Below are 57671 nucleotides of genomic sequence, written 5' to 3' on the forward strand. Positions count from 1 at the left end.
ATCGAAAACCAGGAAGGCCTGGACAACTTCGACGAAATCCTGGAAGTTTCTGACGGTATCATGGTTGCCCGTGGTGACCTGGGTGTAGAAATCCCTGTTGAAGAAGTTATCTTCGCTCAGAAGATGATGATCCAGAAATGTAACAAAGCGCGTAAACCAGTTATCACTGCAACTCAGATGCTGGATTCCATGATCAAAAACCCACGTCCAACCCGCGCTGAAGCTGGTGACGTTGCGAACGCGATCCTGGACGGTACCGATGCAGTTATGCTGTCAGGCGAGTCAGCTAAAGGTAAATTCCCGCTGAACGCTGTTTCTATCATGGCAACCATCTGTGAACGTACTGACCGCGTAATGCCTTCCGATCTGACTATCGAAAATGCTAACGATCGTAAGAGCATCACCGAAGCGGTATGTAAAGGTGCGGTAGAAACTACCGAGAAACTGGAAGCGCCACTGATCGTGGTTGCTACCGAAGGTGGTAAATCTGCACGCGCAGTTCGTAAATACTTCCCTAAAGCGAACATCCTGGCGCTGACTTCTAACGCTAAAACTGCACAGCAACTGGTTCTGAGCAAAGGCGTGACTCCGGTTCTGGTTGATAAACTGGACTCTACCGATGCGTTCTACGTACAGGGTAAAGAACTGGCTCTGCAGTCTGGTCTGGCAGCTAAAGGCGACATCGTAGTGATGGTTTCTGGCGCGCTGGTACCAAGCGGCACTACCAACACTGCATCTGTTCACGTTCTGTAATTTTTCAGACCGTAGCAGAAAAAGACAAACGCCGGTTCCTTTGGAGCCGGCGTTTTTTTATGCCGGATTTTAGGCTTTTTTGTGCGTGAGTTCGCGTTTTGCTATATCCTCTCGCTGGTTTGGTGCAAGCTGATACGGCTTGCCAACATTGACACAACCAATAACTAACGGTGAACACAGCATATGCAGAAACAGCGAATTCTCCACGGTCTGTTATCCGGATGCCTTCTTCTGCTCAGCACAGCCCTCTTTGCTGCCGAACAGTCTGAGCTGCCAACCCGTGCCAGTCTGGACAGTAAACTGACCAGCCTGAATAAGCGCGATACCCTGACTGTTGCAGAAAAAGCACAGAAGGAAGACATCGAACAGACAATTTCATTGCTGGATTCGATCGAAAAAGAAAAGATCAAAGTCAAGGATCAAGAACGATCACTTACCCGGACGCCAGCCAAATTAAAAGAATACGTCCGCTTATTAGAACAAATACAAAAAAATGACGCACAGGATACAGAACGATTAAAAACAGAACTCCGCGGACTGTCACAGACACAGCTGGACAGCCGTCTGACCGACTTGTTGAGTCAGTTACAAAATGCCCAGAATGAACTGGGAAACGCCAACAGTCAGTTAACTTTCCTGCAAACCCTGCCGGAGCGGGCTCAGACAACAATGAGTCAGGATTACCAGCGCATGCAGGATATCCGCAACCGGCTGAGTGGCCTGAGCACTAAACAGAGTAGCGAAATCACCCCGTCTCTGCGAATCAGACTCAACACCGAGCTGGCCTTGCTACAACTGCAACAGGAACAGCGCCAGAAAGATCTGGACAACAACACCAATCAGCAGGATCTGTATAACAAACAACGTGACTACCTGACTGCACAGATTGCGCAGTTGAATAACTGGATCCAACTGCTCCAGCAGCAAGTCAGTGATAAGCGTCTGACTCTGACGGAAAAAACCGTTGAAGAAAGCAGCGCTACCGGAACCGATAGTACACAAACGCTACCTCCGGTACTGCAGAAAGAACAGAAAATCAATCTGCAGTTAAGTCAGCAGCTGATTGATGCCACTCAGGGCGTTAACACGCTGGTCCAGGAAAACATCAAAGTCAAAAACTGGCTGGATCGCACCACCCAGACCGAGCAGAATCTGAATGAGCAGATCTCGGTACTGAAAGGCAGTCTGTTGCTGTCTAAAATTCTGTATCAGCAGCGGCAGATGTTACCGGATTCCGATCTGATTCGCGGTTCAGCAGAACAGATCGCCGATCTGCGTCTGGCACAGTTCGATGTTAACCAGCAGCGTGATCAGCTGTATCAGCGTAATGACTATATTGCGAAACTGCTGGAGAAAAACAAAGACAACGCTTTGACCGCCGAACAGATGACGATGCTGAATGAAACACTGGATGGTCGTCGTGAACTGTTGGAGCAGTTGAACAAGCAGCTGGGTCAGCAACTGAATCTGGCGATTAACCTGCAACTCAATCAGCAACAGCTGGAACGGGTCAGTAAATCACTGCAATCAACGTTGCAACAGCAGATTTTCTGGGTCAGCAGTAATAAACAGATGGATATAGCCTGGCTAACTGCGTTGCCGGGTGCATTGATGGCCCAGTGGCAAGCCGTCAGCCTGAGCGTCAATTTGAAATCATGGCTGCTGGATTCACTCAAAGTCTTGCCTGCCATCTTCATCATGCTGATCATCGCAGGCGTTATGATCTGGCGTCGTCAGTCCATTCAGCTCAAATTCGAAAAACTGGCGAAAGAAGTCGGTCAGTTACGCAGCGATACGCACAGCCATACTCCGAAAGCGATTCTACTGGTATTCCTGCGCACCATTCCGGGTGCCCTGTTTATCATGAGTGCCGGCCTGGCACTGGTATTCAGCGGACTGTCATCTCCGCTGATCATCTGGGAACTGTCTTTCCGTATGGCGCTGGCTTATATGGCTTTCGGCTCTATGCGTCGCATGCTGAAACCGGAAGGACTGGCACAGAAACATTTTGGCCATGACATTTATACCGTTGCGCACCTGCGTAAAGCCTTGCGTAATATCTGGTATACCCTGCTGCCGCTGATTTTTATCGCAACCCTGGGGGAACTGGATCCATCCCGTCTGGCCAATGATGTGGTAGGACAAATCATTTGTCTGGTCAGCCTGCTGCTGCTTTCTTTCGAGCTGTTTACGACGGTTCGCAAGCGTCCGAATAATCAGCAGACCGGCCTGTGGCGCACCATTACCGCACTGGCGTTTGGTGTGGTTCCCCTAGTCCTGATTGGTTTGCTGGTCTTCGGTTACTACTACACTGCGCTGAAGCTGAGCGCCCGTCTGATCGACAGTTTCTATCTGGTTTCAGTCTGGGTTCTGCTTTACGAAACCGCATTGCGTGGCCTCTCGGTAGCGGCCCGTCGTCTGGCCTACCGCCGGGCGCTGGCAAAACGCCAGCACCAGCAACGGAATGACAATGCGGAAGGCACTGAAATCGATGATAAACCGATCACGCTGGAACAGATTAACGAACAGACCTTGCGTCTGGTCAATGTTGCCCTGACCCTGGTATTCGCCGGCGCCTTCTACTGGCTGTGGTCAGATCTGGTCGCGGTCATCGCCTATCTGGATAGTATTACGCTGTGGCATCACACCGTGGGTACGGATGGTGGCGCCATACTGGAAGCGGTCAGTCTGCGTGATTTCCTGGCGGGTATCCTGATTGCGATGGTGACCTATATTCTGACCCGCAACTTGCCTGGCTTGCTGGAAGTGCTGGTATTGTCCCGTCTGCAACTGGCGCAAGGCACTTCGTATGCGGTCACCACCATCCTCTCTTATCTGCTGACAGCAACAGGTACCATCGCCACACTTTCTACCATTGGTATGGAGTGGAATAAGTTGCAATGGCTGGTCGCGGCCTTGTCTGTGGGTCTGGGGTTCGGCTTACAGGAAATCTTCGCTAACTTTGTCTCGGGTCTGATCATCCTGTTCGAACGCCCGGTTCGGATCGGCGATACTATTACGGTTTCCGGTTTCTCCGGTACGGTTAATAAAATCCGGATCCGTGCGACCACCATCACCGACTTTGACCGCAAGGAAGTCATTATTCCTAACCGCGCGTTTGTAACAGAACGACTGATCAACTGGTCACTGACCGATACCGTTACCCGTGTCGTCCTGCGGGTGGGGGTTTCTTATGGTTCAGATCTGGAACTGACCCGCAAGCTGTTGCTGCAGGCAGCCCATGAAAACCCTCGCGTCATGAAAGAACCGGAACCAACTGTTTTCTTCCTTGCCTTCGGCGCCAGCACACTGGATCACGAAATGCGTTTCTTCGTTCGCGAGCTGGGGGATCGTAACCCGGCCCTGGATGAGCTGAACCGCCGTATCGACCAGCTGTTTGCTGCAAACGGCATCAATATCGCGTTCAATCAGGTCGAAGTCACGCTGAAAAATGCGCGGGGGGATGTGGTCAACATCGATCCGGTAACCGCAGGTACTGTTGCCGGTGCTGCGGCTGCTGCGACACTGGAAAACATTGCAGCCGCACAAGCTGCCGCATTGGCGGCACAGCAAGCGAAGGATCAGGAACAGAAATAAAATTGCAGGAACAAGGGATTTAAAATCCCTTACCTCCGGAAACAAAAAGCCCGCTGCAATTCAGCGGGCTTTTCTTTTACAAGAGACGATCAGGCTCTCATTACGGCGCCAGACGATCAATATGCCAGTGGTCACCCTCACGCTGATACAGAAAACGATCGTGTAAACGATGCGCCCCGCCCTGCCAGAACTCGATGCTGTCAAAACGAATACGGTAACCACCCCAGAAACTCGGCAGCGGAATTTCGCCATTGGCAAACTTGGCCTTCATTTCCATGAACTTGCTTTCCAGCATACTGCGTGCAGAAATACGGCTGGATTGCTGACTCACCCAGGCTGCGATCTGGCTGTCTTTCGGACGGGAATGAAAATACTTCACCACTTCCAGCGTAGAAAGCGACTCCGCTACGCCCGTCACATGCACCTGACGCTCCAGCGTATGCCAAGGGAACAGCAAGCTGACATGATTGTTCTGTTTGATCTGCTGCGCTTTGCGGCTACCCAGATTGGTATAGAACACAAACCCGTCCGCATCATAATGTTTCAGTAACACCATACGCTGAAAGGGTTGTCCGTTGGCATCCACCGTGGCCACACTCATCGCTGTCGGATCAGATAACCTTGCTTCACAAGCCTGACGTAACCATTTTTCAAACAAAACGATCGGATCATTCGGTAAATCTTCACGGTGCAAACCACCTTTCAAATACTCGCGCCGTAAATCAGCAATATCCATTTTTGTCTTCTTCCGTTCACCACCAATGTCAACATTGTGCGCTGCATGACTGCCGAGCACAAGTCTGTGATATTGGCTGCAAAGCAGTAATGCTGCTTGTTTCCGTGGCAGTGACCTTCTATGATCTTCAGATTCACACTATTCAGGTTTTATCCATGCGTACCTATGCTCTTACCCCGCTGGAGTGCACTTCAGTACAGGCGATTCTGTCTGCGGTATTAAACGAACAATCTCCGGTCGACCGTGCCATTGCACTGGAATTCAAAACTGAACGCATGCCGGAAACCGCACAGCTCCATATCATTGATGCTGTCGGCGATATGCTGCGCCGTCTTAATCTGCTGGCGTTCCTCGCCGATGTGCCACTGGCGCAGGCCGGGATCGCGGTACAGTCACTGATTTGCCAGTGGCATCTGCTGCACAATCGTCAGTTACCGAATCTTCGCGTCGCGGATCAGTGTGACCAAAAGGTATTTGAAACCCGTCGTGAACTGGCCCGCCAGCAACCCGCGTTATGGGATGGTTGTCCGGAGTGGCTGGAAGATCTGGGGCAGCAACAGCTTGGTCTGCAGTGGCCAGCTGAGCGTGCGGCACTGACACAGGCGGCAAAACGTTATATCCGCGTCAACACGCTGAAATGTAATGAAACCCAGCTGCAACACCGTTTGCAGCAGGAACATATTGATACCCGCGCGGTCGAAGGCGTTCCCGGCGCACTGGAAGTTACCTCCAATGGTTCGCTGTTCCGCACTCAGGCCTTCAAGGATGGCTGGTTTGAACAACAGGATGCCGGTTCCCAGCTGATTGCGCCGTTCCTTGGCGTGGAACCGGGTATGCGGGTCATTGACGCCTGTGCCGGTGCTGGCGGCAAGACACTGCATCTGGCAGCGCTGATGGCAGGAAAAGGCCGTCTGCTGGCTATGGATGTGGAACAGTGGAAACTGGATAACCTGCGTCTGCGAGCCCGCCGTGCAGGCGCACACAATATCGAGCCTCGCCTGATTGAAAGCAGTAAAACTATCAAGCGTCTGAAGGAAAGCGCCGATCGCTTGCTGCTGGATGTCCCCTGCTCCGGTCTGGGCGTGGTAAAACGCAACCCGGATACCAAATGGCGTGATACGGCGGAACGTTTACCTGTGTTACTGGAACTGCAGGCCGATATTCTGCGTCGTTACAGTAAAATGGTGAAAATTGGCGGACAGCTGGTCTATGCCACCTGCAGTCTGCTGCCGGCAGAAAACCAGGATCAGGTTGCCAGATTCATCAATGAATGTGATGGTCAGTTCACGCTGCTACGGGAACAGAGCATCAGCCCGGCACAAACCGGTTTTGATGGTTTCTATATGGCGCTGTTGCAGCGTAACTGATTGGCTTAAGTTTCAAGACAGGCGCAGTTTATGCGCCTTTTTTATTTGTACGGTAAGTTACAGATGAAAAAAAACCGCATCAGCAAGCTGTGCGGTTTTTTATGGTCAGTCTCTGTCAGCGCAGATTAACGATCACGACGGAATTTGCCGCCATCACGTTCGCTGCGGTGATGAGAACGTTCACCACGGTCATTACCACGGTTATCACGATCACCCTGACTACGGCTGCGGAACGGACGGTCACCACGGCCTTCGCCACGGAAATCACGGCCTTCACCGCGTGGCGGACGACGATCACCGAATGACGGACGTGCACGACGTGACTGCTCCGGCAGTTCGCCAGTGAACAGTTCGATATCCAGCGGACGCTGACAAACACGTGCTTTTTTCAGCGTGCTCATCACTTCTGACGGCATACCTTCCGGCAAATCAACGATGGTGAAATCGTTATAGATTTCGATATGACCGATGAATTTGCTGTCGATACCGGCTTCGTTGGCAATCGCGCCCACGATCTGACCTGGTTTCACACCGTGTTCGTGACCAACATGCACTTTATAACGTGCGGTCGGGCCTTCCGGTGCCCGGGAACGGCGTTCACTACGTTCCGGACGATCACCGCGTTCAAAACGATCGTTGCGCTCGAAACGGTCATTGCGTTCACGGCGGTTATTACGATCATCCATACGCTGCATCGGTTCTGGCTCATTTTCATTCATGAACAGAGGCTCGTCGCCCTGAACCATTTTGGCCAGTGCCGCACACAGATCCAGCGGATCCGTGTTTTCATCTTCCAGGAACTCGTTGATGATCTGCTGGAACGGCACCAGATCGTCTTCAGCTTCCAGAGCTTCACGGATCTGTTGCTTGAAGCGCTCCAGACGATGTTTGTTAATGTCTTTTGCGGTCGGCATCTGCATTGGCTCGATTGGCTGACGGGTCGCCTGCTCGATGATCCGCAGCATGCGGCGTTCACGCGGAGCCACAAACAGGATCGCGTCACCGGTACGGCCAGCACGACCGGTACGGCCAATACGGTGTACATAAGACTCTGTATCGTAAGGAATATCGTAGTTCACAACGTGAGTGATACGTTCTACGTCCAGACCACGTGCAACCACGTCGGTCGCGATCAGAATGTCCAGCTGACCGGCTTTCAGTTTTTCTACAGTACGCTCACGCAGTTTCTGCGGGATATCGCCATGCAGCGCTTCACAGGCATGACCACGCGCAGACAGTTTGCTCGCCAGTTCTTCAGCAGCAGTTTTGGTGCGCACGAATACCAGCAGCGCATCGTAAGGTTCCACTTCCAGCATACGGGTCATCGCATCCAGCTTGTGCAGGCCGGAAACCAGCCAGTAACGCTGACGGATGTTGGCCGCAGTACTGGTTTTTGACGCGATCTTGATTTCTACCGGTGATTGCAGATGACGATGCGCAATACGGCGGATCTGTTCCGGCATGGTGGCAGAGAACAACGCGATCTGACGATCCAGCGGACACTGTTCAATCACCCACTCAACGTCGTCAATGAAGCCCATGCGCAGCATTTCGTCCGCTTCGTCCAGCACCAGTGTTTTCAGTGCAGACAGATCCAGCTTGCCACGACGCATCATGTCCATAACACGGCCTGGCGTACCCACTACTACCTGGGCACCGCGGCGCAGCGCACGGATTTGTGAATCATAAGAAGAACCGCCGTAGATTGGCAGTACATGGAAATCAGGAATAAATTGCGCGTAACTCTGGCACGCTTCAGCAACCTGAATCGCCAGTTCACGCGTTGGAGCCAGGATCAGCACCTGGGTATCCATCTGAGTCAAATTCAGACGTGACAGAATTGGCAATGCGAATGCGCCGGTCTTACCGGTACCAGTCTGCGCCTGACCCAGCAGGTCACGACCTTCCAGCAATGGCGGAATCGCAGCAGCCTGAATTGGTGATGGATTTTCGTAGCCAACAGCACTGATGGCTTTCAGAATAGGCGCAGCTAACCCCAGCTCGCTAAAGCTTGGCAAATTTTCAATATCAGTCATATTTATTTCACTACTCTACAAGGAATGGGCACTTAGCGAGGGAGACGCTGCTGGCCCGACAATCAAAAGGGTGGCGATTATACACATTTTGCAGACTAAGTCGCCAAAAATGTGATACTTATCGCAGCATTTTAAGAAGTTTTCGCACAGGTGGGCTTACACTGTCTCTGACTCAACGCTGATTATTATACAACCAATTTATAATTTATGCCCGAAACTATTGGTTTACGGTTCGTTTTTTCTGCGAAAGCACCGCTAACGTCAGACGGCTGGTACACAATAACCGCTCCCGCTCATCCTGCAGATTGATCTGCCAGACCTGCGTGGTCGCCCCGAGATGAACCGGGCGGGCAATACCGGTCACGATGCCATCGCGTTTTGCCCGCAAATGATTGGCATTAATATCCAGACCGACACAGCAATGGGTACGGGGCACACACATATTGCCAGCCACGGAGCCCAGCGTTTCCGCCAGCACCACAGACGCACCGCCATGCAGTAACCCCATCGGCTGATGGGTACGACTATCTACCGGCATGATCGCCTGCAGATAGTCGTCGCCGATAACGGTGTATTCGATACCAAGATGAGCGACCAGTGTATTTGCAGAACCTGCATTTAAACTCGCCAGCGTAAAATCCCGTTGCCAAATCACCGTTATTACCTCGTTGTCTGTTAAATCACAATAATGCCAGTAACGCCTGCACCGGATGTTTCAGCTTATTGCCATCGATCCGTTTTACCTGGCTACGGCAGGAATAACCGGTTGCCAGTGCAGATGCTGTCGGTACTTTGGCCAGTGCCGGCTGCCAGCTGTTTTTATAGATCTGGCGGGAATCCTCCAGATGCTTGCTGTCATGGCCATAGGTACCGGCCATACCGCAACAGCCCACCGCCACCGGCTGCAATTTGGCACCCAGACGGGCAAAGACTTTCGCCCAGTCGCCGTTGCTGGTCGGCTCTGCCGTTTTCTCGGTACAGTGTCCCATCAGGTAGAAGGTTTCATCACCGGCGTCTTTTTGCGGCAGGGAATCCAGTACGGACAACAACCACTCCTGCGGCAGCTGCACCTTGAAATCACCACGGGCATCGCCCAACGCACGCACATATTCATCACGGTAGCAGAGCACCATCGCCGGATCCGGGCCAACCATCGGCACGTTCAGCTTGTGTAGACGATTGAGGAACTGGGCACTGTCTGCCGCGGTACGGGCAAAACTGCGCAGGAATCCTTTGATATGCTGCGGTTTGCCATTAGGTTTGAATGGCAGCAGCAACGGACGATAACCCAGTTTTTCGATCAGCAGGATCAGATCCCGCACCACGTCGGCGTCATAGAACGAGGTAAACGGATCCTGCACCACCAGCACCACTTTACTGCGGGCTTCCGGCGACATGACTTCCAGCTTTTCCAGATTGAACAGTAATGCCTCGCGGCCAGCCAGTTGCTGTTTCAGTGTCGGCTGACTCAGGATCGGCGCATCCACCATCCCGATGGTTTTTTCCGTCAGTTTCTGTACCCACTGTTTTTTCAGAAAAAAGTTCACCGCACCCGGCGCTTTTGCCATTAACGGCGCATAGGATTCGACGGTCGCGATAAAATAGTCCTTGGCCGGACGCAGATAACGCTGGTGATACAACTGAATAAACCGGGAACGGAACGCCGGCACATCCACCTTGATCGGACACTGACTGGAGCAGGCTTTACAAGCCAGACAGCTCTGCATCGCATCCATCACTTCATGCGAGAAGTCATATTCGCCGCGGCGTTTGGCAAAGGTATTCAGCGCTTTGTCGACCAGATCCTTCCAGCGGAAAACACCGTGTTCGACTGCGGCTTCTTCACTCAGCACATCCACACCCTGCGCTTCCAGCTGACGCAGCCATTCGCGCATCAGACCGGCACGGCCTTTAGGCGATTCACGGCGATCGCCGCTTAATTTAAAGGAAGGACACATCGGTGAGCTGGTTTCAAAGGTAAAGCACAGACCGTTCCCGTTACATTCCAGCGCCTCTTTGAACGAGTCACGGATCCGCACCGGGATCTGACGATCATACGCGCCACGCTTGGTCGCATCGACCGAAACCAGCGGGTCATTCGAATTCAGCGGGGTACAGATTTTACCTGGGTTCAGACGGTTATCCGGATCAAACGCCCCCTTGATGCGGCGTAGCTCGGTGAACAGGTCACCAAAGAATTCCGGACCGTATTCGGAACGGAAACCACGACCGTGTTCCCCCCACATCAGGCCACCGTATTTCGCGGTCAGTTTCACAACCTGATCGGAGATCTTGCGCAGTGTCACTTCCTGCTCAGGATCGCACATATCCAATGCCGGACGCACGTGCAACACACCCGCATCCACATGACCGAACATGCCGTAAGTCAGTTGATGGTCGTCCAGCAGTGCGCGGAATTCCATAATAAAATCAGCCAGTTTTTCCGGCGGTACGGCGGTATCTTCGGTAAAGGCGACCGGTTTTTTCCGGCCCGGCGCGTTACCCAGCAGACCAACTGCTTTTTTACGCATGGCGTAAACCGCTTCAATACTGCCCAGATCTTCTGTGATCTGATAGCCAATGATGCCGGCCTGACCCGCCGCCATCAGCGCATCCAGTTTCTTGCACAACGCCTGCATCTTAGGCTGTTGTTCTGACGCTTCCGCACCGGCATATTCGACGATGTTCAGACCCATCATTTCTTTGTTGGGTACATCGGTGATCAGGTTTTTCACGGAATGCCACACGATGTCAGAACGCGCCAGATCCAGTACGCGGGAATCAACGGTTTCCACAGACAGCGCTTCGGCTTCTACCATCAGCGGTGCGTTACGCAAGGCCGATTCAAAGCTGTCATATTTGATATTGACCAGTGCGCGGTAGGTCGGAATTGGCGTCAGATCAAGCAGGATCTCGGTAATAAAGGCCAGTGTGCCTTCAGAACCACACAACAGACGACTCAGATCCAGGGTTTCTGTCGCCGGATCGTAGACGTGGGTCAAATCGTAACCGGTCAGGAAACGGTTCAGTTGCGGGAAGGTCGCCTCGATATCGGCGCGTTTGCCACGGGCGATATCCCACACCAGACGGTAGATTTCCCCTTCGCGATCCTGCTGCGCCAGTTTTGCCTGCAGCGCGTCCCCGCATACCGGTAATGCTTCAATCACCGCGCCATCCATCAGTACGGCACGTACGCCCAGCACATGATCAGATGTCTTGCCGTATTTCAGGGAACCCTGACCGGACGCGTCAGTATTGACCATCCCGCCGATGGTGGCGCGGTTACTGGTAGACAGTTCCGGCGAGAAGAACAGGTTATGCGGCTTCAGCGCCACGTTCAGCTTATCCTTGACCAGACCAGCCTGCACTTTCACCCGGCGGGCCGCCACATCCAGCTCCAGCACCGATGTCATATATAAGGAGAGATCCACCATGATGCCATCGCTTAGCGACTGACCGTTGGTGCCGGTACCCCCGCCGCGTGGCGAAAAGGTGATCTGGCGATAGACAGGCTGTGCCGCCAGTTTCAGCATCAGGGCAATATCTTCTGTCGTTTTCGGGTGTACCACCGCTTGCGGCAACCACTGATACACACTGTTATCAGTCGCTACAGCCAGACGGCTGGAATAGGAAGAATCGATATCGCCACTGAAACCGGCACGCGCTAATGCGTCCAGAAAAGCAATATAAGGTTGTTTCAGGCTGTCTTGGGGTGTCAGTCTCGGGATCATGCTGCGTTCCTGATCATGGTGCTGATATTCAAAAAATTGAGTATCCAAGCGACGAGAGTGGATATATATGCATATTACACCATTCCATGGTGCAAGCGGAAAGCGAAATGGTACGCAAGGCCGCGCACACGATCAATGAATAGCGTAACTAAAAAGCGAAACTATTTAGTTAATACGGGATAAATAAGGGAAAGAGATCAGGATCACGGTTCATTTTGGCACAAAAACAGAGATTGCCAGCTGGCTCACAAATCCATAACAGGAAGAGCTCGCACGTTTGCAGGGCTGTCACTAGTTAGATATGGTTAATCCAAGAAAAGTTCCCAAGAAATTAAAAAAAACTTTTCAGAGACTCACCAAGCCTGGGGTTAATCAGGCATCCCTCATAACAAGGAAAGATGACGATGAAAAAACTGAACGTATTAGTACCTAGCGTACTGGCTCTGTTCGTAGCCTCAGCAGCGCACGCGGGTGCAACTTTCGACACTCCACAAGGTAAACTGAATATCGGTGGCGATGTTGAATACGATCTGACCGCACAGAACTTCGGTGATACCGATTCAGGTAGCGCATCTAACTCTGTATCTGATGTACAGAAAGCCAGCGGCCGTATCATTTTTGACGTGAACGGTGAACGTGTGCTGTCTAACGGCAACTTCGCTGGTTTCAAAATCAACCCAGCCTACAGCACCAACGGCGACTATCTGGATGGTGAAGATTCCTGGTTCTCTTTCGGCGTGAAAAACGACTGGGCATTCAAAATGGGTCACTATGAAGCTTACGACCTGTCTCCTGCCGGCCAGGATACCTATGTAGTAGGTTACGGTGACAACCTGTACCGCGCTAAAGACGCTCGTGGCCGTGCCGGCTCAGGCAGCCAGGCAATGTTCAGCAAAGAAGCTGGCCAGTGGCACATGGAAGTTTCTACCCTGTTCGGTGATGACAACGGCATGTACGACAACATGGGTCTTGAGAAAAACAAAGACCCATTGCTGGCTCGTCCAGTTGTTGCCTGGACTGGTGACACTGTGACTGTAGCAGTTGGTGCAGAACTGAACCTGATCACCGACGCGTATGTTGACGCTGCTGGCGAAGATATCTCTGACTGGACTGGTTACGGTGCAACTGCCACTGTTAAAGCAAACGACGACCTGAGCTTCTCTCTGCGTGGCGCATACCGTGCAGCAGACGAAGGTGATGACTACAGCGTTGGCCCTGGCATGCAATACAAAAACTTCTATGCTGCCTACCTGTATGGCCAAAACGAAGACTCAGCATCTGACACCGATACCGAGTACAACGTAGTTTACGCTTCTTACAAGATCCCTGCGGTTATGGGTATCGACAACTTCGACATGTACCTGGGCGCTTCCTGGGGTGATGAGAAAGTTGGCGATCAAGAAGCAACCGAACAATACGGTGGCCGTGTACGCTTCAAATACTACTTCTAATCTGCCTGTGCAGATGGCGTAAGCCAGAAGTAAATGCCTATTGGACCCTCGCTTCGGCGGGGGTTTTTTGTTTTTGGCGCCAAAGGCAGATCTGATTGCAACCGTCGCTTAAACTTCTGATAATCATTTATTCCCCCTCAACGACCGCAGAAACCATCATCATGCTATTTTCACGTATGTTCCGCCTGATCCTGCCCGTGATGTTGTTCTGTACCGGGCCAAGTCATGCCAGTACCGACAACGCGGCGCAACAGGCCCGACAGACCTGTCAGACCATGGTGGCTTACCGCATGGGTTCGCTGCTGGATATTCAGGTAACCGAGGTGAAACCGCTGACCGTTGCCCACAAATGGCTGGTGACTGGCGAAGTGAAAAAACAGAAACCGGCAGTTACCTTTGCCTGTCTGATATCCGTCAACAACAGCAAGGCTGAACTGGAGAAACTTGAGCTGTTTCAGGTTCAGGAGCAGCAAAAATAGATTCATGCCCGCTGTTTCTGCTCAGGTTATTTTTAATTCATCTGAATGAATGAACTATAATTAGAGCAACGATCCGGATGCGCCGCCCGATGACGGCAGGAATAGTCCATGAGTGCATCTACCTCTTTGCGTCGCAGCCTGTTGCTGCTGTTACTCTTTGCTATCGCTATTGCGGGTACAGTCTGGTATTACCGGCAACCGGCAGATTTATCGTCAGACCTGCTTTACGGCAATGGCCGGCTGGAAGCCACCGAAGTCGATGTGGCAACCAAAATCGCCGGCAGAGTCGCCTCGGTTTATGCGGATGAAGGCGATCATCTGCAACAGCATCAGAAAATAGCGGAACTGGAAGTCAACGATATCCGGGCACAGTTACGCGCTGCAGAAGCGCAAATTCTCCAGGCACAGCAAAGCAAACAGGAAGCCCTTGCCGGCGTAGCCAGTGCGCAAAGCCAGTACAATCTGGCGAAAGTGACGCTGGAGCGATCCGAAAAGCTGATGAGTAAAAATTTCATCAGTAAAGATCAGCTGGATCAGGTGCGCAGTGCGTTACAGGTTGCCAAAGCCAATTTCAATGCGGCACAGACCCGGGTCAGCGCGGCCGACGCAACCGAAGCGGCCGCCAACGCCAGCGCGGATGTCATTCGCAGCACGTTGCAGGACGCCACCCTGACCGCGCCCATCTCCGGGCGGGTACTCTATCGGCTGGCCGAACCGGGTGAAGTGCTGGCTGCCGGCAGTAAGGTGGTGACCTTGCTGGATCTGTCGGATGTGTATATGTCGGTTTACCTCTCTGCGGCCGAGTCTGGTCAGGTCATGTTGGGCACTCCGGCGCGTATCATGCTGGATGCACTGCCGGAACCGATCCCGGCGAAAGTGGTCTATGTCGCTCCCCGCGCACAATTCACGCCCAAAGAGGTAGAAACCCGCAATGAGCGGGAAAAGCTCATGTTCCGCATCAAGGTCAGGGTCGATCCTGACTGGCTGCTGGCCCACGCTGCCCTGGCTAAACCGGGGATGCCGGGCGTGGCTTACATCAAATTGTCTGCTGATACGGAATGGCCGGCCCAATTACCGGTGAGGTAATCCGTCATGGTTGCAAAAACGGTCGCTCAGCTTTCTGCCGTGACGCTGAAATACGGCACAGTGAAGGCACTGGATGAGGTCAGTGTTACCATTCCTGTCGGAGGGATGGTCGGGCTGATTGGCCCGGATGGTGTCGGCAAATCCTCACTGCTGGCGCTGATCGCTGGCGCCCGTAAAATTCAGCAGGGACAGATCAGCGTACTGGATACCGATATCGGCAGCCGTCATTTACGCGAAACCCTGCTGCCCCGCATCGCCTACATGCCACAAGGGCTCGGCCGCAATCTCTACCCGACCCTGTCGGTGACCGAAAATGTCGATTTCTTTGCCCGTCTGTTTGGTCTGGACAGCCGTTCCCGGACTGTGCGGATCCACGAACTGCTGACCGCCACCGGACTGGCCGCCTTTCATGATCGTCCGGCGGCGAAACTCTCCGGCGGCATGAAGCAGAAACTGGGGCTCTGCTGCGCACTGATTCACGATCCGGATCTGCTGATTCTGGATGAACCCACTACTGGGGTTGATCCCCTCTCCCGCCGTCAGTTCTGGGAACTGATCCTGCGTATCCGGACCCGTCATCCGGCGATGACGGTCGTGGTGGCTACCGCCTACATGGAGGAAGCGGAGCATTTTGACTGGCTGATTGCGATGGATGCCGGAAAGATCATCGGTACCGGCTCCCCGTCCGAACTAAAACGGCAAACGGAGAGCCAGACACTGGAAGAGGCCTTCATCCGTTTGCTACCCGCAGAACGTCAGCAAGGCCACCGGGCACTGGTAATTCCGCCCAGAGCGCAGGATCATGCGCAGCTCGCCATTGAAGCCAATGGGCTCACCCAGCGTTTCGGTGATTTCACGGCCGTAAATCAGGTCAGTTTTGCCATTGAGAAAGGCGAGATTTTCGGTTTTCTCGGCTCCAATGGCTGCGGCAAAACCACCACCATGAAAATGCTGACCGGTCTGCTGCCTCCGACCGAAGGTTCGGCCCGTCTGTTTGGTAACCCGGTGGATACCCGCGATATGACGACCCGCCGTCAGGTGGGCTATATGTCTCAGGCGTTCTCGCTGTATGGCGAATTGACGGTATTACAGAATCTGGAACTGCATGCGCGGTTGTTTCATCTGCCGGAGGAGAAAATCCCGGACAGGGTGGAAAACCTGCTCCGCCGCTTTGAACTGAAACCGTATGTCAATCAGCCGTCTGTGGGACTGCCGCTCGGGATCCGCCAGCGCTTATCCCTGGCAGTGGCGGTCGTACACGAGCCCCGGCTACTGATTCTGGATGAACCCACCTCCGGGGTGGATCCGATCGCCCGCGATCAGTTCTGGGAATTACTGGTGGAATTGTCCCGGCAGCAGGGAGTGACCATCTTTATTTCCACCCATTTCATGAATGAGGCGGAACGCTGCGACCGGATATCCCTGATGCATGCCGGCCAGGTGCTGGCCAGTGATACTCCGGATGCCTTGCGGGCCGGAAAACAGTCGGAGAGCCTGGAAGCGGCTTTCATCGCCTATCTGGAAGAAGCGACCGCGAATGAAGAATCCCCGGCGGCGGAAAACGCGGCTCCGGTGATCAACGAAAATCACCGCGCCCCCCGGCAGGCCTTCAGTCTGCGCCGCCTGCTGGCTTATGCCTACCGGGAGGCGCTCGAATTAAAACGTGACACGATCCGGCTGGCATTTGCCCTGCTGGGATCGGTCATCATGATGTCGGTGCTGGGGTACGGCATATCAATGGATGTGGAGGACCTGCGCTTTGCGGTGCTGGATCAGGATCAATCACCGGAGTCGCGTGATTATATTCAGAATTTTGCGGGCTCCCGCTATTTCCTGCTGCAGCCACCGATTGCCACCGCGCAGGAAATGGAACAGCGCATGCACAGCGGTGAACTGTCGCTGGCCATCGAGATCCCGCCCGGGTTTGGACGGGATCTGCATCTGGCCCGTCAGCCGGAAATAGCGGCCTGGATCGATGGCGCGTTACCCTATCGCGGCGAAATGACGCTCGGTTATGTACAGGGATTACATCAGCAGTATCTGCTTGATCTGATCACGACAACCACCGGTACAGAACCGCAGTTACTTCCCACGGACATGCTCCTGCGCTACCGCTATAACCAGGATTTCCGCAGTATTTACGCCATGGTACCTGCCGTGATCCCGCTGCTGCTGGTCTTTATTCCTGCCATTCTGATGGCCTTGGGGGTGGTGCGTGAAAAAGAGCTCGGTTCCATCACCAATCTGTATGTCACCCCCGTTACCCGGCTTGAATTTCTGCTGGGCAAGCAGTTGCCCTACATTGTGGTGTCCATGATGAGTTATGTCCTGCTGGTCCTCCAGGCGGTCTGGATGTTTGACGTGCCAATCAAGGGCAGTCTGGCCACGCTGACATTCAGCGCGCTGATCTTTGTCACCGTTACGACCGGCGTGGGTCTGCTGATGTCGACCTTTACCCGCACACAGATCGCCGCGCTGTTCGGCACCGCCATACTGACCATGTTACCAACCGTCCAGTTTTCCGGCCTGACCACGCCGGTCGACTCGCTGAGCGGGATGGCTTACAGCATTGGACAGGGCTCACCGGCGACGTACTTTTTGATCATCAGCCGGGGCGTATTTACCAAAGCGCTCGGTTTTTATGATCTGCTCGGTCCGTTGTTAAAGCTTGCCGCATTTATTCCCGTGCTGACACTGCTGTCGCTGCTGTTGCTGCCCAAACAGGAAAGGTAGGCCATGATGAATAACCATCTCAGTAATATCTGGCGGCTGGGCATCAAAGAACTACGTAGTCTGTGGGCGGATCGGGTGCTATTGGTACTGATCGTCTGGGCATTCACCGGCGGTATTTACAGTGCCGCAAAGGGGGTATCTCAGGAACTTAACCACTCCCCGGTGGCGATTGTGGACGAGGATCACTCCCCGCTGTCGGCACGTCTGGCGCGCGCCCTGACCCCGCCCTATTTTAATCCGCCGGAAAATATCGCTCTGCATCAGATGGACCCGGCCATGGATCAGGGACACTATACGTTTGCCATTGTGATACCGGCCCATTTCCAGCGGGATCTGAATGCTGGTCACCGTCCGGCCATTCAAATCAATATTGATGCCACGGTCATGAGTCAGTCGTTTATCGGCGCCAGTTATATTCAGCAGATTTTTGCGGCGGAACTGAATGAATATCTGACCGGAAAACGGGATAGTGCCTCGCTTCCGATCAAACTGGTCACCCGGGTGCGTTTCAATCCCAATCTCACCGGCTACTGGTTCGGCGGGGTGATGGAAACCATCAACAACATCAACATGCTGACCATCATTCTGGTCGGGGCCGCCTTTATCCGGGAACGGGAACATGGCACGCTGGAACATCTGCTGGTCATGCCGCTGACACCGTTTGAGATCATGATGGCCAAGATCTGGGCCAACAATCTGGCAGTACTGCTCGGCACTATTGTGGCACTGACGGTAATTGTGCAGGGTGTGCTGGCCGTACCGATTGCCGGTTCCCTGCCGCTGTTTCTGTTCTGTGCGGTGTTTTATCTCTTTTCTGCCGCCTCCATCGGCATTTTTCTCGGCACGATTGCCCGCTCCATGCCGCAGTTAGGTTTGCTCATCATTCTGACCATTGTCCCGCTGGAAATGCTCTCCGGCGGTGTCACCCCACGAGAAAGCATGCCGGAGCTGGTACAGCAGATCATGCTGGCGGCACCCAGTACCTATTTTGTCCGGCTGGCGCAGGCCATTCTTTACCGCGGCGCCGGTCTGGATATCATCTGGCCGGATTTACTGGCCATGATCGCGGTAGGTTCTGTTTTCTTTTTGGTCGCACTGGCCCGGTTTCGCCGTGCGGTTACTCAGACACAACTCTGAGGAGAATGAATATGCCTGTCTCTCCGCTGACTGATCCCCGCAGTGAAGCTACGCGGCAACGGCTGATTGATACCGGGCTGGAGCTGTTCGGTCGTTATGGATTTGATGGCGTGACCACCCGCCAGCTGGCAGAGGCTGCACAGGTTAACCAGGCCGCTATTCCGTATCATTTTGGCGGGAAAGAAGGGGTTTATCTTGCTGTTGCGAAACAAATCGCAGCTAATGTTGGTCCACAGATCTGTGACTTGCAGAAACAGGCAGAATCGCGACTCAGTGCTGAATCGCCGCAGTCGCTGTTACTGGATATAACCTTGAAACTGGCGGAGATTGCCTTCGCGCCGGAACATCAGAAGAGCTGGTTTATCCTTCTGACCCGGGAACAATTTCATCCGACCGCAGCATCTGAAATTTTATATACCGGATTTATGCAGCCGGCGCATGACATGATAGGAAAACTGATTGCCCGGATCACGTCGGACGACGCCGAGTCAGAGGATAATATCCTGCTGGCACATGCCTACCTCGGCCAGCTGATTGGCTTTGCGATAGGGAAAGCAACGCTGAGCCGCCGCCTTAACTGGCCGCTGGAATTCACTCCCGCAGAATGGCAACAGATAAAGGCAACCATCGCCCGATTCAGTCAGGCGACGATTGCCGGGATGACGTTTAATTATGCTGACAGCAAGGCGAATCCGGCTGCGCCAGTTCGTTGAGGATCGGGCAATCTGGATTGTCATCGCCCTGACAACGGCTGACCAGCGTTTCCAGCCCAGCCTTCATCTGGGTCAGTTCGGCAATTTTCTGCTCCAGCACGGCAATATGTTCCTGTGCCAGCTGTTTTACCTTGCTGCTGGGACGTTGTTCGTCATGCCAGAGCGACAGCAGTTCACCAATTTGCGGCAGGGAGAACCCCAGCTCCCGGGCCTGGCGGATAAAACGCAGTTGCTGTACGTCCTGTTCCTGATAATGCCGGTAACCGGCATCACTGCGTATCGCCGGTGGCAGCAAACCCAGACTCTCATAATGACGGATCATTTTGGCGGTCAGGCCGCTGCGTTTTGCCATTTCACCAATCGTGATAAACATATCAGACATCTTGCTGTTCCTTATTCACTGACCATGCCGGGCGCCAGCGTGTCAGCCACAACGCATTGGTCACCACACTCACCGAACTGAACGCCATGGCGGCGCCGGCCAGTACCGGATCCAGAAAACCCAGTACAGCCAGTGGCAGAGCCACGACGTTATAAATAAAGGCCCAGAACAGATTCTGCCGGATTTTGCGGCTGGTCAGCCGTGCAATCGTCAGCGCATCGGCGACAGCCCGCGGATCGTTACGCATCAGCGTCATCGCCGCACTGGCCATAGCGACATCCGTCCCCGAGCCCATGGCAATACCGAGATCGGATTCAGCCAGTGCTGGCGCATCATTAATGCCATCACCGACCATTGCGACCGTAAAACCCTGTTTGCGCCAGTGAACAACCGCTTCTGCTTTTTGCTCCGGCAATACCTGCGCTGCCATCTCATCAATACCCAGTAACCGGGCCATCTGTTCCACGCTTTGCTGATGATCGCCGCTGAGCAGCGCTACTTTGACGCCTTGCTGTTGCAGGGTTTTGATTGCCGCAGCCGCTTCCGGCTTCGCTGGATCCTGAAACGCAAACCAGGCGACAACATTACCATTTTCAATTAACCAAGAGACGGTACGTCCCTGTTGATATTGTTGTTCCACACCAGCCTGTAATGAGGCATCCGGTGTCACATCAAAGCGGAGCAGCCCCTGTGCACCGACCAGCGCATAATCCCTATCCTGCCATGTGCCCTGCACCCCGATACCGGCTACGGTACTGATTTCTGATAACAGCGGTAAGGCCAGTCCCTGTTGCTGCGCAGCCTGCTGCAGTGCAATACCCAGCGGATGCGCACTGCCCTGCTGCAAAGCAGCGGCGATGAGCAGCGCCTGTTCATCAGTGATGCTGCGGACCTGCTGCGCACTCAGGGCCGGGTGGCCGATGGTCAGCGTGCCGGTTTTATCAAACACCACCATGTCGACTTTTTCGGCTTTTTCCAGCACTTCCGCATCCCGGATCAGAATGCCGTGCCGGGCAGCGGTGCCGGTTCCGGCCATAATGGCGGCCGGAGTTGCCAGACCTAACGCACACGGACAAGCGATCACCAGCACTGACACGGCATGAATCAATGCCGCTTCGCCCTGACCGGTGACCAGATACCAGCCGGTGATGGTCAGCAAGGCCAGTACCAGCACCACCGGCACAAATACCGCACTGATTTGGTCAACTTTTTGCTGGATAGGCGGTTTGGCCATCTGCGCCAGTTCGACCCGGGCGATGATCCGCGCCAGCAGGGTGTCCTCACCTAAAGCTGCGGTTCGCAGCCACAACAGACCTTCGCCGTTCATGGCGCCGGTACTGACTTTGTCACCCGCCTCTTTACTGACCGGCAGGCTCTCGCCAGTCAGCAGCGATTCATCCAGATGACTGGAACCATCAATGATCTCGCCATCCACCGGTATCCGTTCACCGGCACGCACCCGGACCCGATCACCCAGCCTGATCATGGCCAGAGGCAACCACTGTTCCACGCCATCACGTTCAACCCAGGCCTGGTCAGGTCTGAGTGCTTGCAAGGCCCGGATCGCTTCGCTGGTCTGACGTTTGGCGCGCTGCTCCAGCCACTTGCCAAACCAGACCAGCGTGATCACGGTCGCCGAGGATTCGAAATAGAGATGCGCGTGATGCGCCTGCAACAGCCACTGATAGAGCGATAAGCCATAAGCCGCAGTCGTACCCAGCGCCACCAGCACATCCATATTGCTGCTGCCGACCCGTAAGGCCGCCCAGGCGCCGCGGTAGAAACGCCAGCCCAGACCAAATTGCACGATCGACGCCAGCACAAACTGCCAGAACACCGGCAACTGGAACGATGCCCCCCACAAGCCGGCGATCATCGGCAGCAACAGCGGGACGGTACACAGCGCACCCACGATCAGCCAGTCACGATCGGTATCACGCTTCGGCTGCGCCTGTTCCGCGGCACTGGCGTTCAGATCCGGCACAATCCCTTCATAGCCGGCTTTGGCGATCGCCTGCAGCAGTTGCGCATCGGCCACATCCGACAATACCTGCAGCCGGGCCTTTTCGCTGGCCAGATTGACCACCGCGGAAATCACGCCGGGTTCACGGTTCAAAACCTTTTCCAGCCGCTGCTGACAGGCGGCGCAGTGCATCCCCTTGATCTGCAGAGTGACGGTGCGTTGCGGCACGGTAAAGCCGGCTTTTTCCACAGCCGAAATGAAGGCGGCCGGCGCGATTTTAACGTCACTTTCTATCTGCGCCTTTTCAGTGGCCAGATTCACACTGACGTGACGGACGCCTTCTACCTTGCCTAATACTTTTTCCAGACGCGTCGCACAGGCGGCGCAGTGCATCCCCTTGATCTGCAGAGTGACGGTGCGTTGCGGCACGGTAAAGCCGGCTTTTTCCACAGCCGAAATGAAGGCGGCCGGCGCGATTTTAACGTCACTTTCTATCTGCGCCTTTTCAGTGGCCAGATTCACACTGACGTGACGGACGCCTTCTACCTTGCCTAATACTTTTTCCAGACGCGTCGCACAGGCAGCGCAGTACATCCCCTGAATCGGCAACATCAGCCGTTCTGTTTTCTGTCCGGTCATGATTGTGTTCCTGTTTTGTTCGCTATAGTAATAGCTTCCTCCTTGACATCATGGCAAGGTCAAGCCGAATATTTAAACAATTATTCTGTTAACAAAGCTTGACCTTCCAATAGCGGCAAGGTGCAGACTGATAGCAAATCACTGAGGAGAGTTCTGATGACAACACTGCACGTACCCGATATGACCTGCCAGCATTGCGTGGCGACGATCACCAGATTAATTCAGCAGGCCGACCCGCAGGCACAGCTCCAGATTGATTTAGGCCAGCATAAAGTGGCCGTGGATGGAAAGCTGAACAGCGCCGAACTGATCGGCTTACTGGAAGATGCCGGTTATACCCCGACTGAGCTGTAGTCGCTGGATGAAATCCCCTCTTGTGGCAAGAGGGGACTGAATATCACATCAGAGCTGGCGCGCGAACGCTTCCATCTCTGCCAGTTCCCGTTTCAGCTGATTCGCCAGGATCGGGAAACGACGGTAGGTTTTCGGATCGGCACTGTCAGCCTCGATATGGAAACTGGCCGCAATACGTTCCCGTTTCCACTGATTACGACAGTACAGACCGAAGTAACGCTTGATCCAGGCGACCAGCTGTTCTTTGGAATACATCTGCGCGTATTCACCACGCAATAACACCTGCAACACCCCTTTCGGCGTGACATTCTGGGTCTGATTAATCCGACGGATGGCATCCATCACCGGATACGGCATCAGATCGGCTTCATCGGTCTGCTCGACCGGACGCAATTCCGCCGTCGGTGCCTGATTCACGATCGCTTCCATCGCGGCCAATGCCAGACGCGGCAAGTCCGGGCTGTCCTGCAGCGGGATACCCTGCTCCATGATGTAGCGGTTGATCTGCAGTACGCGGGATTTGCTGACCCCGCCAATCGGTGACAGCACACCGGAGGTATCGCCATCCATGGTGCAGTAACCGACGCTCGCTTCCGACAGATTGGAAGTCGCCATCAGCAGTTTGTTCTGACGGTTGGCAATCAGCCAAATTCCCGGAGAACGCACCCGCGCCTGAATATTCTGCAGTGCCAGATCATCGCGTTCCCAGGTCATCGGATCGCCTGGCGTCAGATCGTTAACCAGCTTCAGATAACCAGCCACCAGCTCGGCAATCGACCAGTCATAATGCAGCGCGCCCATTTCATCGGACAGACCGGCCGCGGCACTGCGGGTGACATTACCGCTGTGCGCCGAGCCCTGATAGACCGTGGTCAGCACATGCGGCATCACATCATCATGGATCCAGGCTAGCAGCGGTTTATCCCCACGCAGAGCAACATTGATCCGGCCCTGCGCCAGCGTCTGACAATACGCTTCTTCACCTAACGTCAGCACCGCCTGCACCTGCGCAAACCAGACCAGTGTGCCGCACAGCGCAGAATCGGCACCACCACTCAGGCTCAGCGCATAACCGCTGGTATAGGTTTTCCGCTGCCAGTCCCAAAGACCGAGCGCAATGGCGCGACAAGCCGCCGCATGCGGATCTTCATCGGCAAACGTCGTTTGTGGCGATAATTCACGATGGTAGTCTTCTTCTTGCCAGTCAAACGGCACAATCACAATACCGCGCTGTTCCGCCGGCTGCAGACGCTGACTGCTGATCATGCGTTGTGAACGGTTAAGGCCGATATCCACAGTGGCAGATTGCACCCGCCATGGCGCAAAGCTCAGGCGATCAGAACTCATCACCAGCTCGCCATTGCTGGCGATCATCGCATCCCCGTCATACACCGCACGCCCGGCTTCACAGCCCAGCAGGTTGGTATAGACATACACGGCGCCGTAAGCCCGGGAGCCTTCACAGACAAACTGACGACGGATCTTCTGTTTACCCAAGGCAAAATGGCTGGCGGAAGGATTCATGATCACGTCAACCTGACGTTCATACAGACTGCGCCCCGGACGTGATGCGACCCAGGAGTCTTCACAGATCTCAAAACCGAGACGAATGCCTTCGACCTCAAATACAATATCGCCGACTGGCACATGCTGACCTGCCAGCTCCAGCGTCATCACCTCACCGGCTGGCCAGGGAGTAAACCAGCGTGGTTCATAGTGAATACCGTTACGTGCCAGATGCTGCTTACAGACCACGCCGTGGATTTGATACTGGCTCAGCAGTGCCACCGCATTAAAGACCTGTCCGCCAGTGATCAGCAGCGGAAAACCGACCGCCACCATCATCGACGGCGGCAAGGTCTCTGCCAGCTGACTCAGATAGGCCGGTATTCCCGCCACCCAGTCGGCGGAAAAAAACATATCTTCACAACCGTAACCGGTCAGCACCAGCTCCGGTAACAGGAGGACATCAGCCTGCTGTTGTTCCGCTTCAGCGACGGCGGCACGGATTAAGGCCAGATTTCCGTCCAGATCCAACGGAGTGGTATTAATACTGGCGGTAGCGATTGTCAGTGTTTGACGCATGATTCGTTATACTCCCTGTCCGGCGCTGAGCAAAATATGCTCTCGAACGCCGGCATCAACTGCAAAAACGTCCATTAAATAGGTCAGAAATGCCCGGTCGTGACACATGGTTTTTCCGGGGCTATCCGATATTTTAGCCACTGGCTGGCCACCAAGGCTGACCATTTTCATCACCACATTCAGTGGCTGGTTCACCTCAAAGTCGGCCATCAGCCAGGTACCGATACCAAACGAAGTTTGTATCCGGCCTTTAAAGTGCTTATAAATTTGTACCGCCCGGGCAAAATCGAGCCCGTCGGAGAACACCAGCGTTTTACGAATAGGATCAACCCGCAGTTCTTCCAGACGGCGGATGATTTTCTCACCCCAGAGGATAGGATCGCCACTGTCATGACGAAAACCATCATACAGTTTGGCGAAATAGCGATCCAAATCGCGGCAGAAAGCATCGACACCGATCACATCGGTTAACGCGACACCAAGATCGCCCCGGTATTCCCGCACCCAGTTTTCCAGCGCCGCCTTCTGACTGTCCACCAGACGGTAATTCAACCCCTGATGGGTCTGCAGCCATTCGTGGGCCATGGTGCCCAGAAACGGCAGATGCAGCTCCTGTGCCAGATGAATATTGCTGGTACCGCCGAACTGTTGCGGTAACGCCTGCTTCAGCATATCCGTCACAATATACTGCGCCCGGTAGCTGAAACGACGGCGGGTACCAAAATCAAAGAAGCGGAAATCACTCAGGTCAACGCTGTCACCGAATTGTTCCAACTGCTGAATTTTATGCCGGGTACTTTTGCGGATTTGCTCTTCATCCACGTCTGGATACCGCACTTTATTGCGGATCTCGCTGACAGTAGCCATCACCGGAATTTCAAACGGAGAGACATGCAGCTGCGGCCCCTGCACCTTAATCGCCAGACTTCCCTGGTCGATGCTGACATTCAGTTGCGCCATATTGAAGCGGAACAGGCGCAGAAAAGCGAGGTAATCATCTTTCAGGTAAGGAGCCCGGCTGCGCAGATAGGTGAGCTGATCTTCGGTCACCCGCAGATCCGCCAGGGCATCCAGTTGCTCGCGGATTTCAGCTGCATACAGCGTCAGATCTTCATCGGTACGGCAGCGGAATTCCCAGACACCCTCTGCATTCGGTAACTGATGCAGATAGGCTTGTTGCATGGTGAGTTTATAAAAATCGGTGTCGATCAGGCTTTGTACACAGAGGGTGTCGGGCATACAGCAGCTCCCATTTTCACGCGGATTGAGCGCTTAAATACAATTTCAGTTTATCAGTACCGGTCATCTTCATTTTCAGCACACTATTTTCAGCACACTGAATTGGTTCCTGTAAGATACCAATGAGAGAAAGGTATTGCAGAGGAACCAATATGTCAATTATTATTTCCGCGTATGAAAACAGATAAGGTTTACCGATGTCCCGAATAGCTGTGATGGGTTCTGCGTTTAATCCACCCACGCTTGGCCATAAAGATGTCATTGAACAGGCGTTAAAACAGTGTGATCAGGTCTGGCTGGTACCGGCCTTTCGTCATGCCTGGGGAAAAAGCATGGCGCCTTATGAATATCGCTGCCAGATGGTGAAACTCTTTACCCAGGATCTGGCGGATCCCCGTGTCACTATGCATGCCATCGAACACAATATTGCCCGCGACAAACCGATCTACAGTTTTGATCTGCTGGAAACACTGCAAGCACAGCTCCGGCCAGAAGATCAGCTGTTTCTGGTGATCGGTCCGGATAATGCTGCCGCTTTTGATAAATTCTACCGGGCTGATGACATTCGCCGCCGCTGGCAATTGCTGGTCGTGAAAGAGCGGATTTCGGTTCGCAGCACCAAAATCCGGGCGGCACTACAGCATCACCAGCCGGTTTCGGCCATGACCACCCCGGGCGTCGCCGCTTTTTTAGCAACCCATCCCATCTACGGTGAAGCCAGCTCATGATCAGTACGATAGATACCGTATTACTGCGGATTGCCGGTCACGAATTACAGGTGCTGCTCTGGCAACGACCGGCGGACAGCCGTGCCTGGCCCGGAGCCTGGGCATTGCCCGGTGGCTGGGTGTCAGAAGATCGCGATCAGTCGCTGGAACAGGCGACCTGCCGCATTCTGGAACAAAAAGCGGGTTTAAAACCGGATTACATTGAACAGGTTGCTACCATCGGCAACCGTCAGCGCGATCCGAATGGCTGGTCAATGACGGTATTGCATCTGGCACTAATCCGGTTCAGCGCTTCTGAATCGACGCATCAGGATACCCGCTGGGTCGCGGTGGATGCCGTGCGCGATCAGTCACTGCCTCTGGCGTTTGACCATGCGAAATTGCTGGAAAAGGCGCTGGAACGGCTGAGTACCAAGGCCCGTTACAGCACGTTGCCACTCTATCTGGCGGAAACAGAGCTGAAACTGCCGGAGTTACAGCGTATCTATGAGATCGTGCTCGGTAATCCGTTACATAAACGCGCCTTCCGCGAACGGATTCTGAGTGCCGGCGTACTGGAAGATACCGGCGTCCGTATTCAGGGACGAGGCTCCCCGGCGACCATTTACCGCTATCAGCCTGACTGCGCCGTACGGCTGTTTGACCGCATGATGCAGGGCGCGATGGGTGAAGCCATTGATGAATAAACAAAAAATCCCGCTCAGTGGCGGGATTTTTTAATATCTAAATCAGATCATGCAACCGTGATACGGGCAAATTTACGCTTGCCTACCTGCCATACAGCCGTACCGGCAGTGACCAGCAATTTACCATCCGCCACGACCTCACCATCACGTTTCACCGCGTTCTGTTTGATCATACGCAGTGCTTCCGAGGTGGTTTCTACCAGCGCGGCTTCCTTCAGCAGGTTACCGACGGCAATACCTTCTGCCGGAGCAGCAACGGTAACTTCCGGCATTTCATCCGGGATCGCGTTTTTAGAGAACCGCTGAGTGAAATCGTTATGCGCTGCTTCCGCTGCCGCTTCATCGTGATAACGGGCAATGATCTCTTTGGCCAGCCAGATTTTCACATCACGTGGGTTCAGTTTGTTCGCGGCAATGTCGGCCTTGAACTGGGTGATTTCTGCCAGCGGACGAGTAGACAGCAGCTCGTAGTAGCTCCACATCAGCTCATCCGAGATCGACATGATCTTGCCGAACATATCATTCGGCGCATCATGTACCCCGATGTAGTTACCGGCGGATTTGGACATCTTTTTCACGCCATCCAGACCCACCAGCAGCGGCATCATCAGCACACACTGTGTCGGCTGACCGGCATCTTTCTGCAGCTCACGACCCATCAGCAGGTTGAATTTCTGATCAGTACCGCCCAGCTCGACGTCGGCTTTCAGTGCGACCGAGTCATAACCCTGCAGCAATGGGTACAGGAATTCATGGATCGCAATCGACTGGCCATTGGCATAACGTTTTTTGAAATCGTCACGTTCCAGCATACGGGCCACAGTCTGTTTCGCCGCCAGCTTGATCATGCCGGTCGCACCCAGCTCTTTCAGCCAGGTCGAGTTGTATTCGATACGGGTACGGGCCGGATCCAGAATTTTGAACGCTTGCTCCGCATAGGTCTGCGCGTTGATTTTGATCGCTTCTTCCGACAACGGCGGACGGGTTGCGTTCTTACCGGATGGGTCACCAACCAGCGCGGTGAAATCACCAATCAGCAGGATGACTTCATGTCCCAGATCCTGGAAAGTGCGCAGTTTGTTCAGAATAACCGTATGACCGAGGTGAATATCCGGTGCTGTCGGGTCCATGCCCAGTTTGATACGCAGTGGACGACCTTCTTTTAATTTCGCAATCAGCTCTTCTTCTACCAGGATCTCTTCAGCACCGCGCTTGATTTCAGCTAATGCGGTTTCCAACTCGGACATGCTTTTACTCCAATACATTCAGCAAATGGGGCACAGTTTACGAAATGGCTGCCCACATGAAAAGCAAGTAAACTGCCGGTAACTCATTTCATGATGCAAGAACAGGTATATGACGCTCTATATTGGTCTGATGTCCGGTACCAGCATGGATGGTATTGATGCCGCGCTGGTGAATTTTGATCCACAGCGTGATCGGCCGGAACTGGTGGCAACGCATGCCAGAAGCTGGCCGGAAGATCTGGTTCAGCAGCTGCACGCGATCTGCGCCCCCGGCGAAAACGAAATCGACCGCATGGGCTGGCTGGATCAGAAGGTGGCGGAAGAGTTTGCCGCCGCCGTGGCCGACTTGCTGACGCAGGCTGGTATCCGCCACGATCAGGTCTGCGCTATCGGCTCGCACGGACAAACCATCCGTCACCGCCCAGAGCTGGGCTTCACACTGCAAATCGGCAACGGTGCCCGACTGGCGGCCCTGACCGGTATTGATGTGATCTGTGATTTTCGCATGAAAGATATTGCCCTCGGCGGACAGGGCGCCCCGCTGGTACCGGCATTTCATCAGGCGGTCTTCGGCAAAGAGAACGAAACCCGTTTTATTCTCAATATCGGCGGTATCAGTAATGTCTCGGCCTTACCCGGCCATGCCGATCAGGTCTTCGGATTCGATACCGGCCCCGGCAATACCCTGCTGGATGCCTGGTTCCGGCGTCATCACCACGGCAGTTATGATGCCGGCGGACAGTGGGCCGGCGGCGGGCAGATCCATCAGCCGCTGCTGACCCGACTGCTGAGCCATCCCTACTTTGCCCAGCCCTACCCCAAGAGCACCGGACGAGAAACCTTTACCCTGGACTGGCTGTTGCAGCAACTGGCGGTCTGTCCGCAAGTCAGCCCGCAGGATGTACAGCGCACCTTGCTGGAGTTCACGGCGCTGACGATTAGTGATGCTTTACGACCTTTGGCCGATACCGCACGGCTTTATCTCTGCGGAGGCGGTGCGCACAATCCGCTGCTATGTGAGCGGATCGCAGCATTAATGCCAGGCTGGCAGGTGACATCAACCCAAGCACTGGGCATGCATCCGGATTGGGTGGAGGCGATCGCGTTTGCCTGGCTGGCGCACTGTTTCTGCGAACATCGCCCCGGAAATCTGCCAGCCGTCACCGGTGCGACCAGGCAGGGTATTCTCGGCGCATTTTATCCGGCAAAATAATAAATAAACATCATCTATAATTATTTTACGGTGCACTATTGAGAGGCAATCAGACCTGAGCGTAGAATGAGACGCCGCAGCTTGTGACAGAACTCACAAGCTGACGCTTATAAGTAACACTGGGAATATAATTTTATCTGAGGATACCAAGATGAAAAAAGCGCTGATTCTGGCTGGTTTAGTAGCTGTTGCTCTGACTGCATGTGGTAAAAAAGAAGAAGCTGCTGCTCCTGCACCAGCTGCACAGCCAGCGGCTGAAGCTCCAGCTGCTGCAGCTCCTGCTGCTGAAGCAACCTCTGCTGCTGCACCGGCTGCTGAAGCAACTTCTGCCGCTGCAGAAACCAAGTAATTCCTGCATGACCTGTCAGGCTATAGGTCTGACAGGTCTCTTCTGAACGTGATTACACCGAGAAGCTGGAACCGCAACCACAGGTTGTCGTCGCATTCGGGTTGGTCACAGTAAAGCGCGAACCTTCCAGTCCGTCGATATAATCCACCACACCGCCGACCAGATACTGCAAGCTCATTCCATCGACCACCATCGTGACACCGTCTTTTTCTACCACGGTATCGCCGTCGTTGATCTTCTCATCAAATGTGAAGCCGTACTGGAAGCCGGAACAGCCGCCACCGGTAATGTAGACCCGCAGTTTCAGCTCTGGATTTTCCTCTTCGGTGATCAACGTTTTTACTTTCGCCGCCGCCGCATCGGTCATCTCAATGGGAAACTGCACTGCTACGTCACTCATAACTACCTCTCACGGCCTGCGGCCAAACACAACGCTGTAAACTTATCGGTTAATGCGCAAATTATGTAATACCTGACTAAACAGTTCAAGTATTACTCAATCTCATGATTCCATAATGTATCACTGGTAGATCTTTTCTGCTTTATCTGCTTTTGCGTTATAGTCGTTTGATTATTTCACAGCGAAATACGGACTGATATTCCATGGCTAACAGCACACAACGTTCGGAACAACTCTTTACCGCCGCTCAGCAATCGATTCCGGGAGGGGTAAATTCTCCTGTCCGCGCCTTTAACGGAGTAGGCGGTACGCCGCGTTTTATCGCCAGAGCGGATGGGGCTTATCTATATGATGTCGATGGCAACCGCTATATCGACTATGTCGGCTCTTGGGGGCCAATGCTGTTGGGCCATAATCATCCGGCCATCAAGGCTGCCGTACTGGCGGCGGTGGAAAATGGTTTAAGTTACGGCGCACCAACAGAAAGCGAAGTGCTGATGGCCGAAACAATCCGTCAGATCATGCCAAATATGGAAATGGTTCGCATGGTGAACTCCGGGACAGAAGCCACCATGAGTGCCATTCGTCTGGCGCGGGGGTATACCGGCCGTGACAAGATCGTGAAATTCGAAGGTTGCTACCACGGTCATGCGGACTGTCTGCTGGTCAAGGCCGGCTCCGGCGCCTTGACCCTGGGCCAGCCAAACTCACCAGGTGTCCCGGCTGATTTTGCCAAACACACCCTGACTTGCACCTATAACGATCTTGCTTCGGTTGAAGCCACATTTGCCAGTTATGGCAGTGATATCGCCTGTATCATCGTGGAGCCGGTCGCCGGCAACATGAACTGTATTCCGCCGGTTCCCGGTTTCCTCGAAGGTCTGCGTGCGATCTGTGATCAATACGGCGCGCTGTTGATCATCGACGAAGTCATGACCGGTTTCCGGGTCAGTCTGCAGGGGGCTCAGGGTTACTACGGTATTACGCCGGATCTGACCACACTTGGCAAGGTCATCGGCGGCGGCATGCCGGTCGGTGCCTTTGGTGGTAAGAAAGAGATCATGGCGCATATCGCACCGACGGGACCGGTTTATCAGGCGGGTACCTTGTCCGGGAATCCGGTGGCGATGGCAGCCGGACTTGCGATGTTGCACGCAATTCAGCAGCCCGGTATTTATGAGCAACTGGCAGAAAAAACCAGACAAGTCGCCGAAGGTTTAAAAGCCGCAGCCGCAAAACATGGTATTTCGCTGGCAGTTAACTATGTCGGCGCCATGTTCGGGTTCTTCTTTACTGCAGAGCCGGAAATTACCCGCTTTGAACAGGTCAGCAGTTGTGATATCGATGCGTTTAAACGCTTCTATCATCTGATGCTGCAGGAAGGTGTTTATCTGGCGCCTTCTGCTTATGAAGCCGGTTTCCTCTCGCTGGCACACAGCGATTCGGATATTGCAGAAACGCTGGCGGCCGCAGAACGCTGTTTTGCACAGATGAAATAAGCTTTCGCTGCTCAAGCAATAAAGGCGTGGATAACCACGTCTTTATTGTTCCGCTTCACCACACCTGCCTGACCTTATAAATCCCGCCTAACACCATATATTCATGTTCGCCATTTAATCCACGTGGCAGCAAGGTATCAAAACAGACGATTTTGCTCAGTGGCACCTGCAGTTCGACGACTTTCGGGCCAAACCGGTAGGCTTCATCCACATCGCTGCTACAGGAGCTGAGATTATTCAGTACCAGCACCGGTTGCTGTGCCAGCTGATAACAGGGGGATTCACTGCTGCCCCGGTACAGCGTTAAATGTTGCTGCTCCGGATACAGATGCGCCAGCTGATACTGACAAAAGCAGTACAACAGATCCAGTTGTCCTGACAGATCATTGGTCTGATACGTCGCCCGCACACAGGCCCGCATATAGCGCAGATACGCGTCAGAATCCTGAGGCGGGATCAGTTCATGATGATAAATGGTTCTTAAGCCGAAACGGGATTCCACCCATTGTCGCCAGGCGGCACCGGCATCACTGTCCGAATCAAACAACCAGCCGAGCAGCAATTTCCGGTAATTGCTTTGTGGCCGGGGCACCGGCTCGGCATCCGGCTGCGGAGTGAGTTTGGCGTCAGGCAACCGGAAACGGACGGCCATATAATCATTGAATATACTCACCCGTTGCCGAGCGTCGCGACAGGCAACCAACCGATCAAATAATTCCGGATAAAAGGTATCAATGCCATCCAGTTGCAGGGAAGCCGGATATTGCTGATAGGCCAAGCTGGCCAGCACCGGCGCCGGAATGTTGCAGCGGTTAAGCGGCAGCGTCAGTTGCGCCAGCAGACTACGTTCATCCGGCAGAGGTTGCATCAGGCCACTCCGGTGTCAGCTCTGCACTGGCGGGTTGCAGATGATAAAGGCGCTCTGCCAGACCACAGATCTCATCATGCCAGTAGAGATGTTGCAGCCAGTCAGACCGTATCCCCCGGTAACCGTAATAGGCGCCGGCCAGTTGCCCGGCCACCGCGGCGGTGGTATCGGCGTCATCACCCAGATTGGCGGCAGCCAGAATGCAATCGGCATAACAGTGCGTATGCCAAAAACACCATAATGCCGCTTCCAGACTCTCTAGCACATAGCCGGTACCTTTCAGGTCGCGGTAGTTCTTATCGATAAATTCAAATGTCTGCAGTGTCGCAATTGCGTCAGTTTGTGCCGGATAAGACACAGACAACACGCTCGCTTTATTGCCGCCCTGCAGCAGATTCAGCAGTTGTGCTGCCAGCCAGCCACAGGCATCGACACAGAGCGGTGCCGCATGCGTGGTGCGGGAACTCTGTCTGGCAAAGTGGATGGCCTGTTCCGGGGTCTGTAAATAAGCGATCGGAATCGGCGCCAGTCGCATGATGGAACCATTGCCGGAAGTCCAGCTGGCGGTCATGCCGGAGAACGGGTTACCGTTTTTCTGAAAACGGCGTAATGCAGCGGAAACGGTGGTTCCGATATCAAAACAATTACCGATGCTGCTGAGATAGCCGTTATCGTACCAGTCACAATAACGGTTCATCTGATCCGCAGCGTCAAATCCGCCACGCGCCAGCAGACTGTGCGCAATGCAAAGCGCCATGGACGTATCATCGGTCCAGTAGCCTTTCTGCAGACAGAAATGACCACCTCCGACCATGTCGGTCAGTGGTTTAAATGAGCCCCGGGGCCGGAACTCCAGTGTGGTACCGACCGCATCGCCGACGGCCAGGCCGACCAGACACCCCAGCGCACGATCTAAGTTGCTGTTCATGCATCCTCCGGATAACACGCGTTTAACCGGAAGCCCATGCAAGGATTACACCGTGGTTTCTGCCGGAAAACAGCGCTGCAGATAATGCCGTAATTGTGGCAACTCCAGCGGACGGGAATAGTGATAGCCCTGAATTTCATCCACCCCGATGGCGATCACGATCTCCCGTTCAGCCGCCGACTCAACCCCTTCTGCTACGACAGTCAGCCCCAGATCATGCGCCAGTTCCGTAATATGCTGCACCAGTTGCAACTGGCGAGTATCAAGATGGATCTGCTGAATGAATGACTTATCAAGTTTGAGTTTATCCACCGGTAACTCCTTCAGATAAGCCAGCGAGGAATAGCCAGTACCAAAATCATCCAGCGCGATACGGATGCCCGCTTCACGTAACGAGGTCAGGATCTGCTGACTGACGGAAAAATCATGCAGCGCGATCGTTTCTGTCAGCTCCAGAACCAGTTGCTGCGGCCGTAACGGCCCCTGCCGGAACAGCTGAACAACCCGGTCTGACAGCGCCAGAGAAAACATGGATTCGGATAAATTCACGGCGACCGACAAACGCGGCAGAATGGAAGACGGCAGAGAAGACAGATCCATGATGACCTGTCGGAAAATCCAGTCCCCCAACACGTCACCCAGTCCATGCTCCTCCGCAATTTCAATGACTTCCGGTGGCGATACAAAACCGAATGAGGCATGTTTCCAGCGCAATAACACCTCGATGCCCAGCGAATGAGGATCATCAACAACATGGATCGGTTGATAGCAGAGATACAGGCCCGCCGGACTACCCGCCTGGAGTTCAGCTCTCAGTTGTGTCGCCAGTTCGCGCCGGCGCTGGAATGTACTTTGCATCTGAATATTAAAATGCTGCACAGACACCGCACTGTTTTTCTTGGCTGCGGCAAGCGCCAGTTCGGCGAACTGAAATAGTTCAACCGGGGAGGTACATTGCTCCGGGAAGGTACTGATCCCGCAACAAAGCCGCATCCGGTGAGCCGGATCATATTCTTTTAGTACGACCTCCAGCGCTTGCATGATTTCCGGCAACAGCGTGGTGACCTGCTGCCTGGGCAATAGCAGGGCAAACTCACTGCTGCCAGTCCGGGCAATTAATGCCGTTTTTCCTGCTTTCTGACGCAAAATATCACTGAGACGCCGGAGTAACTGATCGCCGTTCTGATAGCCAAAAAGATTATTTACTTCATGAAACCGCAGCACATTCAACAAACAAAGGCTCACTGACGTCTGCCGGATACTGCTCTGGTGACAACGTTCTTTCAGGAGTTGCGGCAAACGGGCCCGGTTTGTCAGTCCCGTCAGGGAGTCATGCAAAGATAAAAACCAGTGTTGCCGGGCTTCACGGAATAATAGATAACTCATCAGCAGGCTCAGCAGAGACAGCACGGCCAGCCCCCAGGAAATATCTCTGACGGATAAATCGATAGCTTCCATACCCCGGGTAGCACCCCGACCGGTAAAATTCAGAACCATCAGCTTGCGGATTTCCGGTAGCAGCGCCAGGGAGTGTCGTTCCCACTCCGCAAGGATGGCAGACTCCGGTGGTGGCAAGGCAGTAATCACCGGCTCATACTGTTGAAGGACGCCGAAGGTGCGCTGAATCAGTGCCTGTGCCCCGAAATTCTCTCTGACCAGCTTGCTTTCCGTACCATTCAGAAACACATCCATGCGGTTCCAGGCCAGATCATAGGCCAGGGTCAGTTGTTCTGCCGAGCTTCGGCCGGCACGATAAAGTTGTAATTCAGTACAGAATTTCTGATATTCCAGCTCCAGTTGCGCCAGCGACCAGGCACTCAGGGTCGTATGGGTGGCGATGCGCTGCGACACATTCTGAAAAGATGAAAGTGCACCGACCATCCCGCTGGCCATACCGATAATGAGCAGACCTAATATGATGAATTTGGAGTAGAAACTCATTCATTGCCCACACTGACAGACCGCAATTGCCATATCATGGCACTGTGATATGAAGGCTTATCCAGCTCCGGATGCTGACTCAAAGGATATACAACCCAGATCGGGCCTTTATTTCTGCGGGTCAGTAGCTTGCCATCCTGCGTTAAAGCCAGCAGCACATCGTATTGATAGGCATCAGCGACTGACAACGAGGTGAAATAGTTATTCAGTGCGGTAGCATTGAGCGTGGCCACATCCTGTAAGTCCAGACGATCCAGCAGGTCGCGCAACAACACCCCGCTATACGTATGCGAACCCTCTGTCCAGGGTGTCGTGGTGGTGATGTGTCTCTGGGGCAATGCCTGCAACTGGGCCAGCGTAAAATTCGTTGTCTGTTTCCCCTTCACGGTCAGGAGGACCGGCGAAACAGCCTCCGACGGGGACGACGGTAGCCTTTTCTCCTGCGCCCAGCCGGAGACCGCCACTAACATTCCCAGAAAAAAAACGACCGCTGCCCTGCTTCTGCATCCCATCACATTCCTCGCTTATGCCGATAAAAGCATCAGTAAACGAGTGGCATTCGCAAAAAGATCACATCACTGCGGGTTATTTATTCATCATTCAAGGTGAGACACGGATTCACGCCGGATCAGCGTCGGTTCCAGTGAGATCAGCCGGGGGGCATCATCCGCGCCCTGAATCCGGTCCAATAAGATATCAACCGCCTGCCGGCAGAGCTCTTCCTGCGGCTGATGAATGGTGGTCAGTGGCGGCGTCAGATAGCGGGCTAGTTCGATATCATCGTAACCGATAACCGAGATATCCTGCGGTACCCGTAATCCGGCACGATAGAGCGCCTGATACACGCCGACGGCCGAGACATCGTTACCGGCAAACACTGCGGTCGGCGGTTCCGGCAACGCCAGCAACTGCTGCATACCAGAAATACCACCGGCAAACTCGAAATCACCGGTGACGACATAGTCCTGCCGGTAAGGGAGCCCCGCCTCTGTTAATGCCCGGCGGTAACCCTCCTGCCGGGATTGGGCCGGCAGCTTATCGATCGGACCGGAAATCAGTCCGATCCGGCGATGTCCCTGTTCAATCAGATGCCGGGTCGCCAGATAGCCGCCTAATGCCGAATTGTCCTGTATCCGATCGGCCTGGCTGTTTAGCGGGCCCCAGTCCATCACCACCGTTGGTACCGCCGGATGACGTCCGAAAACCTCCGCAGACGCAGAACGCCCTTCGGTACACATCAGCAGCAAACCGTCGATCCGTTTCTGCAGCAGCACTTCCAGATTATGGCGAAGACGTTCCGGATCGCCTTCGGTATTACACAATACCAGGGTATAACCGCGCTGATAGCAGATACGCTCTACCCCGGCGACGACTTCGGCAAAGAACGGGTTGTTTGACGTGGTCACCATCATCCCCAGTGTCCGGGTCTGATTGATTTTCAGACTGCGGGCCAGGGCAGACGGTGAATAATTGAGTTCGGCCACCGCTTTCAGAATGCGCTCCCGGATTTCGTCACTAACAAAACGGGTGCTGTTCACCACATGGGAAACCGTGGAGGTTGAAACACCCGCTAGCCGGGCGACATCTTTCATGGTGGCCAAAATTGCTAACTCCTTGCTGCCAGAAACGCATCCACCTCGGATCTTACCGGAATCGAAGGTTGTGCGCCGGAACGGGTAACAGAAATCGCTGCCGCCGCATGGGCAAAGCGGATGGCTTCGCGCAGCGATTTTCCTTCCAGTTCTGCCGTCACCAGCGCGCCGTTAAAGGTATCGCCGGCCGCCGTGGTATCCACCGCCTGCACCCGGAATCCCGGAATCAGCTCGCCTTTGCCCTGTTCACTCAGCCAGACGCCCTTCGCGCCCAAGGTAATTAGTACCGTGGTAATGCCATAGGCATGCAAAACATCCGCCGCTTTCTGTGCATCCTGCTCGGTATCGACGACGACGCCCGTCAGCGCCTGCGCTTCGGTTTCATTCGGCGTGATCACATCAACCAGACGCAGCAGCGATTCCGGCAATGCCTGTGCCGGCGCCGGATTCAGGATCACTTTCGTACCGGCGATTCTGGCTGCCTGCGCCGCCGCTTCCACCGTATTCAGCGGACTTTCCAGCTGCATTAATAACACATCAGCATCCGTGATCAACGACAGATGCGGTTGCAGACGGGCCGGTGTCAGTTCCGCATTCGCGCCGGCGGAAATACCGATGCAGTTTTCACCATCCGCCGACACCCAGATCATGGCCACACCGGTCGTGGTGCCATCAATAGCCATGACAGCCCGGGTATCAATCCCATCTGCCGCAAACTGCTCCCGCATGCGGGCACCGATATCATCGCTGCCGACACAGGCGATAAACGCAATATCAGCACCGGTACGGCCGGCGGCGACCGCCTGATTAGCCCCCTTGCCACCATAAGCAATGTGATAACCGCTTCCGACAAGCGTTTCACCTGGTTTCGGAAAACGGGGGACAGATAATACGTGGTCGGCATTCACACTGCCGAGAACGACCAGTTTTTTACTCATCTTCTGCTCCGGCAAAAAAGTACCCGCACAACGGCGGGTACTGGCTAGACATTATTTGGATACGACTTTCAGCGGTACCGGAATATTGGCTGGTACGGTTTCACCTTTCAGCACTTTCGCGGCAGTTTCCACGCCAATGGCACCAATCTGATCCGGCTGCTGCGCAATGGTAGCGGCCATCATGCCTTTCTCTACCGCTTTCACGCCGTCATCGGTACCGTCAAAGCCGACCACCAGCACCTTGTCTTTGCCGGCTGCCTGCAGAGCACGCACTGCACCCAGTGCCATTTCGTCGTTCTGGGCAAACACCGCCTGCACATCACCGTTGCCTGACAGCAGGTTTTCCATGACGTTCAGACCTTTGGTGCGATCAAAATCGGCTGGCTGACTGGCCAGGATGTCGAAACTGTGCGCATCCGCTGCCTGTTTGAATCCGGCGCCACGATCACGGGCGGCAGAAGTACCGGCAATCCCTTCCAGCTGAATGATTTTGGCTTTTTCACCCAGTTTCTGCGCGATGAAATCCCCGGCCATTTTGCCGCCAGCGATATTGTCAGACGCGATATGGCTCACCACCGTACCTTTATTGGCGCCGCGGTCCAGAGTCAGCACCGGCAAATTCGCCTTGTTTGCCATGGCAATGGCATTACCGACCGCATCGGAATCGGTTGGGTTGATCAGCAGTACTTTCACCCCGCGAACCGTCAGATCTTCCACATTAGCCAGCTCTTTCGCCGGGTCATTCTGTGAATCCAGTACCAGCAGGTCGTAACCCAGCTCTTTGGCCTTGGTTTCCGCGCCGTCTTTTAATGTCACAAAGAACGGATTATTCAGTGTGGAAACCACCAGTGCCATCGTATCTTTCGCCATCGCAGAGACAGATACTGAACTACTCAACACCACAGCAGAAACCAGAGTTGCTAACTTTTTCATATTCATAGCTTATTTCCTCGATTCAGGGGTTATTTACCGCTCTTGTGATCGATCAGTACTGCCAGCAGAATGACGGTCGCCTTGACGATCATCTGGTAGTACGAAGACACATCGAGCAGGTTCAGAGCGTTATTTAGGAAGCCGATGATGAAGGCACCGATCAGGGTTCCGGAGATCCGGCCTTTACCACCAGCGAGACTGGTACCGCCCAGAACAACGGCAGCGATAGCATCCAGTTCATAGCCTGAGCCGGCAGTGGGCTGTGCGGAGGACAGACGGGAGGTCACGATGATCCCAGCCAGCGCAGACAGGAAGCCACAAGCGGCATAGACAATGATTTTGATCCGGTCAACATTGATACCGGAGAGGCTGGTCGCGGCTTCGTTACCGCCCAGCGCGTAAATATAGCGACCAATACGGGTGTGGTTCAGCAGATACCAGGCGGCAGCGAATACCACCACCATCAGCCAGACCGGCACCGGAATACCGAACATATAGCCGGTACCAAACCAGGCAAAGGCATCGGAGGCATCAGAGAAACCAGTGCTGATCGGGCGGCCATCGGTAAATACCAGTGTCGCGCCACGCAGCAGTGTCATGGTGACCAGGGTGGCAATAAAGGCCTGCACCCGCCCTTTGGCGATGATCACACCACTGACCCCGCCCAGCAGGGCACCCGCGATTAATACCGCCGGTACAGTGATGAATATAGATAACTCATGACCCAGCATGGCGGCGGCAAATGCCCCGCACAAAGCCAGTACCGAACCCACCGACAGGTCAATCCCTGCCGTCAGGATCACCAGCGTCATGCCGACCGCCATAATGGCATTGACCGAGGTCTGACGCAGAATATTCAGTAAGTTATCGACCGTAAAAAAGTTGGGGTTTAATACAGACACCACCACGATCAGTATCAGCAGCGCGATCAGGGCTTTTTGTTCTAACCACCACTGTTTGCTGAACCAGCGGGATGTTTCAGACGTAGTTTTAGCGTTCATGGCTTGGGTACTCATGCTGCTTGTTGTCCTTCCGTTTTACCAACGGCACAGGCCATCAGTCGTTCCTGGGTCGCATCAGCGCGATCAAATTCACCGCAAATCTTTCCTTCATGCATGACCAGTATCCGGTCACTCATGCCTAACACTTCCGGCATTTCAGAGGAGACCAGAATGATGCTTAAGCCTTCCTGTTTGAATTGGTTGATCAACTGATAAATCTCTTTTTTGGCACCGACATCGACGCCGCGGGTCGGTTCATCCAGAATCAGCACCTTAGGCCGGGTCATCAGTCCGCGGGCAATGGCTACCTTCTGCTGATTGCCGCCAGACAACAGACGAATTGGCTGCTGCATGCCGGGGGTTTTGATGTTGAACAGCCGGATAAAATCCGTCACCGCCTGCTGCTCCGCTTCGTGTTTTAAGCCCCAGATCGAGCTGAAATAGTTGAGCGCGGTCAGGGTCATGTTTTCTTTCACCGACATCCCCAGTACCAGACCGTCACCTTTACGATCTTCGGAGATATACACGATGCCGTTATCCAGTGCCTGCTGGGTAGAGCGGATATCGATCACCTCACCATCCAGCACCAGTTCACCTTCGGTTTTGGCATAGGCACCGTAAATCAGCTTCATCAGTTCGGTGCGTCCAGCGCCCATCAGGCCACAGACCCCCAGGATTTCGCTGCGATACAGCGAAAAAGAGGCCTCTTTTACCCCGGCGCCCGAGAAATCGTTGACCTGCAGACGCAGTTCACCACGGGGAATGGTCAGTCGCGGATACTGTTCTTCCAGGCGACGCCCCACCATCATTTCGATCAGGGCGTCCTCATCCAGCGAGGCGACACTACGCTCGGCAATGAACTGACCATCACGCAGCACCGTGACATCGTCACAAATCTCAAAGATCTCTTTCAGACGATGCGAGATGTAGACAATACCGCGCCCTTCGGCCCGCAATTCCCGGATCACCGAGAACAAGGCTTCTGTTTCGGTATCGGTCAGCGCATCGGTCGGTTCATCCATGATGATGACGCGGGAGGAAAAACTGAGTGCCTTGGCAATTTCCACCATCTGCTGGGTACCGATGGAAAGCTCGCCTACCAGCTTGCGGCTGGAATGCGGCACTTTCAGACGCGCCAGTAACTTGTCGGCTTCGTCATACATCTTTTTCCAGTCGATGCGGCCAAATGGCGTGACAAATTCCCGACCCAAAAAGATGTTTTCCGCGATGGTTAATCCCGGGATCAGGTTCAGCTCCTGATGAATGATACTGATCCCCGCTTCCTGCGACTGTTTCGGACCAGTGAAACTGACATCCTGATCCAGATAATGAATTGACCCTGCATCCTTGCTGTAAATTCCGGTTAACACTTTCATCAGTGTCGACTTGCCGGCACCGTTTTCTCCCAGCAATGCCATCACCCGTCCGGGATAGACACTGAGTGACGCGCCGGACAAGGCTTTCACACCGGGAAATTGCTTATCAATGTTCTGCATCTGTAGCAAGGGCTGCATACTGCCTCCTAGAACACGACGCCGGATACAAAAATCACATTGGCATACGGAGTACATTCACCGGTACGCACCACCGCTTTGCTGCTGTGAGTCAGCTGTTTGAACTCTTCATGGCTGACATAATCAAACGAGACCGGTTTACCCTGGGTTTCGGCAATATGTTTCAGATGCGCCAGCAATTCGGTTTGTAACGCCGGGCTCACCTCGGCGAACTCTTTCGCCATGATCACCCGTTCAATCTGCATCTCTTCGGTAACGGCCCGGACGACATCCATAAAACGCGGAACGCCCTGACTGACCGCCAGATCGATTCGTTCCGGGGCGGACGGGATCGGTAAACCGGCATCCCCAATCGTAAGCTGATCGGTATGTCCCATGGTGGCAATCACATGAGACAGCGGGGCATTCAGCAAAGCATGTTTTTTCATGATCTGGATTCTCCAGATGAGTTAAGACGGAAGTTAAAGCAGTAAAGTCATCTGCTGTATAAACAGTCTTAGCCAGAACAAAATGCTTTGCCAGAATCCTGATTTAGAATTGTGATCGCCATCGAAACGTTTCGATGACAAGATAAACAAGAGGGAGCCCGCCTGCTGAAAACGGGCTCAGATGAGCAGAAAAACAACTCAACCGGTCTGCTGTTGCAAAAAAGCATCCACCTCCTGCCGGGTCGGAACGGATGGCTGAGCACCGGCCCGGGTGACCGAAATCGCCGCTGCGGCATGCGCAAAACGGATCGCCTCCCGAATTGCCCGCCCCTCCAGCCAGCGGGTCACCAGCGCACCATTGAAGGTATCACCGGCAGCGGTCGTATCCACCGCCTTGACCGTAAATCCGGGGATCAGTTCCCCCACCCCGTTTTCACTGAGCCAGACGCCACGGGCTCCCAGCGTGATCAGCACGACCTTGATACCCAGGGCATGTAGGGCATCGGCAGCGCGCTGGGCATCCTGATCCGTGGTCACCTTGATCCCGGTCAGGATCTCGGCCTCGGTTTCATTCGGCGTGATCACATCCACCAGTTTCAGCAAGGCGGTGGGTAACGCCGTCGCCGGTGCCGGATTCAGCACCACCAGCGTGCCGTGGGCTTTGGCGTGCCGGGCGGCGGCTTCGACAGCGGTCAAAGGAGTTTCCAGTTGCACCAGCAGGATCTGTGCATCCGCAATCAGCGGCAGATATGGATCCAGACGCTCAACCGTTAACGCCGCGTTAGCCCCGGCAGCAATGCCAATACAGTTTTCACCACTATCAGCTACCCAGATCAGCGCGACGCCGGTTTTCATCCCCGCAATGGTCATGACCGCCTGGGTATCAATACCGTCCGTTTCAAACTGCGACATCATCTGCCGCCCCGGATCATCATCGCCGACACAGGCAATAAAGGTCACATCCGCGCCCGAGCGCCCGGCGGCAACCGCCTGATTCGCGCCTTTTCCACCAAAAACGACCTGATAATCCTGGCCTTTCAGGGTCTCGCCCGGAAGCGGAAAGCGCGGCACAGAAAGAATATGATCCGCGTTCACACTGCCCATCACGATCAGTTTCCTGTTCATAGCCGCTCCTTAGAACACCACCCCGGAAACGAAGATGACATTGGCATACGGCGTACATTCACCGGTTCGGACCACGGCTCGACTCAGGTGTGTCATCTCCTTGAACTCATCATGGCCCACATAATCAAAACTGATTGAGCGGCCCTGTTCCTGCGCCACATGCTCCAGGTGGGCAACCAGCTCGATATGCAGTGCCGGACTGGTCTCAGCGAATTCGTGAGTCAGAATAACGCGCTCGATCTGCATCTCCGCGGTTACTGCCAGTACCACATCCATAAATTTAGGTACACCCCGGCTTACCGCCAGATCAATCCGTTCCGGTGCCCCCGGGATCGGTAACCCGGCATCACAAATCACTAATTGATCGGTATGCCCCATGGTGGCAATCACGTGAGACAAAGGCGCATTCAGCAAGACATGTTTTTTCATAAGAGGCTCCCCTGAAAGAGCGCTGTGCTCTTTCACTAAGGGTAGCAAAGGATTTCTTTTTAATGCGTAAAATCGGAAAATCGCATCACAGACAAAGAATGAAACCAATCAGGATCATTATCCGATGCTTAATTACTGGCAGGAACAGTTGGAAAACTGGCTGGAACAACACCATACCGAAACCGATGGTGCGCATGATATCGCCCATTTTCGCCGGGTTTGGAAAACCGCCCGGACACTGAACCAGGCGGAAGGCGCTCAGGGCGATGAGCTGGTCTTGCTGGCGGCAGCCTATCTGCATGACATTGTCAGCTTGCCGAAAAATCACCCTGACCGGCATTTAAGTTCGCGGCTAGCGGCCAAAGAAGCGGCCGTGATTTTGCTGGAACTAGGATTTCCCGCAGCGAAGATCAATGCTGTCGGCCATGCTATCGAAGCACACAGTTTTTCAGCGAATTTACCGGCAGAAACGCTGGAAGCCAGATTACTGCAGGACGCAGATCGGATGGAGGCACTCGGTGCCATCGGACTGGCCCGCGTGTTTTATACCTCGGGCCGCATGGAGCGGGAAATGTTTGATCCCTACGATCCGCTCGCCAAACATCGTCCGCTGGATGATATGCAATACGCGCTCGATCATTTCTTCGTAAAACTTTATAAAGTCGCGGACAGCATGCAAACCGGGGCCGGACGGGAAATGGCAAAACAGCGCCGGAAATATCTGGAAGGCTATGTGAAGCAATTATTAAAAGAATTGTAATTTCACCAATAAAAAAACCTGCCGAAGCAGGTTTTTTTATTCCGGTTTCAATAATCTTGAATAAAAAGACTTATTTACCCGGTAAATGACGTAAGGGTATTACGTCAGCATCAGTTAGCGAACAGTTACGTTCACTGCTGATGGGCCACGCTGGCCTTCTTCGATTTCAAAAGAAACAGCCTGACCTTCAGCCAGAGTTTTGAAACCTGTTGATGCGATAGCAGAAAAGTGAACGAACACGTCTTTGCCACCGTTGTCCTGAGACAGGAAGCCAAAACCTTTAGTTTCGTTGAACCATTTAACTGAACCAGTTACTTTAGACATAACATTTTCCTAAGAAATAAATTGGTGCCACAAAGGCAATAATGGCCAGATTTATCTGTCGATACTTATGGGGCACTGAGAAAATATTATTACAACGGCGCAATCGGTAAGAATGGGCAGGGGTCTTAACTTCAATCAAAATGTCTTTCATAAATAGGTCTGATGTACAGGCCGATGAAGATTAGAACATACCCGGTTATTAATAGCGAGCTAATTCAACCGTTATTTTGAATAATTTTTAAACACACAAAATACAAATACCGTCACAGCCCAAAAAAGCCCGTACATCCTAAAACGTACAGGCTCTTAAATCGCTATTTATGCTTTCGGTGCTGAAGAGCGGATCAGGTAGTCAAAGGCACCCAGAGAGGCTTTCGCGCCCTCGCCCATCGCAATGATGATCTGCTTGTACGGCACAATGGTCACGTCACCGGCGGCGAAGACACCCTCCATCGAAGTATTGCCATGCGCACCAACCATGATCTCGCCGCGATTACTCAGCTCCACTTCACTGCCTTTCAGCCAGTCGGTATTCGGCAGCAGACCAATCTGCACGAAGATCCCTTCCAGTTCAATCTTGTGACTTTCATTGGTCGCCCGGTCGGTATAGGTCAGTCCGCTCACTTTATTACCATCCCCCACTACTTCGGTGGACAGTACTTCGGTGATAATGGTGACATTCGGCAGACTGCGCAGTTTGTTCTGCAATACTGCGTCCGCCCGCAACTTGCTGTCAAACTCCAGCAGGGTGACATGAGCCACGATACCCGCCAGGTCGATCGCCGCTTCCACACCGGAGTTACCGCCACCAATCACCGCCACGCGTTTCCCTTTAAACAGCGGACCGTCGCAGTGCGGGCAGTAAGCCACGCCTTTGTTGCGGTACTCTTTCTCGCCCGGAACATTCATTTCACGCCAGCGGGCGCCGGTCGCCAGAATCACGGATTTACTTTTCAGTACTGCGCCGCTTTGCAGAGTAATTTCGACAAATTCAGACCCCCGCTCCAGCTTCGCGGCACGCTGCAGGTTCATGATATCCACGTCATATTCTTTGACATGCTGTTCCAGCGCGACCGCCAGTTTCGGGCCTTCCGTTTCTTTAACAGAAATGAAGTTTTCGATACTCATGGTGTCCAGCACCTGACCACCGAAACGTTCCGCCACCACACCGGTGCGGATGCCTTTACGCGCCGCATAGATCGCCGCCGCAGAACCCGCCGGGCCACCGCCGACCACCAACACATCAAACGGCGCTTTTTCATTGATTTTGGCCGCTTCGCGTTCAACCGCACCGGTATCCAGCTTGGCAACAATTTCTTCTAATCCCATCCGGCCTTGGCCAAACACTTCACCGTTCAGGAACACGGTAGGTACCGCCATGATCTGACGGGCATTGACTTCATCCTGGAACAGAGAGCCGTCGATCATGACGTGACGAATTCTTGGGTTGATCACCGCCATCAGATTTAATGCCTGCACCACATCCGGGCAGTTCTGACAGCTTAAGGAGATATAAGTTTCAAACAGGTAGTCTCCCGGCAGATCGCGGATCTGAGCCAGGACATCTTCGGATGTTTTTGGCGGATAACCGCCCGCCTGCAACAGTGCCAGCACTAACGAGGTAAATTCATGGCCCATCGGCAAACCAGCAAAGCTGATCCCCATATTTTCACCGGCCCGAGTCACCTGGAAAGAGGGCTTGCGCAGTGTGGCATCATTCGAATAACGCACCGCAATTTTTTCAGACTGTTCGGCAATATCAGTAATCAGTGACTCTAATTCGCGAGACTTGTCACTACCATCGACAGAGACGATGATCTCGATTGAATGAGTCAGGTTGGCTAAGTAGCCTTTTAATTGTGTTTTTAAATTAGCGTCTAACATGGTTCAGTCTCATCTCGTGAATAAAGCCGGATAAAAAATTGCCGGGCTAACCCGGCAATCTGTAACGCAGGATTAGATTTTACCAACCAGATCCAGAGACGGAGCCAGAGTCGCTGCGCCCGGAGTCCATTTCGCTGGGCAAACTTCACCCGGATGAGAAGCAACATACTGAGCCGCCTGCACTTTACGCAGCAGTTCTTTGGCGTCACGACCGATACCGTTGTCGTGAATTTCACACAGTTTGATCTGACCTTCCGGGTTGATCAGGAAGGTACCACGCAGTGCCAGACCTTCTTCTTCAATCATGACTTCGAAGTTACGGGTCAGCACACCAGTCGGGTCACCAATCAGTGGGTACTGGATTTTCTTGATGGTTTCTGAAGTGTCATGCCATGCTTTGTGAGTGAAGTGGGTATCAGTCGATACACCGTAAACTTCCACGCCCAGTTTCTGGAATTCAGCGTAGTTGTCAGCCAGGTCGCCCAGCTCGGTCGGACATACGAAAGTGAAATCAGCCGGGTAGAAGAATACAACTGACCATTTGCCTCTCAGGTCTTCGCTGGTAACCGGAACAAATTTGCCATTGTGATAAGCGGTAGCAGCAAACGGTTTAACTTCAGTGTTAATCAAAGACATGTGTAGCTCCTTCGTTGAGTTATCTGGTTAGGTTCGAGTGCGTCGCATCCCGATGGAATTAATACTGAACGAAAATGACAGTTACAGCTAATAGTTGTGAACTATTTGTTTAATAGGTTTTACCTATGTAACAAAAAACAGACTCCCACGGTCATAGGAGTCTGTCGCCCTCATCAAACTGATTTTGAATTCAGTTGTTTATCGTATTGGCAGTCTCGGGTACGACATCGGCGGTGGTGTCACCGGCAAAGTATTCCCGGGTCAGGTGCAGAATCACCGGACTCAGCAACAACAACGAGATCAGGTTAGGAATCGCCATCAGACCATTTAAGGTATCGGCCACCAGCCAGGCGAAATCCAGTTGAGATATCGCACCGAACGGTACCGCGACCACCCAGACAATACGGAACGGCAGAACCGCTTTGGTGCCAACCAGATAGATCCAGCATTTCTCGCCGTAGTAGCTCCAGCCCAGAATAGTGGTAAAAGCAAAAATCACCAGCGCAATCGTCAGGATCACACCGCCGATACCCGGCATAGCCGCTTCAAACGCCGCAGCCGACAACGCCGCGCCACTCTGGCCACTGGTCCAGACTCCGGACGTGATGATCGCCAGACCGGTAATAGAGCATACGATCAGCGTATCAATGAACGTGCCCATCATGCCAATCAGACCGGAACGGACGGCACTTTTCGTGGTACCGGCTGCCTGTGCAATCCCGGCCGTACCCAGACCGGCTTCGTTAGAAAAGACACCACGGGCGACACCGTAGCGGATGGACATCAGTACCACGGAGCCGGCAAAACCACCGGTTGCCGCGACCGGCGTAAAGGCATAGGTAAAGATCAGTTCAAACGCGTGTGGAATTTCAGCCGCATTCACCATCAGCACCACCACCCCACAGATCACATAGGCCACACACATAAACGGAACCAGTGCTTCCGCCACCTTACCGATACGCTTCACACCGCCGAGTGTCACCATGGCGACAATGATGGTGGTCACGACACCGGTCAGCCAGGTAGGAACCTGCAAGGTGCTTTCCAGCGCCAGTGCCATACTGTTGACCTGCACCATGTTGCCGATACCAAAGCCGGCCAGCCCGCCAAAGACAGCAAAGGCCGAACCCAGCCAGACCCAGCGCTTGCCGAGACCATTTTTGATGGCATACATCGGGCCGCCGATATATTCACCACTTTTATCTTTTTCGCGATAATGTACCGCCAGCACGACTTCGGAATATTTGGTTGCCATACCGACCAGCGCGGTACACCACATCCAGAACAGCGCACCAGGACCGCCCATAAAAATAGCGGTAGCCACACCGGCGATATTACCGGTACCCACCGTTGCGGCCAGACAGGTCATCAGTGCCTGAAACGGGCTGATCTCACCACTCTCGTCGTCCCCTTTGGTGCGACCCTGCCACAACAGCGCAAACCCGGCACCAATCTTACGCAGCGGGATAAATCTAAGCAGAAACATCAGGAACAGGCCGGTGCCCAGGATCATCACCAGCATCGGCGCGCCCCAGACAATCCCATTCAGGCCATTAAACGTATTCAGTAGGTATTCCATATGATTAATCTCCATTGATTAAGGGATTTCACTTCACCTGCTCATTGTTTTTTACTCGTCGATGGTACTGCTTTTCAGAAATGAATTTTTATTATTGGCACATTCAAAGTGAATTCAGTCAGCCATCAAAGAGCGCTGACTGAATACATACATAAATCAGGCCACTTGTGCTTTGGCCAGTTCCACATAGATATCACGCAGACGCAGCGCCACCGGACCCGGTTTGCCGTCACCGATCTGCTTGCCATCAATACTGACCACCGGCCAGACAAAGGTGGTGGCCGAGCTGATAAAGGCTTCTTTGGCATGATAGGCTTCATCGGGAGTAAACAGACGTTCTTCCACCTTGATGCCATCACGGGCCGCCAATTCCAGCAGGGCTTTGCGGGTAATGCCGTGCAGGATGTCATGACTTAACGGCCGAGTGACCACGGTATTGTCCGCCAGCACGATGTAGGCGTTGCTGGAACTGCCCTCGGTGATAAAACCGTTCTCGACCAGGAAGGCGTCATCCGCACCATTGGCGTGGGCATACTCTTTCGCCAGACACGGTGCCAGCAGCCCCACGGTTTTGATATCACGGCGATGCCAGCGGATATCCGGCATGGTCACCACTTTAATGCCGGTTTTGACTTTCGGGCTGTCAATCACCGGGCGGGACTGTGTGAACAGCACCAGCGTCGGTTTCACTTCGGCAGAAGGAAAAGCAAAATCGCGATCACCGGCATTACCACGGCTGATCTGCAGATAAATGCCGCCTTCCACCAGATGGTTTTTCTGGATCAGCGCTTCGTGGATCGCTTTCAGCTGTGCCGGCGCTACCGGCATCGTCAGCGACAATTCACGGCAAGAACGCTGCAGACGTTCCAGATGACCGTCAAATTCCACCAGCTTGCCATTCAGCACGGCGGTGACTTCATACACGGCATCGGCAAACAGGAAACCCCGATCAAACACCGAAACTTTTGCTTCTTTTTCATCAACATACTGACCATCAACATAGACAATGCGACTCATGTCCGACTCCTCAAAATTAAATTCAATTTAGCCCCACAATGCCGCATCGGGTGCATGCATCTGGTTGTCTGAATAATCAAATCCGGCAGCACGATCTTTTTGCAGCAGCAACGGTCCATCCAGATCGACGATCTGCGCGCCTTGCGCCACCACAAACGCCGGCGCCATCGCCAGTGACGTGGCCAGCATACAGCCCACCATGAGCTTCATACCGGCCGCTTCCGCCTGCTTGCGCAGTTCCAGTGCTTCGGTCAGACCGCCGGTTTTATCCAGTTTGATGTTGATCATGTCATAGCGACCAATCAGCTCACTTAATGTCGAACTATCATGGCATGACTCATCCGCACAAATCGGGATAGGACGCGGCAGGGAGGCCAGAATGGCATCCTCCCCCGCTGGCAGTGGTTGTTCAATCATCTCCACTCCCAGCTTCTGTAATTCCGGGATCAGCTCACGGTAAATCTGCTCATTCCAGCCTTCATTGGCATCCACAATGATCCGGGCAGCAGGTGAACCGGTACGCACCGCCGCAACCCGCGCCAGATCACCGGCGCCAGCCAGTTTCAGCTTCAACAATGGGCGAAATGCGTTTTCTTCGGCCGCCTGCTGCATATTGGCCGGTGTATCCAGCGACAGCGTATACGCGGTCAGCAGCGCCTGCGGTGCTGGTTGGTTGATCCGCTGCCAGATCCGTTGCCGGTGCTGTTTACTCTCCAGATCCCAGAAGGCGCAATCGACTGCGTTACGGGCGGCACCAGCCGGTAGCGCCGCCTGCAGCCCCTGACGATCCAGCCCGTCCCGCAGTGCCGGCATCAGCGACTCGATCTGCGCGATCACGTCCGGTACCGACTCGCCATAACGGGCATACGGTACACACTCGCCGCGTCCGGTCACGCCCTGTTCGGTCAGCTCAACCACCACCACCTCGGCGGCAGTCTTACTGCCACGCGAGATGGTGAATGAGCCACGGATCGGCCAGCTTTCACTAAAAACCCGGATCTCCATACTCATTCCACCCTGCCGAATTACAGTTGATCCACGATACGACCTACACCCTGACGGAACGGATCCACCGTTGGCAGACCATATTTCTCTTCGATATCCGCCATCAGGCACATCGCTTCTTTTTCAGATAGTTTTGCGGTGTTCACGGAAATACCGACAAAGCGGGCCTTCGGATTGGTCAGTTTCGCCATCGCCAGATTCAGTGCCATGCACTCACCCAGGTCAACGATCGGGTAATCAACGCCACGCATGGTAGTACGGGTCGGTTCGTGACACAGCACCAGCGCATCCGCCTGTGCACCGTGAATGATACCGGTCGTTACACCTGCGAATGATGGATGGAACAGAGAGCCCTGACCTTCAATCACATCCCAGTGATCGGCATCGTTCGCTGGCGCCAGCACTTCTACCGCACCCGCCACGAAATCGGACACTACCGCATCGATACTGACACCGGCGCCGCTGATCAGGATGCCGGTCTGACCGGTCGCACGGAACGTTGCCTTCATGCCACGCGCCAGCATCTCTTTTTCAACAGCCAGCGCAGTGTACATTTTGCCGCAGGAGCAATCGGTGCCCACAGGCAGCAGACGCTTGCCGGCACGTTTGCGGCCATTGGCGACCGGGAAAGCCTGGGTCGGATGACGCACGTCAAACAGTTTACGTCCCAGTCTATCGGCCAATATTTTTAATTCCGGCACATCATTCAGACGGTTATGCAGACCCGCCGCCAGATCCATACCGGCTTCCAGCGCTTCAGTCAGAATGGAAATCCATTTGTCGGAGATGATACCGCCGCGGTTGGCGACCCCAATCACCAGCGTTCTCGCACCGGCCGCTTTCGCCGCAGCAATATCCATATCCGGCAGATCACAATCTGCATGACACTCTTCCATGCGATATTGGCCGACACAATATTCCGGATGCCATTGTTTGATACCGATCGCTACCTTGGCAGCCAGAACATCATGCGCATCACCTAAAAACAGCAGATAAGGTTTTTTAATTTCCATATTTATCATCCTCACAGAGAAATATTACTAACTGACAAAGCGATGCCTGACCGGCAAATATATTGCTGGCTTAAAACAAAACCGCACATCGTTGTGAAAATAATAAATACAGCAAAATAAGATTGTCAATAAAAGAGAAAATACAGAATATAAAACCAATAATAAAATACAAACACAGAGCATTAAACCAGTCATCAATTAAAAATAAAAATAAAACACTAGCAATCATAAAAAATTATTAATGAATTGGATTTTTATCATGCAACAAAAAACAAAATGAATATCATCATATTGATTTTATTGGATTTATTTCAAAATAAGACTTATTTTATTTTTCATTAATTTTTGAATCAAAAAAGTGCAATTTAATTATTAATGGTCACTAAAATGATGCAAAATCGAATTAAAAAGCCTGTTAAAATAATCCGTTATTACGGAAAAACACTGAAAACACGATAAAAACAAAATATTCATCTGCAAAACAATCTGTTTTCCCCAAACAGAATAATATTCAATTTTATTTAATCGCCACAACAGAACAAAACTCCACATCAACCGCACAACCTGGTTTTTTTGACAAGATAAGTGCAACTCTGTAAGCATGTATGACCATAGCAAGGGCAATTGACCGCCGGATGACGGATCAGGATGATAAAAATGTTAACAGCAAGAGCGGAAATAGATCTGAATGCGTTACAGCATAACTTTGCGAAAATGAAGCAATGCTGTCCGAAAAGCAAAATCATCGCAGTCGTAAAAGGCAATGCCTACGGCCATGACGCCATCCTGGTCGCGAAAACCCTGTCCGGGGCAGATGCCTTTGCCGTGGCCCGGATTGAAGAAGCCGTGGCTTTGCGTCAGGCCGGGATCACACGTCCCATCGTCTTACTGGAAGGGTGTTTTTGTGCCGAAGACCTGGTGATTGCCGCGCAATATCAATTCCAGCCCGTGATTCATCATGCCGGACAACTGGCGGATATCCTCGCCGCAACCCTGCCGCAGCCCGTCCGTGTCTGGCTGAAAGTGGATACCGGTATGCACCGTCTCGGTGTCTTCCCGGAACAGGTGGCGCATTATGTTGCCCAGCTGTCCCACTGTGCCAATGTCAGCGGGGATGTCGGTTTTGTCAGTCATTTCTACAGGGCTGATGAACTCAGCGCCCCGACCACGCACGAACAGCTGGCGTGCTTCATTCAGGCTACCGCGCCGCATCCCGGCGAGAAAAGTCTCTCCAACTCTGCGGGCGTACTCTACTGGTCGGATGCCCATTTCGACTGGGTACGTCCCGGTATTGCCCTTTACGGCATCTCGCCACGCGGTGACAGCAGCGGCATCGCTGAGGGTTTACAACCCGTGATGACACTGAAAAGCACACTGATATCCGTGCGGGAGCATAAAGCCGGCGAAAGCATTGGCTATGGCGGTAACTGGATCGCCGATCGGGATACCCGCATCGGTGTCATCGCTATGGGCTATGGAGATGGTTACCCCCGGACAGCCCCCAATGGTACGCCGGTCCTGGTCAATGGCCGCAAAGTCGCATTGGCCGGCCGGGTCTCGATGGACATGATGACCGTTGATCTTGGCCCGGAAAGTCAGGATCAGGCCGGTGATGAAGTGATCCTGTGGGGTAAGGGCCTGCCGGCCGAAGAGGTCGCCCGCCATATCGGCACCATAGCGTATGAACTGGTGATCAAAATCACCAACCGAGTCCGCCGGCAGATCATTTCTGCCGGACACAACGAATAACAGGGTGATGACGATGCTGACCCGGTTACAGCCTTCCCGGCTCTGGAATTTCTTCGCGCAGATCTGTCAGATCCCGCATCCATCAAAACAGGAAGCTGCACTACGGGACTGGATCACGGATCTGGCGATGACCCGGGATCTGGCAGTCTCCCAGGACAGCAAAGGGAATCTGCTGATCCGCAAACCCGCGTCAGCAGGCATGGAACAGGTTCAACCCGTGATCCTGCAGGCGCATCTGGACATGGTGCCGCAAGCCAATGCCGACAGGGCTCATGATTTTTCCTGCGATCCGATCCAGCCTTATATTGAAGGTGACTGGGTACGGGCTAAAGGTACCACGCTGGGCGCGGATAACGGTATTGGTGTCGCCGCCTGTCTGGCGGTATTGACTGATCCCACGGTAAAACATGGCCCGCTGGAAGTGTTGTTTACAGTGGATGAAGAAGCCGGCATGGGCGGCGCTTTTGCACTGCAGCCCGACTGGCTGGAAGGGAAAATACTGATCAATACCGATGCCGAGCAGGACGGCGATATCTACATGGGATGTGCCGGCGGACTGGAAGCCCGGCTGGATTTCACGCTTGATTTTGCCGCATTGCCGGAAGGCTATCAGACTTACCGCTTGCAGCTCGGCGGTTTACAGGGTGGTCATTCCGGTCTGGATATTCATGAAGAGCGCGGCAATGCCAATCAGTTATTGTGCCGGACACTCTTCCGGCTGCAACAGCATTTCCCGCTAAAAATCAGTGCGCTGAATGGCGGCACGCTGCGCAATGCGATCCCGCGCGAAGCCTGTGCCGTAGTTGCGCTACCACCCGGTCAGCAGGCGGAATTTATCGCCTCGTGTCATGCGGCAGCAGAATTATTGAGGCAGGAATACCAACATACTGACCCGGCAATACAACTCACCTGCACCCCCTGTCCACCGGTAGAACAGGCGCTGACTGACACAACGCAAAGCAATTTATTGGCAGGATTAACGGCAATTCCGAACGGGGTCATCCGGATGAGTCATGCCATAACAGGCGTGGTGGAAACGTCGACGAATCTGGGGGTAATCAGGACGGAGGAAAAACAACTGAGCGCCGTCTCGTTTGTGCGCTCACTGACCGATGAAGGCCGGGCACATCTGCATTCGGTTTTTGCCGCCGTCGCAGCACTGAGTCACGCCGAAGCCGTATTTTCCGGCGACTATTCCGGCTGGGCACCGGATCCGGATTCCGCAGCAATGCAGATCGTACAGCAACAGCATCAGCGTTTGTTCGGGCAGCAAGCCAATATCATGGTGATCCATGCCGGGCTGGAATGCGGGCTGTTCAAAAAAACTTACCCGCATCTGGACATGGTTTCGATCGGCCCGACCATCAAAGGCGCACATTCGCCGGATGAGCGGGTGTCGGTTTCATCGGTAGAACGTTTCTGGCAATTACTGACCGCCACCCTGGCCGCCATTCCGCAGCAGTAATGCGGATAAGGGATCAGCGAACTAACGCCAGTTCATTCGGACGCAAATCAAACAGCAGTACTTCAGCCTGCTCCCCGTTTTGCAGAGTGATCTGCTGTTCCTGCCGGATGCGCACACCATCCCCGGCTGACAAGCGTTCACCGTTTATTTCAATACTTCCCCGGGCAATATGCACATAGGCGTACCGATTTTCCGGCAACAAAAAGGTCTGCGATTCGTCGCCATCAAACAGGCCGGCATAAACCCGGGCATCCTGATATACCGACAGAGATCCTTCCGTGCCATCAGGAGAAATAATCAGCCGCAACTTGCCGCGCTTCTCTGCGTCAGAAAAATGTTGCTGCTGGTAGCGCGGTGCCACGCCCTTGCGATCCGGCACGATCCAGATCTGCAGAAAATGCACTAGCTCTTCACGGGAATGGTTGTATTCGCTGTGGCGGATACCGGAGCCGGCGCTCATCATCTGCACATCGCCCGGGCGGATCACCGAACCCGTTCCCATGGAATCTTTGTGCTCCAGCGCCCCTTCCAGCACATAGGAGAAGATTTCCATATCGCGGTGGCCATGTGTATCAAAACCTTTCCCCGGTTTCACCTGATCTTCGTTGATCACCAGCAGATCCGAAAATCCAAGCTGTTCAGGGTCATAATAACTACCGAAAGAAAAGGTATGCTGTGACAGTAACCAACCAAAATTGGCTGAACCGCGCTGGTTTGCAGATCTGAGTTCGAACATATCCATCACTCCGGCAAGAAGAAAAGTCAGGGGGGAAACCATGAAACCATCCCCCCCGAAAGAGAGCAGTTATCCGTTCCCGCAGCAGGCAATACAAGGCAGGGACGGCAACTGCTCTGACACAGGGTTACTGCTTGATCGCTTCCACAGCGATATCAATGGTGACGTCATCACCGACATTCGGCGCATATTTACCGGCGTTGAAATCCGTACGTTTGATGACGGTCGTCGCATTCGCGCCAATGGCATCTTTCTGCAGCATCGGATGTGGCATCGCCACAAATGAAGTCACGGTCAGTGTCACCGGTTTGGTCACGCCTTTGATCGTCAAATCACCCTGCACTTCCGTTGGCGCATCGCCTTTGAATACCACTTTGGTGGATTTGAAGGTGGCAGTCGGATATGTCGCTGTATCCAGGAAATCCGCGCCCTGAATGTGTCCGTTGAACACCTCAAAGCCAGTATCAACGGATTTGGTATCAATCACGATATCCACCGAACCGGTTTTGGCTTCTTTATCCAGCACGATGGTACCGCTGGTTTTATCGAAGCGGCTCAGCTGTTTTGACAAACCAAAATGGCTGTAAGAGAAACGCGGGAAAGTATGGGTACTGTCAATGACATACGTTTCCGGAGCGGCAAACGCCGGTGCAGAAATGGCAGTAGCCAGTGCCAGCACAGCAGATAATTTAACGAATTTATTCATGATGTAACTCCTGATTTGAATAGATGGTTAATCACTGCGGGTTGGCAGTAATAGTGAACTTGACCTGAATATCATTGGCAACAATGTCAAAGGTTGACCAGCTGCCTTCCCCAATCGCAAAATCACCGCGACGGATGGTGAAACTACCTGCAAAAATGCCTTTTCCGGCCTCTTCTTTGAAGGTTGACGGAACTACGACATCAATGGTCTTGCCTTTGATCGTCAGCTTGCCGCTGACCTCAAACTGGTTATCACCCAGCGCCTTGATAGCACCGGATTCAAAATGTGCCTGCGGAAAAGCGGCGGTGTTAAACCACTCTGTCTTGCTGACTTCATCATTCGCTTCGCTGCTGCCGGCATCAATACTGGCCAGCGCCACATCAAATACGGCTTTCCCTTCGGCCGGTTTGGCCGGGTCGAACTTCAGCGTGCTGGTGAACTCGTTGAATTTGCCATCCATCGACACGCCCATTTGCTGGTAACTGAAATTGATCGCG

50 protein-coding genes (2 of these 50 running past the window's edge) are annotated in these 57671 nt (G+C 53.6%); 18 read left to right on the top strand and 32 right to left on the bottom strand.

All coding sequences use genetic code 11. The annotated features are described in order from the left end of the window. Both pykF and mscK read left to right on the top strand, forming a co-directional pair. On the top strand, positions 1-753 hold the 3' portion of the coding sequence (gene pykF / locus HNR75_RS00795; protein ID WP_188025114.1) for a pyruvate kinase PykF. 660 nt of this gene lie to the left of the window's left edge; 753 of the gene's 1413 nt are visible here — the last part of the coding sequence; its start codon lies beyond the left edge, outside the window; it ends in the stop codon at positions 751-753. Positions 754-936: 183 nt separating this feature from the next. Then, positions 937-4350, top strand: a complete 3414-nt coding sequence (gene mscK / locus HNR75_RS00800) for a mechanosensitive channel MscK (protein ID WP_188025115.1) — start codon at positions 937-939, stop codon at positions 4348-4350. Between the two features lie 100 nt (positions 4351-4450). Here mscK and pdxH read toward each other — a convergent pair whose 3' ends face one another. Next, positions 4451-5086: a pyridoxamine 5'-phosphate oxidase gene (gene pdxH / locus HNR75_RS00805; protein ID WP_188025116.1), complete on the bottom strand. Its 636-nt coding sequence runs from the start codon at positions 5084-5086 to the stop codon at positions 4451-4453. A gap of 155 nt (positions 5087-5241) precedes the next feature. Between pdxH and HNR75_RS00810 the strand changes: the two genes are divergently transcribed. After that, positions 5242-6453, top strand: coding sequence for an RsmB/NOP family class I SAM-dependent RNA methyltransferase (locus HNR75_RS00810; RefSeq protein WP_188025117.1), 1212 nt, complete (start codon positions 5242-5244; stop codon positions 6451-6453). Between the two features lie 125 nt (positions 6454-6578). Here the strand turns inward: HNR75_RS00810 and HNR75_RS00815 are convergent, their stop codons facing one another. The 3 genes from HNR75_RS00815 to ydiJ form a co-directional block, all read right to left on the bottom strand. Next, the gene (locus HNR75_RS00815) at positions 6579-8489 is read right to left on the bottom strand and encodes a DEAD/DEAH box helicase (RefSeq protein ID WP_188025118.1); all 1911 of its coding nucleotides are present in this window, start codon (positions 8487-8489) and stop codon (positions 6579-6581) included. Between the two features lie 217 nt (positions 8490-8706). Then, positions 8707-9144, bottom strand: coding sequence for a hotdog fold thioesterase (locus tag HNR75_RS00820; protein WP_188025119.1), 438 nt, complete (start codon positions 9142-9144; stop codon positions 8707-8709). 25 nt (positions 9145-9169) lie between these two features. Next, positions 9170-12220, bottom strand: a complete 3051-nt coding sequence (gene ydiJ / locus HNR75_RS00825) for a D-2-hydroxyglutarate dehydrogenase YdiJ (RefSeq protein ID WP_188025120.1) — start codon at positions 12218-12220, stop codon at positions 9170-9172. A gap of 404 nt (positions 12221-12624) precedes the next feature. Here ydiJ and HNR75_RS00830 point away from each other — a divergent pair, with 404 nt between their 5' ends. From HNR75_RS00830 to HNR75_RS00855, 6 genes are all read left to right on the top strand, one after another. Then, positions 12625-13671 carry a carbohydrate porin gene (locus HNR75_RS00830; RefSeq protein WP_188025121.1) on the top strand — a complete coding sequence of 349 codons (1047 nt, stop codon included), beginning with the start codon at positions 12625-12627 and terminating at the stop codon, positions 13669-13671. A gap of 161 nt (positions 13672-13832) precedes the next feature. Then, positions 13833-14150: a hypothetical protein gene (locus HNR75_RS00835; protein WP_188025122.1), complete on the top strand. Its 318-nt coding sequence runs from the start codon at positions 13833-13835 to the stop codon at positions 14148-14150. A gap of 108 nt (positions 14151-14258) precedes the next feature. Continuing rightward, positions 14259-15236: an HlyD family secretion protein gene (locus HNR75_RS00840; RefSeq protein ID WP_188025123.1), complete on the top strand. Its 978-nt coding sequence runs from the start codon at positions 14259-14261 to the stop codon at positions 15234-15236. 6 nt (positions 15237-15242) lie between these two features. Further along, positions 15243-17969 carry a ribosome-associated ATPase/putative transporter RbbA gene (gene rbbA / locus HNR75_RS00845; protein WP_188025124.1) on the top strand — a complete coding sequence of 909 codons (2727 nt, stop codon included), beginning with the start codon at positions 15243-15245 and terminating at the stop codon, positions 17967-17969. A 3-nt stretch (positions 17970-17972) separates the two neighbouring features. Then, positions 17973-19106, top strand: coding sequence for an ABC transporter permease (locus tag HNR75_RS00850; protein ID WP_223157712.1), 1134 nt, complete (start codon positions 17973-17975; stop codon positions 19104-19106). Positions 19107-19117: 11 nt separating this feature from the next. Further along, complete coding sequence (locus HNR75_RS00855) at positions 19118-19819, top strand: CerR family C-terminal domain-containing protein (RefSeq protein WP_188025125.1); 702 nt, start codon at positions 19118-19120, stop codon at positions 19817-19819. On the opposite strand, the gene cueR is transcribed toward HNR75_RS00855, so the two are convergent. Together cueR and HNR75_RS00865 are read right to left on the bottom strand one after the other, a co-directional pair. Then, a complete protein-coding gene (gene cueR, locus HNR75_RS00860; RefSeq protein WP_188025126.1) occupies positions 19773-20201 on the bottom strand; it encodes a Cu(I)-responsive transcriptional regulator in 429 nt (142 codons plus the stop codon). The two genes, HNR75_RS00855 and cueR, sit on opposite strands and share 47 nt — an antisense overlap. After that, entirely contained in the window at positions 20194-22803 is a 2610-nt protein-coding gene (locus tag HNR75_RS00865) for a heavy metal translocating P-type ATPase (RefSeq protein WP_188025127.1), read from the bottom strand. The genes cueR and HNR75_RS00865 overlap by 8 nt, the downstream gene beginning before the upstream one ends. 156 nt (positions 22804-22959) lie before the next feature. Here HNR75_RS00865 and HNR75_RS00870 point away from each other — a divergent pair, with 156 nt between their 5' ends. Next, on the top strand, positions 22960-23157 hold the full coding sequence (locus tag HNR75_RS00870) for a heavy-metal-associated domain-containing protein (protein WP_188025128.1): 198 nt from the start codon (positions 22960-22962) through the stop codon (positions 23155-23157). Positions 23158-23205: 48 nt separating this feature from the next. Here the strand turns inward: HNR75_RS00870 and nadE are convergent, their stop codons facing one another. Continuing rightward, positions 23206-25242 carry an NAD(+) synthase gene (nadE, locus tag HNR75_RS00875; RefSeq protein ID WP_188025129.1) on the bottom strand — a complete coding sequence of 679 codons (2037 nt, stop codon included), beginning with the start codon at positions 25240-25242 and terminating at the stop codon, positions 23206-23208. A gap of 6 nt (positions 25243-25248) precedes the next feature. Next, positions 25249-26481 (bottom strand): nicotinate phosphoribosyltransferase, encoded by a 1233-nt coding sequence (gene pncB, locus HNR75_RS00880; RefSeq protein ID WP_188025130.1) that lies wholly within the window; start codon positions 26479-26481, stop codon positions 25249-25251. Between the two features lie 197 nt (positions 26482-26678). On the opposite strand from pncB, the gene HNR75_RS00885 reads away from it, so the two are divergent. Both HNR75_RS00885 and HNR75_RS00890 read left to right on the top strand, forming a co-directional pair. Then, on the top strand, positions 26679-27209 hold the full coding sequence (locus tag HNR75_RS00885) for a nicotinate-nicotinamide nucleotide adenylyltransferase (RefSeq protein ID WP_188025131.1): 531 nt from the start codon (positions 26679-26681) through the stop codon (positions 27207-27209). After that, positions 27206-27895, top strand: coding sequence for an NUDIX hydrolase (locus HNR75_RS00890; protein ID WP_188025132.1), 690 nt, complete (start codon positions 27206-27208; stop codon positions 27893-27895). The genes HNR75_RS00885 and HNR75_RS00890 overlap by 4 nt, the downstream gene beginning before the upstream one ends. 47 nt (positions 27896-27942) lie before the next feature. Here the strand turns inward: HNR75_RS00890 and tyrS are convergent, their stop codons facing one another. Continuing rightward, positions 27943-29142: a tyrosine--tRNA ligase gene (tyrS, locus tag HNR75_RS00895; RefSeq protein WP_188025133.1), complete on the bottom strand. Its 1200-nt coding sequence runs from the start codon at positions 29140-29142 to the stop codon at positions 27943-27945. Between the two features lie 109 nt (positions 29143-29251). On the opposite strand from tyrS, the gene HNR75_RS00900 reads away from it, so the two are divergent. Both HNR75_RS00900 and HNR75_RS00905 read left to right on the top strand, forming a co-directional pair. Next, positions 29252-30355, top strand: a complete 1104-nt coding sequence (locus tag HNR75_RS00900; protein WP_188025134.1) for an anhydro-N-acetylmuramic acid kinase — start codon at positions 29252-29254, stop codon at positions 30353-30355. A gap of 151 nt (positions 30356-30506) precedes the next feature. Further along, positions 30507-30704: a hypothetical protein gene (locus HNR75_RS00905; RefSeq protein ID WP_188025135.1), complete on the top strand. Its 198-nt coding sequence runs from the start codon at positions 30507-30509 to the stop codon at positions 30702-30704. A gap of 52 nt (positions 30705-30756) precedes the next feature. Here HNR75_RS00905 and erpA read toward each other — a convergent pair whose 3' ends face one another. Then, positions 30757-31104, bottom strand: coding sequence for an iron-sulfur cluster insertion protein ErpA (gene erpA / locus HNR75_RS00910; RefSeq protein WP_188025136.1), 348 nt, complete (start codon positions 31102-31104; stop codon positions 30757-30759). A 203-nt stretch (positions 31105-31307) separates the two neighbouring features. Here erpA and hemL point away from each other — a divergent pair, with 203 nt between their 5' ends. Then, positions 31308-32603 carry a glutamate-1-semialdehyde 2,1-aminomutase gene (hemL, locus tag HNR75_RS00915; RefSeq protein ID WP_188025137.1) on the top strand — a complete coding sequence of 432 codons (1296 nt, stop codon included), beginning with the start codon at positions 31308-31310 and terminating at the stop codon, positions 32601-32603. A gap of 55 nt (positions 32604-32658) precedes the next feature. On the opposite strand, the gene HNR75_RS00920 is transcribed toward hemL, so the two are convergent. The 12 genes from HNR75_RS00920 to rbsD (HNR75_RS00975) form a co-directional block, all read right to left on the bottom strand. Next, positions 32659-33471, bottom strand: coding sequence for an NAD(+)--dinitrogen-reductase ADP-D-ribosyltransferase (locus HNR75_RS00920; RefSeq protein WP_188025138.1), 813 nt, complete (start codon positions 33469-33471; stop codon positions 32659-32661). After that, the gene (locus HNR75_RS00925; RefSeq protein ID WP_188025139.1) at positions 33452-34399 is read right to left on the bottom strand and encodes an ADP-ribosylglycohydrolase family protein; all 948 of its coding nucleotides are present in this window, start codon (positions 34397-34399) and stop codon (positions 33452-33454) included. Before HNR75_RS00925 ends, HNR75_RS00920 begins: the two co-directional genes overlap by 20 nt. A 45-nt stretch (positions 34400-34444) precedes the next feature. Further along, on the bottom strand, positions 34445-36340 hold the full coding sequence (locus tag HNR75_RS00930; RefSeq protein ID WP_188025140.1) for a putative bifunctional diguanylate cyclase/phosphodiesterase: 1896 nt from the start codon (positions 36338-36340) through the stop codon (positions 34445-34447). Continuing rightward, on the bottom strand, positions 36337-36726 hold the full coding sequence (locus tag HNR75_RS00935) for a molybdopterin-dependent oxidoreductase (protein WP_188025141.1): 390 nt from the start codon (positions 36724-36726) through the stop codon (positions 36337-36339). Before HNR75_RS00935 ends, HNR75_RS00930 begins: the two co-directional genes overlap by 4 nt. Before the next feature lie 210 nt (positions 36727-36936). Next, positions 36937-37941, bottom strand: a complete 1005-nt coding sequence (gene rbsR, locus HNR75_RS00940; protein ID WP_188025142.1) for a ribose operon transcriptional repressor RbsR — start codon at positions 37939-37941, stop codon at positions 36937-36939. Positions 37942-37946: 5 nt separating this feature from the next. Beyond that, entirely contained in the window at positions 37947-38870 is a 924-nt protein-coding gene (gene rbsK / locus HNR75_RS00945) for a ribokinase (protein WP_188025143.1), read from the bottom strand. A 51-nt stretch (positions 38871-38921) separates the two neighbouring features. Continuing rightward, positions 38922-39803 (bottom strand): ribose ABC transporter substrate-binding protein RbsB, encoded by an 882-nt coding sequence (gene rbsB, locus HNR75_RS00950; RefSeq protein WP_188025406.1) that lies wholly within the window; start codon positions 39801-39803, stop codon positions 38922-38924. A gap of 29 nt (positions 39804-39832) precedes the next feature. Beyond that, the gene (gene rbsC, locus HNR75_RS00955; RefSeq protein WP_188025144.1) at positions 39833-40819 is read right to left on the bottom strand and encodes a ribose ABC transporter permease; all 987 of its coding nucleotides are present in this window, start codon (positions 40817-40819) and stop codon (positions 39833-39835) included. Beyond that, positions 40816-42318 carry a ribose ABC transporter ATP-binding protein RbsA gene (gene rbsA / locus HNR75_RS00960; RefSeq protein ID WP_188025145.1) on the bottom strand — a complete coding sequence of 501 codons (1503 nt, stop codon included), beginning with the start codon at positions 42316-42318 and terminating at the stop codon, positions 40816-40818. Before rbsA ends, rbsC begins: the two co-directional genes overlap by 4 nt. Before the next feature lie 8 nt (positions 42319-42326). Beyond that, positions 42327-42746 (bottom strand): D-ribose pyranase, encoded by a 420-nt coding sequence (gene rbsD, locus HNR75_RS00965; RefSeq protein ID WP_188025146.1) that lies wholly within the window; start codon positions 42744-42746, stop codon positions 42327-42329. Between the two features lie 198 nt (positions 42747-42944). Then, on the bottom strand, positions 42945-43871 hold the full coding sequence (rbsK, locus tag HNR75_RS00970) for a ribokinase (protein ID WP_188025147.1): 927 nt from the start codon (positions 43869-43871) through the stop codon (positions 42945-42947). A 9-nt stretch (positions 43872-43880) separates the two neighbouring features. Then, positions 43881-44300 (bottom strand): D-ribose pyranase, encoded by a 420-nt coding sequence (gene rbsD / locus HNR75_RS00975; protein WP_188025148.1) that lies wholly within the window; start codon positions 44298-44300, stop codon positions 43881-43883. Positions 44301-44424: 124 nt separating this feature from the next. Between rbsD (HNR75_RS00975) and HNR75_RS00980 the strand changes: the two genes are divergently transcribed. Beyond that, entirely contained in the window at positions 44425-45060 is a 636-nt protein-coding gene (locus tag HNR75_RS00980; protein WP_188025149.1) for a phosphohydrolase, read from the top strand. Positions 45061-45174: 114 nt separating this feature from the next. Here the strand turns inward: HNR75_RS00980 and cspE are convergent, their stop codons facing one another. From cspE to dgcN, 7 genes are all read right to left on the bottom strand, one after another. After that, positions 45175-45384 carry a transcription antiterminator/RNA stability regulator CspE gene (gene cspE, locus HNR75_RS00985; RefSeq protein WP_024872550.1) on the bottom strand — a complete coding sequence of 70 codons (210 nt, stop codon included), beginning with the start codon at positions 45382-45384 and terminating at the stop codon, positions 45175-45177. Positions 45385-45702: 318 nt separating this feature from the next. Continuing rightward, positions 45703-47268 (bottom strand): alkyl hydroperoxide reductase subunit F, encoded by a 1566-nt coding sequence (gene ahpF, locus HNR75_RS00990; RefSeq protein ID WP_188025150.1) that lies wholly within the window; start codon positions 47266-47268, stop codon positions 45703-45705. A 72-nt stretch (positions 47269-47340) separates the two neighbouring features. Beyond that, entirely contained in the window at positions 47341-47904 is a 564-nt protein-coding gene (gene ahpC / locus HNR75_RS00995) for an alkyl hydroperoxide reductase subunit C (RefSeq protein WP_188025151.1), read from the bottom strand. Between the two features lie 190 nt (positions 47905-48094). After that, positions 48095-49483 carry an alanine/glycine:cation symporter family protein gene (locus tag HNR75_RS01000; protein WP_188025152.1) on the bottom strand — a complete coding sequence of 463 codons (1389 nt, stop codon included), beginning with the start codon at positions 49481-49483 and terminating at the stop codon, positions 48095-48097. A 156-nt stretch (positions 49484-49639) separates the two neighbouring features. Beyond that, positions 49640-50500 carry a D-amino-acid transaminase gene (locus HNR75_RS01005; RefSeq protein ID WP_188025153.1) on the bottom strand — a complete coding sequence of 287 codons (861 nt, stop codon included), beginning with the start codon at positions 50498-50500 and terminating at the stop codon, positions 49640-49642. Between the two features lie 27 nt (positions 50501-50527). Continuing rightward, positions 50528-51511 (bottom strand): N-acetyl-D-Glu racemase DgcA, encoded by a 984-nt coding sequence (gene dgcA, locus HNR75_RS01010; RefSeq protein WP_223157713.1) that lies wholly within the window; start codon positions 51509-51511, stop codon positions 50528-50530. Positions 51512-51525: 14 nt separating this feature from the next. Continuing rightward, a complete protein-coding gene (gene dgcN, locus HNR75_RS01015; RefSeq protein ID WP_188025154.1) occupies positions 51526-52518 on the bottom strand; it encodes an N-acetyltransferase DgcN in 993 nt (330 codons plus the stop codon). Positions 52519-53175: 657 nt separating this feature from the next. On the opposite strand from dgcN, the gene alr reads away from it, so the two are divergent. Then, positions 53176-54267, top strand: a complete 1092-nt coding sequence (alr, locus tag HNR75_RS01020) for an alanine racemase (protein ID WP_188025155.1) — start codon at positions 53176-53178, stop codon at positions 54265-54267. Positions 54268-54274: 7 nt separating this feature from the next. Further along, positions 54275-55732 (top strand): aminoacyl-histidine dipeptidase, encoded by a 1458-nt coding sequence (locus HNR75_RS01025; RefSeq protein WP_188025408.1) that lies wholly within the window; start codon positions 54275-54277, stop codon positions 55730-55732. A gap of 13 nt (positions 55733-55745) precedes the next feature. On the opposite strand, the gene HNR75_RS01030 is transcribed toward HNR75_RS01025, so the two are convergent. From HNR75_RS01030 to HNR75_RS01040, 3 genes are all read right to left on the bottom strand, one after another. Further along, complete coding sequence (locus tag HNR75_RS01030) at positions 55746-56468, bottom strand: pirin family protein (protein WP_188025156.1); 723 nt, start codon at positions 56466-56468, stop codon at positions 55746-55748. A gap of 127 nt (positions 56469-56595) precedes the next feature. Next, the gene (locus HNR75_RS01035) at positions 56596-57174 is read right to left on the bottom strand and encodes a YceI family protein (protein WP_188025157.1); all 579 of its coding nucleotides are present in this window, start codon (positions 57172-57174) and stop codon (positions 56596-56598) included. A 31-nt stretch (positions 57175-57205) separates the two neighbouring features. Continuing rightward, on the bottom strand, positions 57206-57671 hold the 3' portion of the coding sequence (locus HNR75_RS01040; RefSeq protein ID WP_188025158.1) for a YceI family protein. Its footprint extends 95 nt past the window's final position; only the last 466 of its 561 coding nucleotides appear in the window; its start codon lies off the right edge, out of view — the gene reads right to left on this strand; the stop codon is at positions 57206-57208.

This window comes from Tolumonas osonensis (assembly GCF_014202415.1).
Taxonomy (GTDB): Bacteria; Pseudomonadota; Gammaproteobacteria; order Enterobacterales; family Aeromonadaceae; genus Tolumonas; species Tolumonas osonensis.

Coding starts and splice junctions, on each gene's coding strand:
- mscK (WP_188025115.1), top strand. CDS start 937: ATGCAGAAACAGCGAATTCTCCACGGTCTGTTATCCGGATGCCTTCTT.
- pdxH (WP_188025116.1), bottom strand. CDS start 5,086: ATGGATATTGCTGATTTACGGCGCGAGTATTTGAAAGGTGGTTTGCAC.
- HNR75_RS00810 (WP_188025117.1), top strand. CDS start 5,242: ATGCGTACCTATGCTCTTACCCCGCTGGAGTGCACTTCAGTACAGGCG.
- HNR75_RS00815 (WP_188025118.1), bottom strand. CDS start 8,489: ATGACTGATATTGAAAATTTGCCAAGCTTTAGCGAGCTGGGGTTAGCT.
- ydiJ (WP_188025120.1), bottom strand. CDS start 12,220: ATGATCCCGAGACTGACACCCCAAGACAGCCTGAAACAACCTTATATT.
- HNR75_RS00830 (WP_188025121.1), top strand. CDS start 12,625: ATGAAAAAACTGAACGTATTAGTACCTAGCGTACTGGCTCTGTTCGTA.
- HNR75_RS00835 (WP_188025122.1), top strand. CDS start 13,833: ATGCTATTTTCACGTATGTTCCGCCTGATCCTGCCCGTGATGTTGTTC.
- HNR75_RS00840 (WP_188025123.1), top strand. CDS start 14,259: ATGAGTGCATCTACCTCTTTGCGTCGCAGCCTGTTGCTGCTGTTACTC.
- rbbA (WP_188025124.1), top strand. CDS start 15,243: ATGGTTGCAAAAACGGTCGCTCAGCTTTCTGCCGTGACGCTGAAATAC.
- HNR75_RS00850 (WP_223157712.1), top strand. CDS start 17,973: ATGATGAATAACCATCTCAGTAATATCTGGCGGCTGGGCATCAAAGAA.
- HNR75_RS00855 (WP_188025125.1), top strand. CDS start 19,118: ATGCCTGTCTCTCCGCTGACTGATCCCCGCAGTGAAGCTACGCGGCAA.
- cueR (WP_188025126.1), bottom strand. CDS start 20,201: ATGTCTGATATGTTTATCACGATTGGTGAAATGGCAAAACGCAGCGGC.
- HNR75_RS00865 (WP_188025127.1), bottom strand. CDS start 22,803: ATGACCGGACAGAAAACAGAACGGCTGATGTTGCCGATTCAGGGGATG.
- HNR75_RS00870 (WP_188025128.1), top strand. CDS start 22,960: ATGACAACACTGCACGTACCCGATATGACCTGCCAGCATTGCGTGGCG.
- nadE (WP_188025129.1), bottom strand. CDS start 25,242: ATGCGTCAAACACTGACAATCGCTACCGCCAGTATTAATACCACTCCG.
- pncB (WP_188025130.1), bottom strand. CDS start 26,481: ATGCCCGACACCCTCTGTGTACAAAGCCTGATCGACACCGATTTTTAT.
- HNR75_RS00885 (WP_188025131.1), top strand. CDS start 26,679: ATGTCCCGAATAGCTGTGATGGGTTCTGCGTTTAATCCACCCACGCTT.
- HNR75_RS00890 (WP_188025132.1), top strand. CDS start 27,206: ATGATCAGTACGATAGATACCGTATTACTGCGGATTGCCGGTCACGAA.
- tyrS (WP_188025133.1), bottom strand. CDS start 29,142: ATGTCCGAGTTGGAAACCGCATTAGCTGAAATCAAGCGCGGTGCTGAA.
- HNR75_RS00900 (WP_188025134.1), top strand. CDS start 29,252: ATGACGCTCTATATTGGTCTGATGTCCGGTACCAGCATGGATGGTATT.
- HNR75_RS00905 (WP_188025135.1), top strand. CDS start 30,507: ATGAAAAAAGCGCTGATTCTGGCTGGTTTAGTAGCTGTTGCTCTGACT.
- erpA (WP_188025136.1), bottom strand. CDS start 31,104: ATGAGTGACGTAGCAGTGCAGTTTCCCATTGAGATGACCGATGCGGCG.
- hemL (WP_188025137.1), top strand. CDS start 31,308: ATGGCTAACAGCACACAACGTTCGGAACAACTCTTTACCGCCGCTCAG.
- HNR75_RS00920 (WP_188025138.1), bottom strand. CDS start 33,471: ATGCAACCTCTGCCGGATGAACGTAGTCTGCTGGCGCAACTGACGCTG.
- HNR75_RS00925 (WP_188025139.1), bottom strand. CDS start 34,399: ATGAACAGCAACTTAGATCGTGCGCTGGGGTGTCTGGTCGGCCTGGCC.
- HNR75_RS00930 (WP_188025140.1), bottom strand. CDS start 36,340: ATGAGTTTCTACTCCAAATTCATCATATTAGGTCTGCTCATTATCGGT.
- rbsK (WP_188025143.1), bottom strand. CDS start 38,870: ATGAGTAAAAAACTGGTCGTTCTCGGCAGTGTGAATGCCGACCACGTA.
- rbsB (WP_188025406.1), bottom strand. CDS start 39,803: ATGAAAAAGTTAGCAACTCTGGTTTCTGCTGTGGTGTTGAGTAGTTCA.
- rbsC (WP_188025144.1), bottom strand. CDS start 40,819: ATGAGTACCCAAGCCATGAACGCTAAAACTACGTCTGAAACATCCCGC.
- rbsA (WP_188025145.1), bottom strand. CDS start 42,318: ATGCAGCCCTTGCTACAGATGCAGAACATTGATAAGCAATTTCCCGGT.
- rbsD (WP_188025146.1), bottom strand. CDS start 42,746: ATGAAAAAACATGCTTTGCTGAATGCCCCGCTGTCTCATGTGATTGCC.
- rbsK (WP_188025147.1), bottom strand. CDS start 43,871: ATGAACAGGAAACTGATCGTGATGGGCAGTGTGAACGCGGATCATATT.
- rbsD (WP_188025148.1), bottom strand. CDS start 44,300: ATGAAAAAACATGTCTTGCTGAATGCGCCTTTGTCTCACGTGATTGCC.
- HNR75_RS00980 (WP_188025149.1), top strand. CDS start 44,425: ATGCTTAATTACTGGCAGGAACAGTTGGAAAACTGGCTGGAACAACAC.
- cspE (WP_024872550.1), bottom strand. CDS start 45,384: ATGTCTAAAGTAACTGGTTCAGTTAAATGGTTCAACGAAACTAAAGGT.
- ahpF (WP_188025150.1), bottom strand. CDS start 47,268: ATGTTAGACGCTAATTTAAAAACACAATTAAAAGGCTACTTAGCCAAC.
- ahpC (WP_188025151.1), bottom strand. CDS start 47,904: ATGTCTTTGATTAACACTGAAGTTAAACCGTTTGCTGCTACCGCTTAT.
- HNR75_RS01000 (WP_188025152.1), bottom strand. CDS start 49,483: ATGGAATACCTACTGAATACGTTTAATGGCCTGAATGGGATTGTCTGG.
- HNR75_RS01005 (WP_188025153.1), bottom strand. CDS start 50,500: ATGAGTCGCATTGTCTATGTTGATGGTCAGTATGTTGATGAAAAAGAA.
- dgcA (WP_223157713.1), bottom strand. CDS start 51,511: ATGAGTATGGAGATCCGGGTTTTTAGTGAAAGCTGGCCGATCCGTGGC.
- dgcN (WP_188025154.1), bottom strand. CDS start 52,518: ATGGAAATTAAAAAACCTTATCTGCTGTTTTTAGGTGATGCGCATGAT.
- alr (WP_188025155.1), top strand. CDS start 53,176: ATGTTAACAGCAAGAGCGGAAATAGATCTGAATGCGTTACAGCATAAC.
- HNR75_RS01025 (WP_188025408.1), top strand. CDS start 54,275: ATGACGATGCTGACCCGGTTACAGCCTTCCCGGCTCTGGAATTTCTTC.
- HNR75_RS01030 (WP_188025156.1), bottom strand. CDS start 56,468: ATGTTCGAACTCAGATCTGCAAACCAGCGCGGTTCAGCCAATTTTGGT.
- HNR75_RS01035 (WP_188025157.1), bottom strand. CDS start 57,174: ATGAATAAATTCGTTAAATTATCTGCTGTGCTGGCACTGGCTACTGCC.